Below are 56606 nucleotides of genomic sequence, written 5' to 3'. Positions count from 1 at the left end.
GCGCAATTGTTGCACCCGTTTGCCACGAATTCCCACATGAAGCCGCGCATCTGACAAGGTCCCATCGTATGGGTGCGAGGCAGGGAATCGAATCCGGACCCGGGCCCCACCCCAAGTCACCCCTTTGGGAAGCACAGCCCCCCTGTTCTGCGGAGCTCCCCGGTGGTCTATAGGGGGTACCTTGCGGAAGCATTAACCAAAAAATTCCAGACGGGAACTCCCACTCACAAGGTCGAACAACAACAACGGCGGCGAAGGCTTTACCGAGATTTTTGAAAGGCTTCAAAACCGTCGCACGGGGGGTACCACGGTCTCGCTCCCTCATCTTCCAGTCGCAGCGCCGACCGGCGCAGATAAATTTCCCCGCATCCAGAAATGTCGAACTCATCCAAATGCTAGGATGACTAGGGAGGTGAGCCCCTCGATTAACGTGCTGCGAAAACGGTGAAAACCTCTAGTAGGCGATACCGTGCCACGACGGACAAAACTGTACAAAACCATGTTGTACAGAAGCGCGAATAGACGTTGGGAAGAGCAGACCGCAGACGCTACTAAGTACCCCCAAAGATATTTCAATCCGAAACCCTGCCGCTGCTGTAGCACAGTGTTCACGCCGAAGGCTCCGAGCAACCTCTATTGTTCGCAAGAGTGCTCTGACCATGCGTGGACCTCTGCGTACCTCAGGCGTACCTACGGAATTGACTACGATCACTACCTGTCGATGCTTGCGGAGCAGAAGGGAGTCTGCGCGTTGTGTAGCGGCGAGGGATTTGTCATGGCGGGGCACCACAAGCTGAAGTTGGTGGTTGACCATTGCCACAAGACAGGCCGCATACGTGGGCTTCTGTGTCACAACTGCAACCGTGCCCTGGGGCTTCTGCAGGACGACGTCGGCGTGCTACGGAAGGCTATTGGCTATCTGAAAGGCGTAGAGACTACCTCGAAAGGGCGTCGGCCCAAGCGGGCCAAAGCGCAGCGCCCGCGCTGAATCGCGAAGTGAGCTGACGACGCAGAGTCGGAGTCGGAGTCGTAATGGACTTTGCATCTACCAGGGGCAAGCCCGCAAGGGCGCGTCAGGTCGTAGGCAGAGCGTCGCGAGGAGCCGGGGTGGTCAAGCCGGAACCGTGACGTAGCGCGGGCTGTCCACGGCAGCTAGGCGGTGGCAGCGAGCTCGTCTACGGGCGGTTGTGAGTGGACCACTTTCAGTCCTCTATCTAATTCGGTCCGCCTCTTTCGTCGCGAAACCCCAAGCGGGCCGAGCCTTATCTATAGCAAGATGCCACGCTGTAATCCGTGCGCCACGCCGCCCTCCCACGATTTTGTCAAAAAATCGCGGACTTCATTAAACAAGTGAACGATAACATCCGGATAAACGGGATTTTTTACATAACCATCTCTGTACCGAAACTCCCGATCAGTATTCCTCTGTTTGCGCAGAACGTAGATTTGGTCAATCTTAAATTTCCTCAGATTAACCGCTTCCGTTAGCTTGAGCCACTCTGCCACGACAATGTACAGTGCATTGGGGTTGCGATGCTTAATGATTTCTGATGCCGTCGAGGCATCTTGGAGCATCGTTTTATCCAGATAGGTTTTGCACTCCACCGCAACAGCCGGTAGATCCCACGTGTTCCATTCTTGTTGCGGTTGGCCTGAGGCGCGAAAGGTTGCTTCTATGTGAACGCCGATCGCAAAATCGTGGTCCTTCCGCTCCACGAGAACTGTGGGCGTGGTCAGCATATCTTGATAGCTATTTGCTGTAAAAAACAAATCCTTAAAGGTGTGAGACTTCCCAATCATTGCGGAATTGGAAATTGACGCAACAAGATCCTTGAAGAGGTAGTACATAAACTCCTCGAGAACTGAGGAGTGTAAATTCGAGCGAGAATCGAATTTCTCGGCGTAATGCTGTTGGTCAATGAAGTCTTTATAATCATTGAACAGCGCGACGCGTTGGGCAATTATATCGTTATCGGCATCGGTCTTATCCCGAGAGGGACCGACCAATGCAAAGTTGGCCGCTTTCCAGGCATCATACCTGGTGCGAATCTCCCCGAGAAAGCGGCGGGACTCCTCATCACGATACTTCGTTAAGTGATTCTCTTTCTGTTCGAGGTTGTTTCCGTGAACGTGCATTGACTGCCTCTTCGTATTCCTTCAGGTGAGATAGAAGATTTTTTGCCACCGCCCGCGCCAGCAGCGGGGGGACAGCATTCCCTATCTGATTATACTGGCAAAGGAATTTTTCCTCCTCACGACCTTCCCGCGCCAGTAGTTTGTGACTAACAACGGTCGGCTTCCCCAAAAATCGAAAATTATCAGGGAAGGATTGAATTCTTGCACCTTCCCGCGCAGTGAAATTCCGATGCTGATAGGGATGGACGAAATTAGCGTAAAACGATGCGGGCACCGTGTGACAAGGACGATGCGGATACATCCGTCGATTGTTTTGGTCAAATGCCGACGTCGCAATTTCAGTGCTGTTTCGCTTTCTCGGTTTCAGGTGTTCTGGAACATCGTTGCCAGATTGCCCCCATTCCATATGAGAAAAACGTTCAACCATTCGTGGCGTATGGTTCATCGCCTTATGATTGAACAAGGTCTTGCAGTCCTGGCGAAGCATCCGTTGGTATTCGGTCTGCGGTGGCGAGGTATATTCCAACTCTTCGCCTCCTTCGCTCGCACGCAGCTCCGGAAGGTCAGATATTGCATCCCAGAGCGTCGGACATTGGGGAAGGCTACCACTAAAGAGGTCTCCCTCGGCCACGCTAGTGGGCAAAGAATGCGTTGGGTCGGGAAAGGGCTGCGCAAGTGGAATTGAAGAAGCAATTACAAACAAGCGCGAACGAATCTGCGGCACGCCAAAATCAGTGGCCTGCAAAACTTTCGAGTAAACGTGATAACCCAACTCACTCAGCGATTCGGTAATAATGTCAATTACACGCTTTCCGTCATTGGTTTTTGCTGCGAGCAGATTGGGCACATTCTCCATCACCATGAAGGTAGGAGAGAATATCCGCCCGACCCGCACGAAATCCTGAAATAGTGAGTTTCTTGGGTCTTTGGGGTCACCAGCATTTCGATTGGCAATCGAGAACCCTTGGCAGGGCGGCCCGCCGATGACGATGTCAGGGTTGACGCCGCCGAAAGTGGAGGCAAATTCATCGTCCGACACCTTCGAAATGTCCGCTCGCATGACCACAGCGTCCGGGTGATTGTGCTTGAAGGTGTCAGTTGCCCACGAGTCCATTTCGACGGCCCCGACCACCTCGCAACCAGCCATCTCAAAACCCAAGCTGAAGCCACCAGCCCCTGCGAATGTGTCTAGGACGCGGAGCTTGGCGTTGGGGCGGGATTTCGTCATTCTGGTTCCGTTACGTGTCGAATTTGAGGGGCAATTATCCTTGATTCGCCGCGTGCATGCGACTCCCATTCTCAAGGGGACAGAGCAAACCGTCGATGAACATTTTTGAGGGGTGCGACGCCGCTGGCTCGCCTCCTAAAACGCTTGGTGCGTCGTCTGGTCCACTACGGCCGGTCGCACTCTTGTCTATTTCTCGCGCTATTCGTTCAAGCGCCTTGTACGCGTCGAGTGCTCTGTCGCAACTTGTTAGTTCTGACAGGCCCTTAAAAGCATGCGCCATGGTATGTCAAAACTCCTGTTGCGAAATTATGATGGTGCTGTCATAATCGGATCCAACATATGACAGAGGTAGCAGACCAGAGACCATGGCACGCATCGCTTATTTCCGCGTCTCCACGCGAGACCAAAGCATCGAATCCCAACGCGCTGCGCTGGGCGGGCCGTTCGACAAGGAGTTCTCGGATAACGGTGTGAGCGGTACGGTCGCAGCGATGGAACGCCCGGGGTTTAAGGCGTGCGCCGACTATCTCCGCGAGGGCGATACGCTCCATGTGTACGCGGTCGACCGCCTGGGCCGTGATTCGATTGACGTACAGACCACGGTTCGCGATCTCCGCGCCAAGGGCGTGATTGTCGATGTGCATGGCCTGGGTCCGATTGCCGGGGACGCTGGAGAGCTTGTGTTGACCCTTCTGGCCCAGCTTGCCCAGATGGAGCGCAACCGCATCATTGCTCGCACGGACGCAGGCCGGGAGACCGCCAAACAGGCGCTTGCGGCCACTGGGAAGACTCACAGGGGCAAGGCCAGCCTTGGTCGCCCAGTCCAGCACGACGCGGAGGCCATTGCGGCGCGTTCGTGGGAGCTAGGCAGCATCGCTAAGGCTGCGGAGGAGCTGGGGGTTAGCGAAGCCACCGTCAGCCGCGCCCGTCGACAGTTCCCGAGAGGCGCTAGCCTCGCCTGAAGACCGCTTAAATCAACCCGGGGCCGCAGAGGCCCCCCACACACCACCACCAACCAAAGAAGCAAGAACGAACGGACACGAACCTTTTCACCATCATTGACGCGGCAGCAGCAGGCTGCGAGAGCGAAGATATTTGCTATGTGATTGACGCGGGGAATGAGGCCGAGTGGTCGGAAGACATCGCATATGTGATTGAGGACTAGCAGCGACGGAGAAGCGTCAAGCTTCGACAAGCGAAGCGGGCGAATGCCCGTGAAGACCAGCGAACACCTAGCGACCCTTCGGGGCCGTTTTGCATTGGGCAGTGCGCCCGCCTGGTAATGCTGGTGGTAATACTTATTGTGGTTTCCGTACGACACTTTTCGACATTCAGTCGGCTATTCGTTGACATTTTCCAAAAGGCCGCACTAGATAAACTATCTAATGCAACCGCATATGAATCAGTTACGTGGGACCCAAAGGCGAATCACGGGCGACCCCGGATGCACAAGTGCCCCCCGCTGCAACGCTATCCCGCAAAAAAAATATCCTCGCCAGTAACTATTCCCTAGCACCTCGTACGCATCGTATCGTTGAGCCCTTGACGGGACGGCGGCCTTACGGCAACCACCTGTTTTTATGACTTTAATCCGACCACGATCACCGATACCAAAGCCGGTTAATCATTTAGGATACCTAGGAGATTTATGCGGCGACAGGGAAGCGCGAACAAGAATGGCGACAATGACGAAGAAAGCAATAGCGGCAGCAGCGCGTGAGCGCGGGGACGACCAATTCATCGGCCATTGCAAGGCTTGCGGAACCGAGACCCCGCATCACACGAGCGACGCCAAGTGCATAGCCTGCAAGTACGAGCGACACAAGCGGTGGCGAGCAACTCCCGAGGGGCGCGAGATATCCAACAGGAGCAACCGTGCGTCAGAGGCGCGTGCCCGCGCTACCCCTGAGGGGCAGGCAAGACGAAAGGCGTACAGGCGCACGGCCCACGTCAAACTGTACCAGGACCCGGAGCGCGTCGAAGCCCTCAACGCCAGGAACCGGGAGGCCTACGCGACCCGACCGCACCTGCGAGGATATGCCCGAGAGGAGGCAGCGGCGAAAGCCTGGAAAGCTGCCGCAGAGGCCACGGCATTCCCCGCTAGCTACCCGGGCGAACGCGAAGCCTTGCGCAAGCTGTACGCCGAGTGCCCAGCAGGTTTTGAAATTGACCACGTAACCCCGAAGAAAGCGAAGAATTTCCAGGGTAAATGGGTCGCCGTCGGCCTGCTTACGGTGAGCAACGTGCAAGCGATCCCGAAAGCGCTGAATCGCGAGAAGCGATCCTACTTCGATCCCGACAACTTCCGCGAGCAGCGCCCTGCCAACGCATTCCCCGGAGGCGCTTGGGACCCTGAGTTGACTGAGCAGGAGTGGGCGCGGGTCGAATTGCTCGTTCGTCGGTATGGGCATGGCCGAGACGCGACCGTCAAGGAGACCCAAGCCCAGATTGCCCGCCAGCACACGATCTACATCCAAACCACCGCAGCCTAACCACAACCCCGAGACAGGTCCAGGTCATTTGCTCTGCCTCGGGATCGACCACCGCTGGTGGCAACTCCCGAGCTTCCCTAACTCTCACCTTACTCAACCCTGTTTTGTTTATTCCGTTGTCGTCACCCTTATAGGACCAGCCCTGCGTACCTTGGGTACTCCGGTGTCTTCCGTTGGTCTGGTAGGGGGTTACCAGAATTACGTGGAATCTACCCCCTTATGAGGGTGAGGTGAGCAACGCACGCACAAATCACTCACCGTCCATCACCTTTTACAAACATGCAAAGCACATCCTTCGATCTCGACACGATCCAGAAAGCCCGGGCGCAGACCGATGAATTCCTGCGGAACTTGACAGACACCGCAGCAGCGCAAGGGGTTGCCCTGGTAGCACGGGGATCCGTGGTCCCAGTAAGCCAGTTCCCGGACTGGCCGACCAAGCTGGCCGAGGCGCTATGCGAAGACCCATCGCTCGCAGAGAAATCCAACGCGGAGCTGGTCTCCGTCATCGAAACCCGGAGCGGGAAAAGCGGTTTCAATCCGAAACTCCTATCGAAAACTCTCAGCAACCTCCAACGCTCCTATGCATCCGACGTCCTGCTCCGGTACGGATACGCATCCACGTCACTGGTAAAGGGAACGGATATTAAGCGTATCGTCCGAGACCGTGTCCGTGTCGACACCCCGGAGGCATTGGAGGCCGTGACGACCGAGGTTAAGACGACGTTCTTCGCGGACGGCATCTCTATCGATGGTCGCAACTACCAATATCGGCAACGGCAGACCACCCCAGCGGGAAACCCTTGGTATGACTTCTGTATCCGAATCGGGGGCAGCGACACACCCCTACGCACGGTGTTGGTCCTACGGGGAGTGGGTATCGGAGAGTTTCGTAACAAGGACGAAGCCGCGATAGCAGCGGCAACGCCTAAGCAGGCGCAACGGCGAAAGGAGCTGGACCGGGAGCCGCAGCAGCACCGAGGGGTCCCGAGGTTCTAAACGGCTTACATGAGATGTCCGAGGCTACTCCGGGCGACTTCGTACCTCAGCGAACTCCGCCGGAGTGCCTCACAACGATGCCTAATCGCTTTTGTTTTCCAAATTCCTTAGAGCATTAGGGATGAGCGTTTCGCTGAACCCTGCAGCCGCACACACGGTCATTAAGGCGATGAAGGGGTTGTCGGATTTCATAAGAAATGAAAACAATATCCCACTTTTTATTAGCATATATGTAAATATGCCGCAGAGGCCCGCCAGCATGATGCGCTGTGCTCCATATATTAGGTAGGAGTGGGGCTTCAGCTCTCGTTCAAATTGAATATCCCGAAAATTAATGCTTACCGAAAGTAAGCCACCGCAACCAGAGAAGGTTGCTGCATAAAGAAGCGATTTCAGCGCGGAGATGTGGGCCACAAATTGACTCTGCCTGAAGTAATATGCGACCAACGAGGCAAGCAGCGCACCACACAACAAGCCAAGAGCGCCTGATAGATACAAGAGACGGCCGACTAGGATGGATTGATATTCATTTGTAACCTGCTCAGTTATCTTTCCGAATATTTCCTTTGCTTTCTCTATATCGCCTCGAATGGCCGTTGAGACTGCATTGGCGGCGCGATGCTTTACAGATTTATCATGAACGCCTTTATATAAGATTGAGCGAAAATCAACCAACTCGCTCTTGATGGCTTCAAATCTCTTAATGAGGCCAGCCGGATCGGACTCGATCTCGGTGTCTACAATGACTCTGAATGACTCCGGTTCGCTAACGCCAGAAATCTCGTAGATGACATATTCGTCACCTCTGGAGTAGATGTTTGAGATTGTATTTCCGGAAATATCTTTGCCGCCAACAATTATTTTCTCTAATCGCGATCTCTGCTCAATTTTGTATTTTTCTTTTGCTGCGCTTTCTGATTTTAATTCGGTATCCGCTTTTGCATTGATCTCCTCTTTTATTTCAACCCCCGCTTTTTCTGCGATTTCCACATTGCTCATGTTTATTTCTGCTGATTCCATGTTTGCTACGGGTAAAGTGTGGTGTGCCTTTGAATAATATCAAAGCGTGGCGGTCTTCCCCACATACTCCGCCAGCATCTCGAGCGGATAACCCTCGCGGTAGCGTACCACCCGTGCCGGGGGTTTTGTGGCCTTATTCGATCCATTGGTACATGACAGACACCGAGGCCCCGCTGTGCGCCCGCATGGCCAGTTCTCCGGCCCGGTAATCGACCACCACCGAGGCGAATAGCTCGCGCAACGCGGTATTGACGGTCGAGACCGCGCCGCCATCAATCGCTTCACGGAGTTCCCCAAGGCGTGCCGCGAGGCGTGAATTGGGCAGCGCTACGCATGGACTGGTGCTATAGCTTTCGCGAGCCACTCCGCCCGTACTTCCAGCGGGTAGCCTTCTCCGTAGTTCGCGCCCATGCCTGGGGTCTTGTGGCCGATTATCTGGTCTCGGATCGTCGCGGGGCAACCAACGGCGCGGAGCAGGTCTTCCATGCCGTGACGGAGCGAATGGTTCCCCAACTTGGTTTCGGTCAAGCCCTCCCGACCGCGAATCCACTTGACCAGCGACGCACTCACCGAGTCGGCCTTGCACCGGTCGGCACTGGTGTACGCCGGGAACAGGAAAGGAGAGTTGCCAGCGAGCCGCAGCGCTACCTGTACGGCCTCCAGGGCCCGAGGCGTCAGCGGGACCTGCCGCACCGACACCAGCCCGGTCTTAAACGACCGCCACGGATGTATACATAGGTCCAAGTGGGGGACCGCAGCACTCAGTCGCACGTCAGCAGCAGCTAGACCGACAATCTCAGCCAATCTGGCACCGGTCTCGGCTACCAGCGTCAGAATGCAGCGGAGCTGATCGGGGCCTTTCGTGGCCGTGTGGTTGTCGATAGCGCGGTAGAGGTGCCGATACTGGTCGACGGTGAATGTCTCCCGCTTCTCCACGTCCGTGCCCGCCTTAGGAATCTCGACATTGGAGAACACGTTGTCGCCGCCTAACTCATTTTCCCGGATTGCCAGATTAAACGCGGCTGTGAGCGTTCGTAGGTAGCGCTCAACGGTAGTGGTGCGTATCGGTTTTCCAGCCCTGGAATGCTTACCAGCGAGCAACCACGCCACGAATGCATTTACATCTGACCGTCTGATGCTCCGCGTATCGCGGCCCTCAACACTCGCGGCAGGCATACCCGAGCGTTCCCCGAGGAAAGCGACGAGGTAGCCAAAGACCAGTCGGGCGTCCGTTTCCGTATCCGGACGGGCCTTGATGTACTGGTCGAGGCAGTCGGCAAGGGTGACCTTGAGGCGTCCTTGCACCATCTGGAAAGCGGCAGCGTGGACCGGCGACAGGTATTGGTCTAGTTGTCGGCCGTTCGTGACGTGCTCGCTCTCCAGGACCGACCGAGGGACCTGTGCCTCTAAGAGGTCCTCAAAGGCCCACAGGGCTCCCTCGGGGGTTTCTTCAAGGTTGGCCGGGTCGATGCCGTACCGCACTAGCAATTCCCGAGCTTCCTGTAGATCCCCCGTCCGAGTGGGATTGCGCAAGCGCTCCCAATCTTCGTCAGTCTCCTTGACCAACTTGGCGACCTTTGGCGCTGCGACCCGTGGGTCGGAAGTCTGTAACGAGACCACGTAGTGCGCTTTACCCGCGTACTTGGATCCAGCAGGGAGCAACGGCTTGATGTCGTCAGGGATCCGGCGCTTGAAGAGCAGCAGGGAGCTACCCGTCTTGGGCCGAGTGTATTTGAGCTTCACGGAGACGATAGAGGAGAGACGCAGCAAGGACATGTAGTACCCATTGTAGCAACCAATGTAGTACCTACAAACGACCTGGAAAGCCCGTCAGGTAAGCCGGATAAGGCTTTGCTGGAGGATCTTTGGTCCCCCCGACAGGAATCGAACCTGTATCTAGCGCTTAGGAGGCGCTTGTTCTATCCATTGAACTACGGGGAGAGCCATGTCCGCGATATCGCGTGCAGAAGACGCGACCGGGACGGCGATGTGGACAGCGCGCAGAGTATAGCAAACGCGACGCGCGTCGGCGGACGGAATGCGTGCCGATACGCGCCGCGCGCGCCCGGTCGTGTCCGAAACAGCGGAATCAGAAATCGACGACGACGAAATCTTCCTTGCCCACGTCGCACAGCGGGCAGCGCCAGTCGGCGGGAATGTCGGCGAAACGGGTGCCGGCGGGGATGCCCTCGTCGGGCAGGCCTTCCGCTTCGTTGTAGACCCACCCGCAAATCAGGCAGACCCAGCTCTGGTATTCGGTTACTTCGCTCATGTGGCGCTCGGGATGATGAAAGTCGGTGACGCCGTCCGCGGCGTGGCCGGCGGACGAAAGGCGCAATGGTACCGGAATTTCGCCGAACACCTCCGCAACGTCGTTTTAAACGTACGCATCGCGAACAAAGATCGTCATCACGCGTGCCGGGCACGCAGTGTATGCTTCGTGAGCCTTTCAATCTGAAGGAGAAAAACGATGCTCAACAAGAAGAAATGGATCGCGGGTGTGGTTTGTGTCGCGGCGCTGGCCGCGTCGACGTTTGCACGTGCCGAGGCGCGCGTGTACTTCGCCGAGCCGAAGGATGGCGCGACGGTGTCGAGCCCCGTGCACGTGAAGTTCGGCCTTGAAGGGATGGAACTCAAGCCGGCCGGCGACATGACGCCGGATACGGGCCACCATCACCTGCTGGTCGACGGCAAGCCGGTGCCGAAGGGCGACGTGATCCCCGCCACCGACCATTCGCTGCACTTCGGCAAGGGCCAGACTGAAACCGACCTGAAACTGCCGCCCGGCCAGCACACGCTGACGCTGCAGCTCGGCGAAGGCGCGCACCGCTCGTACGGTCCCGAGCTGAGCTCGACGATCACGGTCAACGTGAAGTAATCGCGCATTCCGTCTGCGGGCGCCCGGCCGGGAAGCTGCGGCCGGATGCCCGCCGCCGGCCCCGCGTGACGTCGACGCGCGCGATGCCGGCCCGTCCGCCGAGCGCGCGCCGTCATGCCGCCGCAGCACAAATGCAGCACGAACGCAGCACAAAATGATTCGCCCGCCGGCCTAGTCCATCCGGCCATCCCGGCGCAGGCGTCCGCCACCGGTACAATGGGCGCTTCCGATTTCTCTCTTCGCCGTCTCCCCATGTCGCTTTATTCCATTACCGGCGCGCAACTCGCGTTCGGTCACGTCGCGTTGCTCGATCACGCGGACTTCTCGCTGGAGGCCGGCGAGCGCGTCGGCCTGATCGGTCGCAACGGCGCGGGCAAGTCGTCGCTGCTGAAGATCGTCGCCGCGCTGGCGAAGCCTGATGACGGGCTGATCACGCGTCAGCAGGAGCTCGTGACCGTCTATGTGCCGCAGGAGCCCGAATTCGAACCCGGCGCGACCGTGTTCGACGCCGTGGCATCGGGGCTCACGCACACGCGCGAAGTGCTCGAAGAATACGATTCGATCGCGCATCGCCTCGCGGAAACACCGGAAGGCGCCGAACACGACGCGCTGCTCGCGCGGATGAACGCGCTGCAGTCGTCGCTCGATGCGCACGACGCATGGAACTGGCGCACGCGCGTATCGATGACGCTCGCGCAGATCGGCCTGACGGACGGCGACGCGCAGGTCGACGCATTGTCGGGCGGGATGCAGAAGCGCGTCGCGCTGGCGCGCGCGCTGGTGCTGCAGCCCGACGTGCTGCTGCTCGACGAACCGACCAACCACCTCGACTTCGACGGCATCCGCTGGCTGGAAGAACTGCTGGTCGCGCAGCGTGCGGGCCTGTTGTTCATCACGCACGATCGCGCGTTCCTCGATCGCGTCGCGACCCGCATCGTCGAGCTCGATCGCGGTCGGCTGCTGTCGTATCCGGGCAATTTCTCCGCGTACCAGACGCGCAAGGCGCAGCAGCTCGAAGTCGAGCGCGTGGAAAACGAGAAATTCGACAAGCTGCTCGCGCAGGAAGAAGTGTGGATCCGCAAGGGCGTCGAGGCGCGCCGCACGCGCAGCGTCGGCCGCATCGCGCGGCTCGTGCAGATGCGCAACGAGCGCGCGGAGCGCCGCAATTCGCAGGGCAACGTGAAGCTCGACGTCGCGCAGGGCGAGAAGTCGGGCAAGATCGTCGCGGAACTGACGGACGTGACGAAGCGCTACGGCGACCGCACGGTCGTCGACTCCATCTCGACGACGGTGATGCGCGGCGACAAGATCGGCTTCGTCGGCCCGAACGGCGCCGGCAAGACCACGCTGCTCAAGCTGATCCTCGGCGAGCTGAAGCCCGACGTGGGCACGGTGCGCACCGGCACGAACCTGCAGGTCGCGTATTTCGACCAGATGCGCGCGCAGCTCGACCAGGAAAAGAGCCTGGCCGACACCATCAGCCCCGGTAGCGAATGGGTCGAGATCGGCGGCGTGCGCAAGCACGTGATGAGCTATCTCGGCGACTTCCTGTTCGCGCCGGAGCGCGCGCGCTCGCCGGTGAAGTCGCTGTCGGGCGGCGAGCGCAACCGACTGCTGCTCGCGCGCCTGTTCGCGCGTCCGGCCAACGTGCTGGTGCTCGACGAACCGACCAACGACCTCGACATCCCGACGCTCGAACTGCTCGAAGAGCTGCTGGCCGACTACGACGGCACGGTGCTGCTCGTCAGCCACGATCGCGCGTTCCTCGACAACGTCGTGACGTCGGTGATCGCGGCCGAGGGCGACGGCAAGTGGCGCGAATACGTCGGCGGCTTCACCGACTGGCAGATCCAGAGCGAGCGTTCGCAGCAGCTCGCGCAGCAGGAGGCGGCGAAGCGCGCGGTGAAGGAAGCGGCGCCGGTCAAGGAAGACGCGGCGAAAGGCGCGGCCGGCCGCAACGCGCAGCGCACGGTGAAGCTGTCGTTCAACGAGCAGCGCGAACTCGATGCGCTGCCGGAGAAGATCGCGGCGCTCGAGGAAGAACAGAAGACGATCAACGCGCAGCTCGAAGATGGTTCGATCTTCGCGAAGGATCCGCAGGAAGGCACGCGCCTGACCGAGCGGTTCGCGGCGATCGACGACGAGCTCCTCGCCGCGCTCGAGCGGTGGGAGACGCTCGAGGCAAAACGCAAGCCGGTCTGACGCACCGCGCGCGGCGCATGGCGGCCCGGCGCATCGGATCGCCGGCCGGGCGGCCGGCAGCGCCGTGCGACGATCTTGCGACGGCGCGCCACGCGGAACCAGTAAAATACCGCGCGTCCAGGGTCGCTCGGCGCACGCCGCGCGCCCGCTTTCGGAGCAGTCCAAGCACACCGTTGTTTCGATTCGCTTTTTTACGGAACTCAACGTTTTGTCCACGACGTTATCCACACGAGGTGTGGACAACGTCCCGATGAATGACGAAATTCAGCGCCTATGTCAACGAAGAAGCCCAGCGCGGCCTATAGCGAAGCATCGATCAAGGTGCTCAAGGGCCTCGAGCCGGTCAAGCAGCGGCCCGGCATGTACACCCGTACCGAAAATCCGCTGCACATCATCCAGGAAGTCATCGACAACGCGTCCGACGAGGCACTCGGCGGCTACGGCAAGCAGATCACGGTCACGCTGCACGCCGACCAGTCGGTGTCGGTCGAGGACGACGGCCGCGGCATCCCGTTCGGGATGCATCCCGAAGAGGGCGTGCCGGTCGTCGAGATCGTGTTCACGCGCCTGCACGCAGGCGGCAAGTTCGACAAGGCCGCCGGCGGCGCGTATACGTTCTCGGGCGGCCTGCACGGTGTCGGTGTGTCGGTGACGAACGCGCTCGCGACGCGTCTCGACGTGACGGTCTGGCGCGACGGCAAGATCGCCGAACTCGGCTTCGCCGACGGCGACGTCGTGAAGCCGCTCGCGACGCAAGGCGCGGGCCGCGGCGAGAAGAAATCCGGCACGCGCGTGCAGGTGTGGCCGAATCCGAAGTATTTCGATTCGCCGAACCTGCCGCTCGGCGAGCTGCAGCGTCTGCTGCGCTCGAAGGCCGTGCTGCTGCCGGGCGTCGAGGTCGTGCTCGTCAACGAGAAGACCGGAGAGCGCCAGGTGTGGAAGTACGAGGACGGCCTGCGCGGCTACCTGCTCGACGAAATGACCGGCAGCGAGCTGCTGATCCCGCTGTTCGAGGGCGAGCGTTTCGCCGATGCGCGTTCGACCGACGACACCTTCGCCGAAGGCGAGGGCGCGTCGTGGGTCGTCGCATGGAGCGAGGAAGGCTCGCTCGTGCGCGAGTCGTACGTGAACCTGATCCCGACGCCGGCCGGCGGCACGCACGAGTCGGGCCTGCGCGACGGCCTCTACCAGGCGGTGAAGAGCTTCGTCGAACTGCACAACCTGCAGCCGAAGGGCGTGAAACTGCTCGCGGAAGACGTGTTCGCGCGCGTGTCGTTCGTGCTGTCCGCGAAGGTGCTCGATCCGCAGTTCCAGGGGCAGATCAAGGAACGCCTGAACAGCCGCGACGCGGTGAAGCTCGTGTCGTCGTTCTCGCGCCCGGCGCTCGAACTGTGGCTGAACCAGCACGTCGAGCACGGCAAGAAGCTCGCCGAACTGGTGATCAAGCAGGCTCAGGCGCGCACGCGCGCGGGCCAGAAGGTCGAGAAGCGCAAGAGCTCGGGCGTCGCGGTGCTGCCGGGCAAGCTGACCGATTGCGAGACCGAAGACATCGCGCGCAACGAACTGTTCCTCGTCGAGGGCGACTCGGCGGGCGGTTCCGCGAAGATGGGCCGCGACAAGGAATACCAAGCGATCCTACCGCTGCGCGGCAAGGTGCTGAATACGTGGGAAACCGAGCGCGACCGCCTGTTCGCGAACAACGAGGTGCACGACATCTCGGTCGCGATCGGCGTCGATCCGCACAGCCCGGACGACACCGTCGACCTGTCGAACCTGCGCTACGGCAAGATCTGCATCCTGTCGGACGCGGACGTCGACGGCTCGCACATCCAGGTGCTGCTGCTCACGCTGTTCTTCAAGCATTTCCCGCAGCTGATCGAGCGCGGTCACGTGTGCGTCGCGCGGCCGCCGCTGTTCCGCGTCGATGCGCCAGCGCGCGGCAAGAAGGCTGCGCAGAAGCACTATGCGCTCGACGAGGGCGAACTGGAAGCGATTCTCGACAAGCTGCGCAAGGACGGCATGCGCGAAACGCAGTGGAGCATCAGCCGCTTCAAGGGGCTCGGCGAAATGAGCGCGGAGCAGCTGTGGGACACGACGATGAATCCCGACACGCGCCGCCTGATGCCGGTGAAGCTCGGCGAGCTCGACTACGAGGCGACGGTTGCGCGGATGACGATGCTGATGGGCAAGGGCGAGGCAGCCGCGCGACGCGGCTGGCTCGAGGAAAAGGGCAACGACGTCGAAGCGGACATCTAAACCCGCGCGGCCGGGCATGACGCCCGGCCCGGCCTCACGCCACTTACGAATACGGAATACAGATGGACGACAATACTTCCGATCTCTTCGCCGGGTCCGACGCACCGGACGCCGATGCGCTGACGCTCGGCAACTACGCGGAGCAGGCGTACCTCAGCTACGCGGTCAGCGTCGTGAAGAGCCGCGCGCTGCCCGACGTGTGCGACGGCCAGAAGCCGGTGCAGCGCCGGATCCTGTTCGCGATGAACGAAATGGGCCTCGGCCCCGACGCGAAGCCGGTGAAGTCGGCGCGCGTGGTCGGCGACGTGCTCGGTAAATACCACCCGCACGGCGACCAGTCGGCGTACGACGCGCTCGTGCGTCTCGCGCAGGATTTCTCGCTGCGCTATCCGCTGATCGACGGGCAGGGCAACTTCGGCTCGCGCGACGGCGACGGCGCGGCGGCGATGCGCTACACCGAAGCGCGACTCACGCCGATCGCGAAGCTGCTGCTCGACGAGATCGACCAGGGTACGGTCGACTTCATGCCGAACTACGACGGCTCGTTCGAGGAACCGAAGACGCTGCCGAGCCGCATGCCGTTCGTGCTGCTGAACGGCGCGTCGGGCATCGCGGTCGGTCTCGCCACCGAAATCCCGTCGCACAATCTGCGCGAGGTCGCGGCGGCGGCGGTCTCGTTGATCCGCAATCCGAAGCTCACGCACGCGGAGCTGATGAGCCTGATCCCCGGCCCGGATTTCCCGGGCGGCGGCCAGATCATCTCGAGCGACACCGAGATCGCGGCGGCGTATGAAAGCGGCCGCGGCAGCCTGAAGGTGCGCGCGAAATGGAAGATCGAGGATCTCGCGCGCGGCCAGTGGCAACTGGTCGTCACCGAGCTGCCGCCGAGCACGTCGGGCCAGAAGGTGCTCGAGGAAATCGAGGAGCTGACCAACCCGAAGCTCAAGCTCGGCAAGAAGACGCTCACGCCCGAGCAGCTCAACACCAAGAAGGCGATGCTCGACCTGCTCGACGCGGTGCGCGACGAGTCGGGCAAGGAAGCGGCGGTGCGGCTCGTGTTCGAGCCGAAGTCGCGCACGATCGACCAGACGGAATTCGTGAACACGCTGCTCGCGTACACGAGCCTCGAATCGAACGCGACGCTGAACCTCGTGATGATCGGCGCCGACGGCCGGCCGGGCCAGAAGGGCCTGCTGACGATCCTCGACGAATGGGTGAAGTTCCGCCAGCTGACGATGACGCGCCGCTGCCGCCATCGTCTCGCGAAGGTCGACGACCGCATCCACATCCTCGAAGGGCGGATGATCGTCTTCCTGAACATCGACGAGGTGATCCGCATCATCCGCGAGTCGGACGAGCCGAAGGCCGCGCTGATGAGCGCGTTCGGCCTCTCCGACCGCCAGGCGGAAGACATCCTCGAAATCCGGCTGCGTCAGCTCGCGCGGCTCGAGAAGATCAAGATCGAGAAGGAACTCGAGGCGCTGCGCGACGAGAAGGCGAAGCTCGAGGAACTGCTCGCGAACGAAAGCGCGATGAAGCGGCTGATGATCAAGGAGATCGAGGCCGACGCGAAGCAGTACGGCGACGATCGCCGCACGCTGATCCAGCAGGAAAAGCGCGCGACGTTCGAGGCGAAGGTGGTCGACGAGCCGGTGACGGTCGTCGTGTCGCAGAAGGGCTGGGTGCGTGCGCTGAAGGGCCACGGGCTCGACCCGGCCGGCTTCACGTTCAAGGCCGGCGATCACCTGTACGCGGCGTTCCAGTGCCGCACGCCCGATCGCCTGATCGCATGGGGCAGCAGCGGCCGCGTGTACTCGGTCGACGTATCGGTGCTGCCGGGCGGGCGCGGGGACGGCGTGCCGGTCACGTCGCTGATCGAGCTCGAATCGGGCTCGCACCTGATGCACTACTACGCGGCGCCGGCCGACCAGCAATTGCTGCTTGCATCGAGCAACGGCTTCGGCTTCCTCGCGAAGGTCGGCGACATGGTGAGCCGCGTGAAGGCCGGCAAGTCGTTCATGACGATCGATGCGGGCGCGGTGCCGCTCGCGCCGATGCCGGTGCTGCCGAACGCGACGCAGGTCGCGTGTCTGTCGAGCGGCGGCCGTCTGCTGGTGTTCGGGATGGACGAGATGAAGACGCTGTCGGGCGGCGGCCGCGGCGTGATCCTGATGGCGCTCGACGACAAGGAAACGCTCGTGCAGGCGCTCGCGATCGACCCGGCCGGCGTCGTGCTGATCGGCACCGGTCGCGGCGGCAAGGCGCAGGACGAAACGCTGTCGTACGCGGGGCTCGCGCCGCACGTCGGCAAGCGCGCACGCAAGGGCCGCGCGCCGGAAACGAAGCTCAAGGTCGTCAACGAGCTGCGTCCGCTGCTCGGCTGACGCCGCATCCGGTCGCCGGTTCGACCGGCATCGAAGGCCGCACCTCCGCTTCGGCGGGCGTGCGGCCTGTTTCTTTTGGGGCGACGCATGCAGGAAAGCGAGCGTGGCGCCGTCACGCGGAACTTGCAAATATTGTGAAATACCGCCAGGGGTCTGAACCGACCGGCGGTCCGCCGGTCGAACGTCGCTCGAGACCGCGCGTGACGCGGCTGTTCGTTGCACTCAACTCATAACAGGATTGCCGCCATGTCCCACGCCGTTGCCGTCGCGCTGTTTCTTCATCTGCTGGCCGTCGCCGTGTGGGTGGGCGGGATGGTCTTCGCGAACTTCTGCCTGCGCCCGGCGCTGTCCGACCTGACGCCACAGCTGCGGCTGCCGCTGATCGAGGGCGTGTTCGGCCGCTTCTTCAACTGGGTGTCGGGCTCGGTGATCGTGATCCTGCTGTCCGGCGGTTTCCTGCTCATGGCATTCGGCGGCGCGCACGCGACGTGGACGCTGCATGCGATGGCGGGGCTCGGCGTCGTGATGATGCTGATCTTCGGCCATATCCGCTTCGCGCTGTTCCCGCGCATCCGCCGCGCGGTGCAGGCGCAGAACTGGCCGGACGGTGCGCGCGCGGTGAACACGGTGCGCCTGCTGGTCGTCGTCAACCTCGTGCTCGGCGTCGTGACGATCGGCGCGGCCGTGCTGTCGCGCGGCTTCTGATCGCCGGCCGCTGATTTCGCGGCGCCGTTCGGTGCTCGCCGCCGGTGCGGTGCCGCGCGCCGCTATGCGGCCAGCATCGCGTCGAGCAGCCACGCGCCGGCCGGGCCGAGCGGCCGGTTGCGCGACCACACCGCATCGACCCGCACGCGGCGCGGCCAGCCGCGCGCGCGCAACTCGCACAGGCGATCGCCCGCGAAGTGCTCGACCATCCAGCGCGGCAGCTCGGCCCAGCCGAACCCCAGCACCGCCATCTCCAGCAGCATCAGGTAGCTCGGCGCGAGCCAGCGCTGCGTGCCGACGACGATCCGGTCGGCGGCGCCGCGATCCTCCGGTTTCACATACGTATTGAGGCGCAGCTCGCGCGCGTCGCGCAGCGACGCATGCGGCACGTCGGCGTCGCCATAGGCCGCCAGCGTGTGCGTGCGCCCGACGAACAGGCCGATCTCCGATTCTTCCGCCACCGTCGCCGCGCCGATATCGGGCGGATAGACCGCGCGCGCGGCCATCAGCCCGAGCTGTGCGCGACCCTGCTGGATCAGGTCGAGTACGTCCTCGTGCTCGGCAATCTGGCATTCGAGCTCGAGCGCCGGAAAGCGCCGCTCGAGCGCCATCAAGGTTTCCTCGTAACGCTTCGACTGGTACGTGTCGGACACGACGAGCGTCAGCCGCGCTTCCTCGCCCTGCGCGAGCCGCGCGGCGGTGCGGTCGATCGCCGCGCCGGCCTCCAGCGCGCGCTGCACCTGCGGGAGCAGCGCGCGGCCGGCATCGGTCAGCGTCGGCGCGCGCGTCGAGCGGTCGAACAGCTGCACGCCGAGATCGATCTCGAGGTTCGCGATCGCTTCGGACACGGTCGACTGGCGCTTGCCGAGCTTGCGGGCGGCGGCCGTGAACGAGCCGAGCAGCGCGGCTTCGGCGAAGGCGAGCAGGGCTTCGGGGGCGTGGCGCATGTGGCGGACCTCAGGGCGTTATATCGGTAAAACCGATGATATCAAACTGGATTCACGCGGTTTCGCCGATCAAAATGGCCGGCATTGATTGTACGAAACGCATCGGAGGGAACCATGAAACAGATCAACAAAACGGTGACGGAACGTCTCGTTCATGCGCTGACGTTCGAGCTGGTGGCGATCGCGCTGTGCGCGCCGATCGGTGCGTGGCTGCTCGACATGCCGGTGTCGCACGTCGGCGTGCTGACGGTGATGGTGTCGCTGATCGCGATGGCGTGGAACATGACGTTCAACACGCTGTTCGACCGCTTCGAGCGGCGGGCGGGCCTCACGCGCACGCTCGGCATGCGGATCGCGCATGCGGTCATGTTCGAGCTTGGCCTCGTCGCGATGGTGGTGCCGGTCGCCGCGTGGTGGCTGAACGTGAGCCTCGTCGAGGCGCTGCTGCTCGACCTCGGCATCGTGCTGTTCTTCCTGCCTTACACGTTCTGCTTCAACCTCGCGTACGACGCGCTGCGCGCACGCTGGGTCGCACGCCGCGTCGCGGTACCGGCGGGCTGAGCGGCAAGCGTCCGGCGGTGGTGGCGGCGACCGGGGCCGGCCGTCAGTGCGCGACGGCCCACAGCCACACGCCGCATGCGATCGCGACCGCACCGTAGACGGCATACACGGGCACCTTGAGGCGCGTGAAGCACAGCATCGCGAAGGCGCCCGTGAGCCAATAGACGGGATCGGCCGGTTCGCGATGCAGGATCTTCACGACGGCGACGACGAGAAAGCCCGTCGTCGCCGCGCGCAGCAGGCGCATCCCGTGCTCGAAGCGCGAATGGCGCTTGAGCCGGAACAGATGGTTCTGTGCGAACACGACGAGACATCCCGACGGAATGAACAGCGCGGCGGTCGCGAGCAGCGCACCGCTCCAGCCGTCGGTCAGGTAGCCGAGAAACGGCACGACGTTCAGCAGCGGGCCGGGCGCCACCGGCGACAGCGCGAACGCGAGCGTGAAGTCGCGATCGGAGATGCCGGTGGCCGGCGACACGAACAGCGTCTTGAGCACGGGCAGCGCGGAGAAGCCGCCGCCGAACAGCGTCATGCCGGCGCCGGCAAGCCGCGGCCACAGCAGCGTCTCCTGGTAGTCGCCGGGCAGCGGCAGTGCGAATACCGCGACGAGTACGGCCAGCAGCACGAGCAGGTTGCGGTCGCGCTTCGACAGCGTGACGTCGACCGTGGCGTGTTGCGGCGGCCCGGTGAGCCAGCCTGCTGCAAACGCCGCGAAAAGAATCCCGACGAAAGCGGCCGGACTATGCGCGAAAGCGAGCAGAATCGTCGACAGCGCGGCGATCACCTGTTCGAGCCGCGTGCGCGCGAGCGCGCGCAACTGCTTGACCCACGTGACGCCGATCAGCGCGGCGAGCACCATCCCGAAGTGATTGATCAGCACCGGCGCGGCCAGCGAGCGCACGATCGGCGTGCGGTAGAAGATCGCAAACAGCGTCATCAGCACGGAGAACGGCAGGACGCTCGCGATGCCGGCAACCCAGGCGCCTGCGCGGCCGTGCAGCGTCTGGCCGACCTGCACGGCGACATTGCAGCCGACGGGGCCTGGCACGAGCCATGCAAGGGCGACGAGATCGGCGAATACGTGCGGCTCGATGCGCTGCCACCGCTCGACGTAGTGGCGTTCGAGCTGGGCCATCATCGAAAGCCCGCCCCACGACAGGGCGGAAATGCCGGCGACGACCTTGAACAAGGCCCACAGGGAGGCCTGTGCCTGTTCGACACGTTCGGCCGCTTCGACTTCGACGGTGGTCATGATGGTGTTGCGGTTGGCGCCGGGCCTGGTCTTGCGCATAGGGACGTGCCGGCGGCCCGCCGACACGATGGCCCTCCCGATTGTCCGCCGCGGGTCATGACACTGCCATGCGCGAAAACGCTAGTAAATGAACTAAACAACCGCATCGGAAGCCGGAATAATCGATGTGCCGCGCAACATGTGCCGTGCGGGTTGCGGGTTCAGGCGCCGGTGCTGCCGGTCGCGCGGTGCGCGAGGACGTTCGGCCGGTTGCCGCGCACGCCGAAGCGCGCGATCAGCGCGGGGATCGCGTCGGCCGGCACGGGGCGCGAGAACAGGAAGCCCTGCGCCTCGATCTCGCCGAGCGCGGACAGCCATGCGACCTGCTCCTCGGTTTCGGTGCCTTCGACGACGACCGTCAGGCCGAGCGAGCGTGCGAGATGCACGATCGACGACACCATCACGCACACGCTGCGATCGTTCGGGATGGCCTGCACGAACGAGCGGTCGACCTTCAACGTATCGACGGAGAAGCGGTGCAGGTACGACAGCGACGAGTAGCCGGTGCCGAAGTCGTCGAGCGCGATCCGGATGCCGAGCTTCTTCAACGCGACGATCTTCTCCGACACGAGCTCCGGATATTCCATCATCGCGGTCTCGGTGATCTCGAGTTCGAGCCGGTTCGCGTCGATGCCGGTGTCCTGCAGCGCCTGCGAAATCGTCTCGATCAGGTCGCCGCGCCAGAACTGTACCGGCGAGATGTTGACCGCGAGCGTCAGCGTGTCGTGGCCGTCGTCGCGCCAGCGCGCGATCTGTTCGCACGCGGTGCGGATCACGAAATCGCCGATCGGCACGATCAGGCCCGTCGATTCGGCGATCGAAATGAATTCGTTCGCGGAGATGATCCCGTGCTCGGGGTGGTCCCAGCGCGCGAGCGCCTCGAAGCCGGTGATCGTGCGGTGCGTCAGGTCGATCTTCGGCTGGTACGCGAGGAACAGCTGCCCCTCGGCGAGCGCGACGCGCAATTGCTGTTCCCAGCGCATCAGGTGATCCGCGCGATGCGACAGGTGCGGCGCGTAGAACTGGTAGCAGTTCTTGCCCGCATCCTTCGCGCTGTACATCGCGAGGTCGGCCTTCTTCAGCAGGTCGATTTCGCTTTCGTTCGCGACGGTGTGCAGCGCGATGCCGATGCTCGCGTGCAGCACGAACGAACTGCCGCGCACGTCGAACGGCTCGCCGAACATCCGGATGATCGCTTCCGCGAGCCGCACCGCGCGCCGTTCGACGTCGTCGCCCTTCATCACGACGACGAACTCGTCGCCGCCGATCCGCGCGAGCGAGCCTTCGTCGCCGACGGCGTCCGACAGGCGCGACGCGGTCATCTGCAGCACGATGTCGCCGGCGTTGTGGCCGAGCGTGTCGTTGACGGTCTTGAAGTTGTCGAGGTCGATGAACAGCAGGCCGAGCCGCGACAGGCTGGCCGGCATCGACACGTCGTTGCGCAGCCCGCGCAGGGTCGCGTAGCGGTTCGCGAGGCCGGTGAGCAGGTCGTATTCGGCGAGCTGGGTCATCTCGCGCTCGCGGCCGAGCAGCTTGCCGATCAGTCCCGTCGCAACGCCGAAGAACGCGAGCATCGCGAGCGTGATGAAGCTCGTCATCAGCAGGTAGACGTTGCGCGTATGGTAGTAGTCCGCGTATTCCTCGGTCTGCGACAGCCCGACCATCACCGCGAGCGGGTAGCCGTCGAGGTGGCGGTACGACACGATGCGCGTGACGCCGTCGATCGGGTCGATGATCGTGCCCGTGACGCGCTCGGCGATCGGGTAGACGCCCGACGCGGAGAACGCACCCGGTGCGTTGTTGACCGAGCCGGTGCGCCGCGCGAGCACGGCACCCGTATCCGACACGACGGAGATCACGCCTTCCTTGCCGATCGCCGCGTTGTTGTAGAAGTCGTTCGTGAAGTAGCTCGGGTCTTCCGACACCACGACGATGCCGGCGAAGCTGCCGTCCGGGTTGTTCAGGCGCCGCGTCATCTGCAGCGTCCAGTGGCTCGACACGCGGCCGAGCACGGGCTTGCTGATGTACAGGCGATCGTCGTTGTGCGCGAGGTGGACCTTGAAGTGCTCGCGGTCGGACAGGTTGATCGGCTTCGGGTGGAGTTCGGCCGTGTTCGCGAACAGGATGCCCTTCGCGTTGACGAGCGAAACCTGGATCAGCGTGTCGCTCGGCACGACGCCTTTTTCGACCGTGCTCGCGAGGTTGAAGCGCGCGGGCGATTTCTCGAATTCGAACTTGACGAAGCGGGTGATCTGGTCGACCTGGTGGATCGCCTTGACCGTGTGCTGTTCGAGCGCGGACGACAGGATCGCCGCGGAAGCCGCCGCTTCCTTGTACGCGCTGTCCTTTTCGACCGACAGCCGCGCGACGATCACGGCCCACAGCAGCGCAAGCGCGAGCATCCCGAGCAGCGGGATCGCGAACAGCGCGCGCCGGCGCGACTTGCGTGGCGCGCGTAGCGGCCGGTTCGGCGGCATGTGGTTTGACCGGGCGGAGCTCATCGAAGAGGGCGGCGTCCTGCTCGCGTGCGCCATCCCGCGTCGGGATGGCCGGCTATGGTTGGGGTCGCACCGGCGTCTGTTCGTTCGCGGGATGCGCAACCATGGACAGACCCGCCGAAGCGACGGATTAGGCCCGATATTACTGGCTGGAACGTTTTTGCGATAGCCGGGGGAATCGTAGGGCGCCGGCCGGGCCGCCGCCATCGCACATCGCGAAATGTTACACGGGGGACCGGAAGGTGCCGTCCACGACCGTGACGACGTGGCCGCCGATCCACGTGGTGCCGTCTTCGGCATAGCTGACGAAGATGCGGCCGTCGCGGCCGATCGCCGTGCCCTGGCGGGCCGTATACGACTGGCCGGGGCGGCGTTCCTGCCGCGTCAGCAGCCCGGCCAGCGCGGCGTTTGCGCTGCCGGTGACCGGGTCCTCGCCGAAGCCGAAATTGCCGCCCGTCATCAGGCAGCGGATTTCGAAGGTCGCGGGGCCGCCTTCGGCGTGCGGCGCGTAGACCGCGAGGCCGTCCGTGCCGTAGCGGCGCGTGAGCGCCTCCAGCGCGGCCGGATCGGGCGCCAGGCTGATGCACGCATCGGCCGACTTCAGCCGCACGACCAGCCACGGCGCGCCGTTGTCGACCGCGCACGGCTCGGCTTCCAGGTCGATCGCGTCGCTGCGCAACGCGGCCCCCAGTGCCGGGTAGTCCGAACGGTCGAGCGGCGTGAACCGTGCCGGCGGCGCGGCAAATGCCCAGCCATCGGCCTGTTCGCGCAGTTCGACCAGGCCGACCCCGCATTGCTGGACCAGCCGGCCCGGCGTGCGCGGCCGCGCGCCGCTTTCCAGGAACGCATGCGCGGTGCCGAGCGTCGGGTGGCCGGCGAACGGCAGTTCGCCGGCCGTCGTGAAGATCCGGACGCGGTAGTCGGCGTCCGGATCGGTCGGCGTGCAGACGAACGTGGTTTCCGACAGGTTCGTCCAGCGGGCGATCGCGAGCATCGCGTCGTCGTCGAGCGAGTCGGCGTCGAACACCACGGCGAGCGCGTTGCCCTTGAACGGCACCGCCGTGAACACGTCGACCTGCTTGAAGCGGACGAGACGACCGGTCATCTCGATGCGCCCGTTACGCGACTTCGGCGATCAGTTCGATCTCGACGCACGCGCCGAGCGGAATCTGCGCGACGCCGAACGCCGAACGCGCGTGCTTGCCGGCGTCGCCGAACACCTCGGCGATCAGTTCCGACGCACCGTTCGTCACGACGTGCTGTTCGGTGAAGTCGAGCGTCGAGTTGACGAGGCTCATCAGCTTCACGATGCGCGTGACCTTGTTCAGGTCGCCCGTGTGCGCGTGCAGCGTCGCGAGCAGGTCGATCGCGATCGCGCGCGCAGCCGCCTTGCCGTCTTCCGTCTGCAGGTCGGCGCCGAGCTTGCCGGCCCAGACCTTGCCGTCCTTCTTCGCGATGTGGCCCGACAGGTAGACCGTGTTGCCGCTTTGCGCGCTCATCACGTAGGCGGCGGCCGGTGCGCCGGCGGTCGGGAGCTCGATGCCGAGCGACTTCAGCTTGTCGTAGACGTTAGCCATGGGTTCGATTCCTCGTGGATCGTAGAGAGTCGTGACAGGGAAAAAGCGGATCAGAGACGCTCGCGCAGCAGCTTGCCGAGGCGCGCGACGCCTTCCTCGATCTTCTCCGGCGGCACCGTCACGAACGACAGGCGCAGCGTGTTCTGCTGCGGGTCGTTCGCGAAGAACGGCGCGCCCGGCACGAAGGCGACGTGGTTGGCGACCGCGGCCTCAAGCAGCTTCATGCTGTCGATCTGCGCGGGCAGGTTCACCCAGATGAACATGCCGCCGTCCGGGCGGTTCCACGTGACGCCTTCCGGCATGTGGCGCGCGAGCGACGCGAGCATCGCCTCGCATTGCGCGCCGTACAGCTGGCGGATCGTCGGGATGTGCTCGTCGAGGAAGCCGTCCTTGATCACTTCGTGCGCGATGCGCTGCGTGAGCGTCGGCGTGTGCAGGTCGGTGGCCTGCTTGGCCTGCACGAGCTTGAAGTGGAGTTCCTCGGGGGCAATGATGTAGCCGATCCGCAGGCCCGGCGCGAGCACCTTCGAGAACGTGCCGAGGTGCACGACGTGATCCGGCGCCATCGACAGCATCGTCGGCAGCGGTTCGCCCTGGTAGTTCAGCGCGCCGTACGGGTCGTCTTCCAGCACCGGGAACGGGCTCGACTGCGCGAACGCGGCGAGCGCGCGGCGGCGCTCGACGGGCAGGCGGCGGCCGGTCGGGTTCTGGAAGTTCGGCTGCGCGTACAGCAGGCGCGCGCCGCGCGTCAGGTCGGGCGTGAGGCCTTCGGGCAGCAGGCCCTGCTCGTCGGTCGGCACCTGCACGTAGCGCGGCTCGTACAGCGAGAACGACTGCAGCGCGCCGAGGTAGGTCGGGGTTTCGACGAGGATCGGGCTGTCCGGATCGATCAGCGCCTTGCCGAGCAGGTCGAGCGCCTGCTGCGAGCCGGTCGTGATCAGCACCTGCGACACGCGCACGCTGTAGCGCTCGGCGATCCATTCGCGCAGCGGCAGGTAGCCTTCGGTCGCGCTGTACTGGAGTGCGGCGGCAGGCGCATCGCGCAGCACGCGGTCGGCCGCGGCGCGCATGCGTTCGGCCGGGAACGTCGCGGGAGCGGGCAGGCCGCCTGCGAACGAGATGACCTCGGGGCGTTCCGTGACCTTCAGGATCTCGCGGATCGCAGAGCTCGTCAGCTTGCGGGCGCGTTCGGAAAGCTGCCAGTGCGGCGGATGCAGGTCGCTCGGATTCATAGTCTCCTCGTTCGGATATCGTGGTCAGTCAAGAAAGGTCGGTCAGGCAGATTGCGTCGACGCAGCCGGGTGGGCGTGCGGGAGCGCGATCGGGCCGTCGCGGCCGGGTGGGCAAAACCGTTCAGGCAAAACGAACATTATGGCGCACCTCATCAACCGGCGCGAGCGGGACGCGGGGCCGTGGCCACCGCCGAGCGCCGGCCGAGCATCACGGTCGCGATCACGGCGGCCGCGAACAGCCAGGTCGACGGCGTCACCGTTTCACCGAACAGCAGCGCGGAAAAGGCGATCGTGAAGAAGATCTGCAGCAGTTGCACCTGGCCGACGCGCGCGATGCCGCCCATGGCGAGCCCCGCGTACCACGCGAAAAAGCCGATGAATTGCGAAAAGAGGGTCACGTAGCCGAACGCGAGCCACGTGCGCAGCGCGAGCGGGGCAGGGTGCGCGACGTGCTGCGTCCAAGCGAGCCAGCCGACCGGCAGCACGAGGAACGGCGCGGACACGACGAGCGCCCAGCAGATCACCTGCCAGCCGCCGATCTGGCGCGCGAGGCGCGCGCCTTCCGCATAGCCGAGCGCGCCGATGCCGACCGCGACGAGCATCAGCGCGTCGCCGGCCTGCACCGTCCCGCCGCCGTCGCGCAGCGCGAACGCGATCACCAGCGCGCTGCCGGCCAGCGCACTGGCCCAGAACGCCTTCGACGGCCGCTCGTGCGACAGCCACGCCGCGTACAGCGCGACGAACAGCGGCTGCAGGCCGTTGACGACCGCGCCGTGCGACGCCGGCACCGTTTTCATCGCCCACGCGGAGAACACCGGATACGCGATGATCACGCCGGCCGACACGACCGCGAGGCTTTTCAGCTGCGCGCGGGTCGGCAGCCGTTCGCGGCGCCACCACAGCAGCAGGCCGGCCGGCACCGACGCGGCGAGCGCGCGGCCGAGCCCGTTCAACAGCGGGTTGAGTTCGGAGACGACGATACGCGTCATCGGCAGCGTGAGGCTGAAGATCATCACGCCGATGAGGCCGAGCAGCATGCCCCGGGTTTCGCGCGAATTCATGGACTGGGTGTCTCCGTATTGCAGGGTTCGGGTAATCGAAAAGGCGGCAGGGCGGTCAGCGCAGCGTGCGTGCGCCCTGCGGCGTGTCGAATTCGGCGACGAGCGCCGGCGGGCCGTCGCCGGTGTCGAGGTCGAGCAGATGGCCGGCGCCGAGCCAGTCGATCTGCTCGCGGACGGCGTCCGCACGCGGGTGGACGCCCTTGAGCGCCTTCAGCGCGATGCCGTTGCCCGGCAGCGATTCGGCCGGATGGCGCGGGCTGTCCCACTGGATCAGCGACGGCACGAGGCCGTCGCCGGCGCCTTGCCACGCGGGGAACGCGCCGTCGTCGGGCACCGTGAGGCCCCAGCTCAGGTCGCCGCGCCGCATCGCGACGACCGGCGCGATGCGCGTCGGGTACTGGCTTTGCCACAGCGCGAGCCGGCGCGGGCGGTCGACGCGCGCGACCCAGTGCGCGAGGAACGGGCCCTGCGCGAGCCGTGCGTGCATCGCCGGATCGTCGAGGCCGAACAGCCGCGCACGCGGCGGCGTGGCGTCGTCGCCCGTCACGGGCGCGTCGGGATCGATCGCGATCACTTCGAGGTACAGCCCGCCCCACGCGCCGAACAGCGCGTTGTGGGTGCGCATCAGCGGATGGCGGCCGCCGCCGGCCGGTTCGATACCGAGCGCGCCGGCGACATGGCGCACGCCTTCGTCGAGCGTACGCGCGGCGATCACGAGATGGTCGAGGGTCAGGGAGCGGGCTGGCATGAACGTCGGTCGGGAAGCGAAAGTGTCATGGTAGGCGGGCGATGCGCCGGGCGGTTGCGGAACCGCCGGTGCCCGGGCTGCAACGTCGGCCGGGCGGCGCGGCAGCGCGTGCGGCAAGGCCGCGACGGCGGCCGCACGATCGCCATTCCGGTCAACTGTAATCGTCGGCACCGGCACAGTAACGGTACAATCGGCGCGATAGCCTTCGGTACAGTTGGAGCCGCCACCCATGTCCACCGTCCCACTCGCCCAGATTCCCGCGCCTCACGATACGGCCACGCTCACGCTCGTCGACCAGCTCGTCCAGTGGGCGCGGCGCCGCATCGACGAACGCGTGTTCCGGCCCGGCATGCGGATGCCGTCGATCCGCAAGCTCGCGCTCGACAAGAGCGTGTCGCGCTTCACCGTGGTGGAAGCGTATGAACGGCTCGTCGCGCAGGGCTACCTCGACTCGCGGCGCGGCTCGGGTTTTTACGTGCGCGAGCGCACGGCCACCGGCCCGCAGCCGGCCGACAACGTGGTGCGCGTGGCCGAGGCCGCGCCGGTGCACAACACGATCGACGTGGTCTGGCTGCTGCGCAACATGCTGCATACCGCCAGCCCGGAAAAAGGGCCGGGTCTCGGCTACCTGCCGGGCCGCTGGCTCGACGGCGAGCTGATCACCGGTGCGCTGCGCGCGCTCGGGCGCCAGTCCGGCGCGCAGATGCTCGGTTTCGGCACCGCGCAGGGTTTCCTGCCGCTGCGCCAGCAGCTGCAGACGCGGCTCGCGGAAGTTGAGATCGGCGCGAAGCCCGAGCAGCTCGTGATGGTGTCGGGCATCACGCAGGCGATCGACCTGATCTCGCGGATCTACGTGCGGCCCGGCGATGCGGTGATCGTCGGCGATCCCGCGTGGTTCCAGATGTTCGGCCGCTTCGCGTCGCAGGGCGCGCAACTGGTCGGGATGCCCTATACGCCCGACGGCCCCGATCTCGACGCGCTGGAAACGCTCGTGCAGATGTGGCGGCCGAAGATGCTCGTGATCAATTCGGTGCTGCAGAACCCGACCGGCACGTCGCTGTCGGCCGCGCAGGCGTTCCGGATCCTGAAGCTCGCGGAGGCGTACGATTTCCTCGTCGTCGAGGACGACGTGTACGGCGACCTGTGCCCGCCGAGCTATTCGGCCACGCGGCTCGCGAGCCTCGACCAGTTGAAGCGCGTGATCTACCTGGGCAGCTATTCGAAGACGCTCGCGGCGAACTTGCGGGTCGGCTATGTGGCCTGCGCGCCGGAGATCGCGAAGGCGGTCACCGACCAGAAGATGCTGGTCGGGATGACGACGCCGGAGCTCAACGAGCGCGTGTTGTACAAGATCCTGACCGAAGGGCACTACCGGCGCCACGTCGAGCGGTTGCGCGCGCGGCTCGACGGCGTGCGCGACAAGACCGCGCGGATGCTCGAGCGTACCGGGCTGCGGCTCTTCACGATGCCGGCAGCCGGGATGTTCCTGTGGGCCGACACGGGCGTCGATTCGGATGCGCTCGCGGCCGCCGCGCACGAGGCAGGCTTCCTGCTGACGCCGGGGAGCCTGTTCTCGCCGCAGCAGTCGTCGTCGACATGGACGCGCTTCAATGTCGCGAACTGCGGCGATCCGGCGCTGCCGGGGTTTCTCGCGCGCTATATCGAATCGGCGGCGCGGCGCGCGTCGTGACGGAGGGCACGCCGCCCCTTGAATTCCGGTCGCCCGTCCCCAGATACCCGCGCAAACCGCCTGCGCCAGGCGGTCGTCCTTGACGGGACCGCCGGCATCGCGCGCCGGCCGCCCGCGCTACACCATTCAAGTTCAAGTAAGAGGAAACAGCATCCATGGCACACGAAACGATGAGCTTTCAGGCAGAGGTCAAGCAACTCCTCCACCTGATGATTCATTCGCTCTACAGCAACAAGGAAATCTTCCTGCGCGAACTGGTGTCGAACGCGTCCGACGCGGCCGACAAGCTGCGTTTCGAAGGGCTCGCGGACAACGCGCTGTACGAGAACGATCCGAACCTGCGCATCCGCATCGGCTTCGACAAGGCGGCACGCACGATCACGATCGAGGACAACGGCATCGGCATGAGCCGCGACGAGGCGATCGCGAACCTCGGCACGATCGCGCGTTCGGGCACCAAGGAATTCTTCACGAAGCTGTCCGGCGACCAGCAGAAGGACGCGGCGCTGATCGGCCAGTTCGGCGTCGGCTTCTACTCGGGCTTCATCGTCGCGGACAGGATCACCGTCGAGACGCGCCGCGCCGGCCTGCCGGCGAACGAAGCCGTGCGCTGGGAAAGCGCGGGCGAGGGCGATTTCACGATCGACGCGATCGAGCGCGCGCAGCGCGGCACGAAGATCACGCTGCACCTGCGCGAAGGCGAGGACGAACTGCTGTCGTCGCACCGCCTGAAGTCGATCATCCAGAAGTATTCCGATCACATCGCGCTGCCGATCCTGATGCAGAAGGAAGAGTGGGATCAGGAAAAGGGCGAGATGGTCCTGAAGGACGAGGACGAGACGGTCAACCAGGCGAGCGCGCTGTGGACGCGTTCGAAGAGCGACGTCACCGACGAGCAGTACACGCAGTTCTACCAGCACATCGCGCACGACCACCAGGATCCGCTCACGTGGACCCACAACCGCGTCGAGGGCCGCAGCGAATACACGCAGCTGCTGTTCGTGCCGGCGCACGCGCCGTTCGACCTGTGGAACCGCGACTATCGCGGCGGCCTGAAGCTGTACGTGAAGCGCGTGTTCATCATGGACGACGCCGAGCAACTGCTGCCGCAATACCTGCGCTTCGTGAAGGGCGTCGTCGATTCGGCCGACCTGCCGCTGAACGTATCGCGTGAAATCCTGCAGGAAAGCCGCGACGTGAAGGCGATCCGCGAAGGCGTGACCAAGCGCGCGCTGTCGATGCTCGAAGAGCTCGCGAACGCGGAAGAGGATGCCGGCAAGGAGAAGTACAAGACGTTCTGGAGCGCGTTCGGCCAGGTGCTGAAGGAAGGCCTCGGCGAGGATCACGCGAACCGCGAGCGCATCGCGAAGCTGCTGCGCTTCGCATCGACGCACGGCGACACCGACGCGCAGGACGTGTCGCTCGCCGACTACGTGTCGCGCATGAAGCCCGAGCAGAGCAAGATCTACTACGTGACCGCCGATACGTGGCAGGCCGCGAAGAACAGCCCGCACCTGGAAGTGTTCCGCAAGAAGGGTGTCGAGGTGCTGCTGCTGACCGATCGCGTCGACGAATGGATGCTGTCGTTCCTGAATGAATTCGACGGCAAGCCGCTCGCGAGCGTGGCGCGCGGCGATCTCGACCTCGGCGAGCTGAACGACGAGGAAAAGAAGGCGCAGGAGCAGGCGGGCGAGGCGATCAAGCCGGTCGTCGACAAGATGAAGGAAGCGCTCGGCGACAAGGTGAAGGAAGTGCGCGTCACGTTCCGCCTGACCGATTCGCCGTCGTGCCTCGTCGCCGACGACAACGACATGAGCGGCTATCTGCAGCGGATGCTGAAGGCGGCTGGCCAGAACGCGCCGGCGATGCAGCCGATTCTCGAGATCAATCCGGAGCACGCGCTCGTGAAGCAGCTGAACGCCGATAGCGCCAACTTCGGCGACTGGTGCCATCTGCTGTTCGACCAGGCATTGCTGGCCGAAGGCGGGATGCTCGACGATCCAGCGAGCTTCGTGAAGCGGACCAACGCGCTGCTGCTGTCGCGCAGCGCGTGAACGTGCGGATGCGATTCGACGGCGCACGGGCGGGCTGGCGCGACACGCCCCGGCCCGGCTGCACGCTCGACCAGCGCGACTGGCTGACGCGCGGCGGTTCGCTGACCGCGCATCTCGCGCGGCTCGGCAGCGTGAGCGTGCGCGTGACGCGCGAGGCCGTCGATTGCCCGTGGTTCGACGAGCCGGCCGCGCTCGACAGTGCGCCGCGCGCGCCGATGTGGGTGCGCGAGGTGATCCTGTCGGTCGACGGCACGCCGTACGTCGCCGCGCACAGCATTGCGCCGCTCGCGGCCAGCAAGGGTGTCTGGCAGGCGATGCGGCGCTTGCGCACGCGGCCGCTCGCGGAGCTGCTGTACAGCGATTCGCAGGTCGAGCGCTCCGCGCTCGTCAGCCGGCGCGTGATCGCCGGTCATCCGCTATATGCGCTCGCGAGCCATGCGCTCGGCGCGGGCGTGCGCGCGCCGCATGCATTCGCTGCGCGGCGCTCGGTGTTCCAGCGGCACGGCAAGCCGCTGATGGTCACCGAGTGCATGCTGCCCGCATTGTGGCGTCATCTCGATGCGCACGGCGACGGGCCGCGATCCGTCGGGCCGCGCGGAGCTGCGTGATGCTGCAAGGCTTTCCGCCGGTCGTCGGGCCGCATACGCATACGATGATTCTCGGCAGCTTTCCGGGCGAGGCGTCGCTCGATGCGGCGCAGTACTATGCGCATCCGCGCAATCAGTTCTGGCGGCTTTTAGGGGCGGTGCTCGGCGTGCCGTCGCTCCATGAACTGCCGTACGAAGAGCGGCTTGCGGGTGTGCTTGCGCACGGCATCGGCATCTGGGACGTCCTCGATGCATGCCATCGACAAGGCAGTCTCGATTCCGCGATCCGGAACGCGAAGCCGAACGACTTTGCTTCGTTGCGCGAGCACGCGCCGTTGTTGAAGAAAGTCTGCTTCAACGGCAAGACGGCAGGGCGGTTTGCCGATGTAATCGGCGCGGCGGGTTATGAAACGCTCGTGTTGCCTTCGTCGAGTCCAGCGAATGCGACGTTGTCGTTCGAACAGAAGCTGGCGCTCTGGCGCGCACTTCGTACCTGAGGCGCGCTGGATTCCGGGTATTCGGTGAAGCGGTATCAGGTGGGCGGCGGCAGGTGCCTCGCGCCCATGGCCGCGGCAATGCGACCTTGTGCAGCGACGAGTTGGTCGTCGGTGGTCGCCACCAGCCACAGACGTGCGTGCTCCTCGATCCGACGGTTGTGGTCCTTCAACGGGCCCATCGCGGCAGCGGCCTTCCAGACCACCGGGCCGATTCGGCTGCTCCTGCCCGACGGTGCGCCTACCAGCAGGCAGTAAGGTCCCAGCGGAAGCGATACGAACGGAAGTGCCGGACTGGCGCTCACGCGCCAGTCGATGAAGGGTGTACCGCTGATCAGCAGCGGCGTGGGCAAGCCGTAGAGCACACTGAAATCGTACAGCGCCAGCTGCTCTCGCATGCCGACGTAAATTCGCCGGATGTCGTCGACAACCGCCGCGCGGATCTCGTCGTCGAACATGGGTTCCTGCGCGTAGCGGGCAAATGCCTGTCGCGCCTCCCATTGATACGCGCTGAACAGGCCGATCTCCACGCAGTCCTGCACTGCGCGCTGAACCTCCGCGACAGAACCGGCTTCCGCTGGCGTGCCCAGTTGCGCCGCCCGCAAAAAGCGGGCAAGTCCTTCCTCGTGGATCGCAGGACCCTCCGCGGATGCGTCGTCGTCAGTGTTCTTGCCCAGCGGCACGTAGATATATTTCTCGGCAGCGAAATGCGATTTCTTGCCTGCATCGAACTTGATTTCACCATCGACGCAGTCGAGATAGCGCGTCCCGATTCGGCCGTGCTCCCAAACCCAATTTTTCAGGAACGGACGGAGTGGATGCAGTCTGTCGTGATCGGCCATCGCAACCTCCAAGTTTCCCTGTACGAGCCATTCCAGCAACTCGCCGCACCCTCCGCGCCGTCGCAGGGGCCCGCACTACAACGCGAGCGTGCCCAGCTCCTCATAAGCACGATTCAGCCAGACCTTGACGCGCTGCCGCTCCAGCAAGCCGAGCCCCGTGGCGGCGCGGTCGGGATGATTGACCGCCGCCCAGAAGCTCGCGCTTTGACGATCGATCTTCTGCATCGTCGTATCGGGCAGGCGGCGCAGCGTAATCACGCTGGCGCCGAGGGCCTCGGCCCGCTCGCGTTCGCCCGACGCCTCCAGAATCTCGAAGCGATCGCCGCGGACTTCATTCAGCACCAGCACCAGCTTGATTCGTCCGCCGAATTCGTCGAGCCATTGCCGCAGCAGATCGACCGAATCGCGTCCGGTGTCCATCACGTGCCACCACGTCAACGTGAGGCCGTGTTCTTCGGCAAAATCTAACACGTCCGAATCGTCGAGCCATCTTGCGAGCGACTGCCGCGTCTGGGCCGCGAGATCGACCAGTATGCGCCGCTGCGGATCTTCGAGCGCCGATTCCATGACCGGATCGAGGCTGTCATGCTGGTCGAGCACGGCAGGCGCGGCAAAATCGGCATAGAACCGCAATAGCGCGCCGTGCGATCGGTCGGTGTCGAAGCCCACGAAGGGCACGCTCCGATCGATGAAATACTGGGCCAGCACGCGAGCGGCGAGCGATTTGCCGACGCCGCCTTTTTCCCCGCCAATGAAGTGGATGTGACTCATGATTACGAAATCCCGTGTGATGGAGCAGGTATGGCTGGAGCGGATGTTGGCAGGCTTCGATGACGTTACGGCGTAACAGGTCACGTCGAAAGAAAATGCAGGTGCGACAGCAGCATGCTGTCTGATCGATGCCGATGTCAAACTGAACAAAATGGCAGCGCCAGCATGCGCCTTCGCTGAAGCGTGAACCTAGAAACGCTCGACGCGTACCTCGACCGAGTCCTTGGGCACGGTCAGCCGCGTGCGGTCGAGCAGGGCATCCGCGGGCGCGGTGGCGTCCGGGTTCAACGGCCTCACTTTGTTGAACACGACGGAAAAATGCTCCGGCGTGACGGTGGCCGACGCATAGCCCTGTGCGTCGTGGTCGGCGTGGCGCAGATCGGGATTGTTCGTCATCAGGAAGGTGTCGAGTTTGGCCGGGGTGGGGGCCAGTGATGCAAACGGCGTGCCGCTCCATGCGGCTTTCAGATAGGAATAGAAGGACGTGCTGCTGATGCCTGCGCAGACGAAATCGACGGCCACGGGCGAACCTTTTGCAGGATCGGGGTCGTCCCGTACGACGCCGCACTGAAACGCATGCAGGTCCCCGCTGATCGCGACGACGTTGCGGATCCCCTGCTCGTTCAGGTATGAGAGCAGTTCGTGTTTGTGCGCCGGATAGCCGTCCCATGCCTCGCAATCGATCACGAGGCGTGCTGCCGGTGTCTGCGGCGCGCCTGGCATCACCGCCCACAGTCGGTTCAACATCACCTCGTTGCCCCACACCTTCCAGGTCGCAGGCGAACCCTTCATCGTGGCCTTCCACCATTGCGTCTGCTCCGGGCCGAGCATCGACGGCGCGCGACCAAGCTGCGCGGTATCCTGCGCCTCCAGGCGCTGCAGCACACCCTGGTTGACGAAGTAGCGCGAGCCGGCTGCGTCGTCGCCGTTGACCGGGTCGTGCCCGCGTGCACGCGCGACAGACGCCTCGCTGACGACATGGTCGTCGCGATACAGCCGCTCGTCCGTCATCACGAGATGCATCAACGTGCCGAAGCGAAATTCGCGATAGATCCGAATGTTGGTGTACGACGGATTGTCCGGTTCGAAGCGCACGTCGCTCCAGTCCACCGGCATGTACTCCGCCCACGCGCGACTGGCGTTGCGGCGGCGCTGCGTCTCCTGCCTTTCCTCGTTCGTGTAGACCTGATGATCCTGCCAGCAGTCGTCGGAAAATTCGTGGTCGTCCCATATCGCGATCATCGGCAGGCGCTGGTGCAGCGTCTGCAAGCGCGCGTCGGTACGATAGGTGCGATAGAGCGTCCGGTAGTCTTCGAGCGTATCGGCATACACGCGGCCATCGGCGAGAGGCTTTCCGTCAGGCAGGCGCAGCGGCGGGTGCGCCGCCTCGACCGCGCCGGGTCTCGAGGCCCCAACCGTCTCATAGATGTAATCGCCCACATGCACGACGAAATCGAGATCGCTTTCGGCTGCCAGCAGGCTCATGGCTTGCCAGTGATTGATGCTCCAGTCCTGGCAGGTGAGCCATGCGAAGCGAACGCGGTGGTTGGCCTCGTCGGCATCCGGAGCCGTGCGCGCGACGCCGGTGGCACTCACGTCGCCGCCGGCGACGAACCGGTAGTGGTACGTGATATTCGGCGAGAGCTTCGTGACCTTCGCGCGCACGGTGAAGTCATAGGTGGCGCGTGCCCCCAACGGTACGGTGGCGACGAGCGCCGAGAAATCCGGCCGCGTCGATACTTCGAGCCGTAACGGAACCGTGTGCACGACGCCTTTTGCGCGGTGCCGCGCATCCTCGAAGACGGGCACGCAGCGCGTCCAGAACACGACGGAGCGATCGCGCGGATCACCGCTGGCGACGCCTTGCGGGAACCGATGCCGGCCTTTGCGCGCGGTGCTGGCAGACGGGGCCGACCGCGGAACGCCAAGCGTACCGGTGGCTACCGCAACCGTGAAAAAGGTCGACGACTTGAGGAAATGGCGGCGATCCATCGACCCTCCCGATCGACATACCAAGGATGCCAGGAGAGGAGCGTCGCGATGCAGCAGTACGCGATCGCGTCGCTCGCCCTGCAATCCGGACCATCGGCACGACGTTGCCGTCAGGCGGCGAATACGACTTCGATGTGCCCTTCGACTTCGGACTGGCGGTCAGGCCCGACGACAATCTGCACGTCGCGTCCGAGCTTCGCCAGACATTCGAGCATCTTCGTTTCGCTCACGCCGCGAAACTGCCCGCGCAGCATGTTCGACAGCTTGGGCTGCGTCATGCCGAGCAACCGGGCCGCCTGCTGCTGCGTCCATTTGCGTGCCTTGATGATCTCCGCGATCTTGGCGGCGAGTTGGGCTTTCACGCGCATTTCGTCGGCATCGCGCATGCCCAGATCGGCGTAGACGTTCCCGCTGCCCGGTTCGATTTTGATCATCGTCTTGCTCCTTGTGCGTGTGCTTCGGCTGCTTTCAGGCGTGCGCGGACGAGATCGCCGTCCGGCTTCGGCGTCGCGATGCCGCACGATGATTTCTTCTGGAAGCAGTGCAGCACGTAAACGCTGCTCCCGAGCTTCACCGTGTAGACGGCGCGGTATGTGCCGTTGTCTTCGGATTCCACGATCTCGAGCACGCCGGCCGATCCGAATCCTCGCAACGGTTTCGCCTGATCGTGCTTGCGTCCGGTCTGCGCCAGATACAACGCATAACCGAACGTGTCCTGCACCGCTTCGGGCATCGCTTTGAGGTCCTTGCGCGCCGAACCGAGCCAGTACAGCGGTTTGATGTACGGATCCATCGATGAATTTATCCCTATTTGGGTATATTTTCAAGGTGCGCGCAGGAACCCGGTGCGACCGTTCGCATGCGGTGTCAGGGCGGGGCAGGCTGGAGGTGAACGCCGACGGGCGATGCCGGCTCGGCACCGCGGTGCGTGTTGACGAAGGCGAGCGCGCGTGATCTTCCGGCCGACGGCCGTTCCTTCACATCGTTGCGTCGCGGGGAGACCGGGGCAATTCAGCCGTTCGACAGAGGGCGATCGCTTTGTGTCGATGACGGCGGGAAGCGGGTTGTTCGTTGCCGAAGAGCGGCGATCGCACGTGCATGCGTATCGCGCCGGATGATCAATCGTCCTTGCCCCATCGCCACCGGGGCTTTTCGCCCTTGAGCCAGCAAACGGCAGTCAGCAGCGCGATCAGCACGACGATGCAGGCGCTGTACGCAACCGGCGAACGATGCGGCGGCACCAGCCACGCGCTCGCGATGATCCCGATCGCGAACAGCAGCAGCACGACCCAACCTTGCCACGCGACAGGCAAACCCCATCCCCAGCCGTAGCGCTTCGCCGGAAACCAGATTTTCTTGCCGTTCGAGGTCATGCGTCCTCCTTCGATCAACGAATGCAGCGTAGCGCCAACGGCGCTTCGACGTCATGCATGACCGAGCGTTCGGTGCGGTTCCCGCCGCCACCAATGCTATCCTCTCGTCCGCTCATCCAGCCTCACCCAGCGAGATTCAATCATGACCCGACTGATCAAGCGCGCGTCCGCCGAGGCGCGCGCGTTCAAGCAACGCAAGACGTCCGCGTACAACGGCTCCGAAAAACTCCAGCCGCCGCGCGTGAAGCGCCGCCCGGACATCGACGAACACGACGACGTGCCCGTCCTCGAAGCACCGCGCAAGCCGCGCTTCGCACCCGTCACGTTCTCGGAAGAGCGCGGCGTGCGCTTCCTGCACTTCGGTACCGAATGGGTGCAGGGCGCGATGCGGATTTCGAAGCCGCTCGCCATCGAGCTCGAATACGCGCAGCAGATGATGGCGTGGCTGCTGTTCCTCGAAACGCCCGAGCGGATCGTCCAGCTCGGGCTCGGCACCGGCGCGCTGACGAAGTTCTCGCACCGCTTCCTGCCGCACGCGAAGGTCGAGGCCGTCGAACTGAACCCGGCCGTGATCGTCGCCGCACGCACGATGTTCGCGCTGCCGCCCGACGACGCACGCCTCGTCGTGCACGAAGCCGATGCGTGGGACTTCGTCAACGATCCGGCCAACCGCGGCACGACGGGCGCACTGCAGATCGACCTGTACGACGCGACCGCACGCGGCCCGGTGCTCGACAGCGTCGCGTTCTACCGCGCGGTGCGCGGCTGCCTCGCCGACGCGGGCATCGCGACGATCAACCTGTTCGGCGACCATCCGAGCTTCGTGCGCAACATGAAGCACCTGAACGCGGCGTTCGATCATCGCGTGATCGCGCTGCCGGAAGTGCACGACGGCAACCGGATCGCGATCGCGTTCTCGGGCCCCGCGCTCGACGTGTCGTTCGCGCAGCTGGAAGCCCGCGCGAAACTGATCGAGGACACGCTGAAGCTGCCCGCGCGCAAGTGGGTGAAAGCTTTGAAAGAAACGATCGGCGCACGCGAATCCTCGTTCGCGATCTGACGTTCATGCGCCGGCCGCATGCCGGTGCAACCGCATGACTGGGGGCGGATCACCTCGGGTTCGCCCCCGCTTGACCGCGCGTTCGCGGCTCCTATACTGGCGCGAAGCCAGGGGAGCCGCAGCTTACCCGTTTTGCCGCTCCTCTCGCCGCCGTACCCGTTTGACAAGATCGATAACCGGGAAAGATGAGGAGACGTCATGGCTCACGATGCCGACGCCAATCGGGCCGCCAAGCGCTGGCTCTGGCTGCTGGTACTGCCGCTGATCGCGATGGTGTGGGTACCGTCGTACAACAAGATCGAACCGCAATGGTTCGGATTTCCGTTTTTCTACTGGTACCAGCTGCTTTGGGTCTTCATTAGCGCGGTGATCACCGCGTTCGTCTATTTCAAGACCAAGAACGCGTGGAAGGCGAGCGGCCCGCAAGGAGGTGCGCAATGAATCTCGGCGCGACCTTCGTCTTCGTGCTCCTGTTCATCGGTGTCACGATCATCGGTTTCCTGGCCGCGAACTGGCGGCGCGGCGATCTCGCCCATCTCGACGAATGGGGCCTCGGCGGCCGCCGCTTCGGCACGATCGTCACGTGGTTCCTGCTCGGCGGCGACCTCTACACGGCCTATACGTTCGTCGCGGTGCCCGCGCTCGTGTTCGGCGCCGGCGCGATGGGCTTCTTCGCGCTGCCGTACACGATCCTGATCTACCCGTTCGCGTTCGTCGTGTTCCCGAAGCTGTGGAGCATCGCGAAGCGTCACGGCTACGTGACGGCCGCCGACTTCGTGAACGCACGCTACGGCAGCCGGATGCTCGCGCTCGCGATCGCGGTGACGGGCATCCTCGCGACGATGCCGTACATCGCGCTGCAGCTCGTCGGCATCGAAGTCGTGATCGGCGCGCTCGGTTTCGACACGACGGGCTTCGTCGGCGACCTGCCGCTCATCATCGCGTTCGCGATCCTTGCCGCGTACACATATACGTCGGGGCTGCGCGCGCCCGCGATGATCGCGATCGTGAAGGATATCCTGATCTACATCACGATCGCCGCGGCGGTCATCGTGATCCCGGCGAAGCTCGGCGGCTTCGGCCACATCTTCGCGAGCGTGCCGCCCGCGAAGCTGCTGCTGAAGGCGCCGGACGCGGCGAGCCTGAACGGCTACAGCGCGTACGTGACGCTCGCGATCGGCTCGGCGCTCGCGCTGTTCCTGTATCCGCACTCGGTCACGGCGATCCTGTCGTCGTCGTCCGGCAACTCGATCCGCCGCAACATGGCGATGCTGCCCGCGTACTCGTTCGTGCTCGGCCTGCTCGCGCTGCTCGGCTACATGGCGCTTGCGGCGGGCGTGAAGGACATGCCGCAGTACGCGCCGTACTTCAAGGCGTTCGGCCCGAACTTCGCGGTGCCCGCGCTGTTCCTCGAGTATTTCCCGTCGTGGTTCGTCGGTGTCGCGTTCGCGGCGATCGGCATCGGCGCGCTGGTGCCGGCGGCGATTATGTCGATCGCGGCCGCGAACCTCTATACGCGCAACATCCACCGCGAGTTCATCAACCGCAACATGACGCACGACCAGGAGACGCACGTCGCGAAGCTCACTTCGCTGATCGTGAAGGTCGGCGCGGTCGCGTTCATCCTCGGGCTGCCGCTCACCTATGCGATCCAGCTGCAGCTGCTCGGCGGGATCTGGATCATCCAGACGCTGCCCGCGATCGTGCTCGGCCTGTACACGCGGCTGCTCGACCATCGCGGCCTGCTGGCCGGCTGGGCGGCCGGCATCGTGTGCGGCACGTGGATGGCGGTGTCGCTGAAGCTCGCAAGCTCGATCTTCACGATCCACCTGTTCGGCCTCGCGATTCCCGGCTACGCGGCCGTGTGGTCGCTGGTCGTGAACCTGGTGGTGGCGGTGGTGGTGAGCGTGCTGGTGCGCGCGATGGGCATGGCGCATGCGGAGGATCGCACGCGGCCGGAGGATTATCTCGACGTCGTCGAGGGTTGATGCGGGCGGCGCGGCCGCGTGTCGCGGGCCGCGCATCGCGCAGCGGCAACGACGCCCGTCACTGCGAAGTGGCGGGCGTTTTCGCTGGCGTCAGCCCTGCGCGCGTTTCGCGAGATCCTCGCGTTGCGACAGGTCTTCGACGTTGACCATCCAGTGCACGCCGAAACGGTCCTTCGCCATCCCGAAGCCGAGCGCCCAGAACGTCTTGCCGAACGGCATCGTCACTTCGCCGCCGTCGGCGAGCGCATTGAACAGCTTCTGGCCTTCCTCGACCGTCGCCGGGTTCAGCGACAGCGAATAGCCGGCGTGCGCGGCGCCTGCCGGCTGGCTGCAGTCGCCGTCCGAGCACATGATCATCGAGTCGCCGATCGTGAAGCTCGCGTGCATCACCTTGTCGGCCATCTCGGGCGTGATCGCGTGTTCGGGATTCGGCGGCGCATCCTTGAAGTGCATCTTGAACATCGTCTTCGCGCCGAGCGCCTTTTCGTAGAACTGAAGGGCCTCTTCCGCGCGGCCGTAGAACGTCAGATACGGTTGGACTTGCATCGTTGTCTCCTGTTGACCGGGCCTGCGTGTCGGTGCCGGCCCGGGTACTTCCAAGATTGACCGGGAAGAGCACGCCGGGATGCGGCCGGCGCACTCGTGACGTGGATTGTAGTGCGCGCGCCTGACGATGGAATGAAAAATAAAAACGGCCGCGAACACGCGGTTCGCGGCCGTTCATCACGCTGCTGACGGCTGTTGTCAGGGTTGCTGACAGTTCAACTGACGGCCGTCACGTCACGTGCGGCGTGGTTCAGCGCAGCCCGTCGATCAGCTTTTCGAGCTTCACCGCATCGGCGGCGAACACGCGGATGCCTTCGGACAGCTTTTCGGTCGCCATCGCTTCGTCGTTCAGCTGGAAGCGGAACGATGCCTCGTCGATCGCGACGCGCTCGGTCGGCTTGTCCTGCAGCGCATCCGGCGACAGCTTGCGCGCCACCGTGTCGGTGCTGTCGTGCAGCTTCTGCAGCAAATCGGGGCTGATCGTCAGCAGGTCGCAGCCCGCGAGCTCGGTGATCTGGCTCGTCGTGCGGAAGCTCGCGCCCATCACTTCGGTGTTGTAGCCGAACGTCTTGTAGTAGGTGTAGATGCTGCGCACCGACTGCACGCCCGGATCGTTCGCACCGCCGTTCTTCGCTTCATCCCAGTCGGCGCCGGCCTGCTTCTTGTACCAGTCGTAGATGCGGCCGACGAACGGCGAGATCAGTTGCGCGCCGGCTTCCGCGCACGCGGCGGCCTGCACGAGCGAGAAAAGCAGGGTCATGTTGCACTTGATCCCTTCCTTCTGCAGCACCTCGGCCGCGCGAATGCCTTCCCACGTCGACGCGAGCTTGATCAGGATGCGCTCGCGGCCGACGCCGGCGGCTTCGTACAGTGCGATGAGTTCGCGACCCTTGTCGATCGAGCGCTGCGTGTCGAACGACAGGCGCGCATCGACCTCGGTCGACACGCGGCCCGGAATCAGCTTCAGGATCTCGGTGCCGAATGCGATCAGCAGGCGGTCGATGATGAAATCGGTGCTTTCGTTGCGATGATCGCGGACGGTTTTCTCGAGGATCGGCTTGTATGCGTCCTTCTGGACGGCCTTCAGGATCAGCGACGGGTTCGTGGTCGCATCCTGCGGCTTGTATTGCGCAAGCTGCTGGAAATCGCCCGTGTCGGCGACGACGGTCGTGTACTGCTTCAGCTGGTCGAGTGCGGTAGTCATGGCGATTCGGAAGAAGGGCGCGGAGCGCCGGGTTCTCACGGGCCGCGCGAGCGCGGCGGCGAAGCGAGGCGGCGCCGGGCGCCGCCTTCGATCCATCATTTTAGGCCCGATTCGTGTCGGGCACGTTTTGGCGTGTCCGGCGCCTGCCGTGGCGGGCGTCGCGCCGCATCACGCGGGGCGACGCGCGTTCAGGATCACCTGCGTGACGATCCCCGCGACGAGCCCCCAGAACGCCGAGCCGATCGACAACAGCGTCAGACCCGACGCGGTGACCATGAACGTGACGAGCGCGGCTTCGCGCTGCTTCACGTCCTGCATCGCGTTCGCGAGCCCGCTCATGATCGAGCCGAACAGCGCGAGCGCGGCGACCGACACGACGAGCGCCTTCGGCAGTGCCGCGAACAGCGCGGCGATCGTCGCGCCGAAGATCCCGGCGATCAGGTAGAACGTGCCGCACCACACGGCGGCCGTGTAGCGCTTCGCGTGATCCTCGTGCGCTTCGGGGCCCGTGCAGATCGCCGCGGTGATCGCCGCGAGGTTCACGCCGTGCGAGCCGAACGGCGCGAGCAGCAGCGACGCGAGGCCGGTGGACGCGATCAGCGGCGACGACGGGGTCGAATAGCCGTCCGCGCGCAGCACCGCGATGCCCGGCACGTTCTGCGACGCCATCGCGACGACGAACAGCGGAATGCCGATGCTGACGATCGACGCGATCGAGAACGCGGGCATCGTGAACACGGGCTGCGCGAGCGCGATGTGGAAGCGGCTGAAGTCGAGCAGGCCGAGGCCGCCGGCCACCACGGTGCCGACGATCAGCGTCGTGACGATCGCGTAGCGCGGCGCGAGCCGCTTGACGATCAGGTAGGTGAAGAACATCGCGAGCACGAGCGCGGTCTGGAACTGTGCGGCGCGGAAGATCTCGATGCCGATCTCGAACAGGATGCCCGCGAGCAACGCGGCGGCGATGCCGGCCGGAATGCGCCGCATCAGCGTGTCGAACAGCCCGCTCAGGCCGACCGCGGTCAGCAGCAGCGCGCACACGACGAACGCGCCGATCGCCTCGGGATACGGCACGCCGGGCAGCGACGCGATCAGCAGCGCAGCGCCGGGCGTCGACCAGGCGACCACGACGGGCGCGCGAAAGCGCAGCGACAGGCCGATCGTCGTCAGCGCCATGCCGATCGACAGCGCCCAGATCCACGACGAGATCTGCGCGTCGGTCAGGTGCGCGGCGCGGCCGGCCTGGAACATCAGCACGAGCGAGCTCGTGTAGCCCGTCATCATCGCGACGAAGCCGGCGACGAGCGCCGAGACGGACGTATCGGTGAAAAAGCGGCGGCCGCCGGCGCGGCCAGCGCTCGCGGTGGGCGAAGGGTTCATGCTATCTCCGGGGGAGGCCGCCTGGACGCGGCCTTCGTGTCTGCAGGGTGGGTTCGTTACTTGCTGAGTGCGCGCATCGCGGTTTCGAGGCCCGCGAGCGTGAGCGGGTACATGCGCTGACCGAGCACGTCGCGAATGATCGAGACCGATTGCCGGTATTCCCATAGCCGCTCGGGCTCCGGGTTCAGCCATGCATGGTGGGGGAACTGGTCGGCGAGGCGGCGCAGCCAGACGGCGCCGGCTTCCGGATTGTTGTATTCGACCGAGCCGCCGGGCTGCAGCACCTCGTACGGGCTCATCGTCGCATCGCCGACGAAGATCAGCTTGTAGTCGGGCGTGAACTTGTGCAGCACGTCCCACGTCGCGGTGCGCTCCGCGTGACGGCGGCGGTTGTTCTTCCACAGGTGGTCGTACACGCAGTTGTGGAAGTAGTAGAACTCCAGGTGCTTGAACTCGGCCTTCGCGGCCGAGAACAGCTCCTCGGTGCGCTTGATGTGGTCGTCCATCGAGCCGCCGACGTCGAGCAGCATCAGCACCTTCACGTTGTTGTGGCGCTCGGGCACCATCCGCAGGTCGAGCCAGCCGGCGTTCGCGGCCGTGCTGCGGATCGTGCCGGGCAGGTCGAGCTCCTCGGCCGCGCCTTCGCGCGCGAAGCGGCGCAGGCGCCGCAGCGCGACCTTGATGTTGCGCGTGCCGATCTCGACCGAGTCGTCGTAGTCGCGGTACGCGCGCGCCTCCCACACCTTGACCGCGGTGCGGTTGCCGTTCGACGGGCCGCCGATGCGCATGCCTTCGGGGTTGTAGCCGCCGTGCCCGAACGGCGACGTGCCGCCGGTGCCGATCCACTTGTTGCCGCCTTCGTGGCGTTCCTTCTGCTCGTCGAGCAGTTCCTTCAGGCGCTCCATCAGCTTGTCGAGGCCGCCCATTGCTTCGATCTGCGCCTTTTCCTCCGGCGACAGCTCGCGCTCGAGGCGTTTCTCGAGCCAGTCGAGCGGAACGTCGAACGCCTCGGAAGGCAGTGCGGACACGCCGTGGAAATACGCGCCGAACGCCTGGTCGAACTTGTCGAAGTACTGCTCGTCCTTGACGAGCGTCATCCGCGCGAGGAAGTAGAACGCGTCGATCGACGGCGAGATCAGCCCGGCCTTCAGCGTTTCGAGCAGCGTCAGGTATTCCTTCACCGAGACGGGCAGCTTGGCTGCGCGCAGCGCGTAGAAGAAATTGAGCAGCATGGCCGGGCCTTCGCGGGTGGTTACCGGTTGTGCCGGTTCATGTAGACGAGCCGCTCGAGCAGGCTCAGATCCTGCTCGTTCTTCAGCAGCGCGCCCGCGAGCGGCGGCACGATCTGCTTCGCGTCGACGCCGCGCAGCGCGTCGGCCGGGATGTTCTCGGCGAGCAGCAGCTTCAGCCAGTCGAGCAGCTCGGACGTCGACGGCTTCTTCTTGAGCCCCGACACGGCGCGCAGCTCGAAGAAGCTCTCGAGCGCCGCGCGCAGCAGTTCCTCGCGGATGTCCGGGAAGTGGACCGCGACGATCTGCTGCATCGTCGACGGATCGGGAAACTGGATGTAGTGGAAGAAGCAGCGGCGCAGGAACGCGTCGGGCAGCTCCTTCTCGTTGTTCGACGTGATGATCACGAGCGGGCGGTGCTTCGCGCGCACGGTCTCGCGCGTCTCGTACACGTGGAATTCCATCCGGTCGAGCTCGCGCAGCAGGTCGTTCGGGAATTCGATGTCGGCCTTGTCGATCTCGTCGATCAGCAGCACGCTCGGGCGCTCGGCGTCGAACGCCTGCCACAGCACGCCCTTCACGATGTAGTTCGCGATGTCCTTCACGCGCGCGTCGCCGAGCTGCGAGTCGCGCAGGCGCGACACCGCGTCGTATTCGTACAGGCCCTGCTGCGCCTTCGTCGTCGACTTGATGTGCCACTGCAACAGCGGCATGTCGAGCGCGGCCGCCACTTCCTCGGCGAGCATGGTCTTGCCGGTGCCGGGCTCGCCCTTGATCAGCAGCGGGCGCTGCAGCGTCAGCGCGGCATTGACCGCGAGCTTCAGGTCGTCGGTGGCGACGTAGTGCGAGGATCCTTCGAAACGCATGGCGGCGCTCTTTCCTGGTCGCAAAAAAAACCAGTATAAGTCAGAAGGGCTGTCCGGTTGGGCCGGGGCCGCGTATCGTTGCGGGGCTGCGGCGGGGCGGGGCGGGGCGCCGTATGGACGCATTCCCCGCCGACGCGGTACAATCTGGCCGTTTTTTTTGGCCTGCGTGGCGACCGACAAGCAAAACGGCGCGGGCCGTTGCCGCTTCGGCGCCAGTTTCCCCTCAAGCTAGGTTACAAGAGCTATGAACAAATTCGTCGGCAAACACGTCGTTGTCGCAGCGCTCGTGGCGCTCGCGGGCAGCGCGCAGGCGGCCGGTGTGGTCGGCAACCCGAAGGACGGGGCGGGCAAGGCCGCCATGTGCATCGGTTGCCACGGCATCCAGGATTACCGCGCGGCGTATCCGGAGGTCTACCGGGTGCCCGTCCTCGGCGGCCAGAACCAGCAATACCTCGAGAACGCGCTGAAGGCCTACCGCAAGAAGGATCGTCACTTCCCGTCGATGAACGCGATCGCCGGTTCGCTGACGGATCAGGACATCGCGGATCTGGCGGCTTACTACGCCGTCCAGAAGGCCGACACGAAGGACAATCCCTACAAGTAAAGCGCGCGCCGCCGATCTGACCGGCGGGACAGGAGCATTCATGAACAACGCATTCAAGACGGCGGCGGTTGCACTGGCGGCCGGCCTCGCGATCGGTACCGCGCATGCGGCGGACACCACGAAGGGCAAGGAGCTGGTCGAGTCGCACAACTGCGCGGCCTGCCACGGCGCGCAGCTGAACAAGCCGATCAACGCCGAGTATCCGCGCCTCGCGGGCCAGCACGCCGACTACCTCGTGTGGGCGATGCGCCAGTACCAGATGGGGCTGACGAACCCGCTGCTCGGTCGCAACAACGCGATCATGCAGGCGCAGGTGCAGAACCTGTCGGTCAGCGACATGAAGGACATCGCGGCCTACATCGAGTCGCTGAAAGAGACGGATCTCGTCTTCAAGAAGTAAGCGCGCCGGACCTTGCCGGTCCGTGCAGCCGGAATACCCCGCCGCGGCGGGGTATTTTTTTGTCCGTGGCGCTCAGTCGCGCGACGCGCGGCGCAGGATGCGCTGCAGGTACGCGTCCGTATCGGGCGGCGTGCCGGTGCGCTGCGCTTCCCAGATCGTCTCGCCGAGGCACTCCATGATCATGTGCTGCGCCTCGTGGGTCGAGTCGAGCTTCGCGGCCAGCTTGTCGTGCGCGGCGCGGATGCCGGGCGGCTGGTCGATCGACAGCTGCTCGCTGATCGCGAGGTGCATCGACAGATGCAGGAACGGGTTCGTGCGGCCTTCCTCGGGCGTATAGTTGCGCGCGGCGGCGCTGTCGGCGTCCGCGAGGTCGTCGTGATATTCGGGGTGCTCGACGATCCAGTCGGCGGCCATCGCTTCCAGCGGCGTCAGGATCTCGCCTGCGCGCTGCTTGCGCCAGGTCTCGGTGAAAAAGCGACGGACTTCGTCGCGACTCGGATTGAACATGGTGGGGAAACGTCGTGATTCGGGCGGCGTCATGCCGCGTCGCGCATTGTACGCCGGGTCGGCGCACGGCGCTGGCGGCGGGTGGGGCCGGCGGCGGGTGGCGCAAGCGGGGCGCTTGCCGCGCGCAGCGGATGCAGCGGGCGCATCGGGACATCGGGCACATCAGGCACACCGGGCACATCAGGCACATCAGGCACATCAGGCACATCAGGCACATCGGGCGCCGTGCCGGTCGGTGCGGGCCGGCGCGGCGCCGGCCGCCGCGCAACGGGTAAGCGCGGGCTAGGCTGCCGGCCGCCGCGCCGCTACACTCCGACGATTCCGTCGTCGCGCTCGCACCGCTCCATCATGTCCGCCACCGCCCGCTCATCGTCCGCCGCGCTACAGGGCGCGCTCTATGTCGCGCTGTCTGCCGCCGCCTTCGGCGCGATGGCGATCTTCGGCCGCTATGCGTATGCGGCCGGCGTCGACGTGCTCGGGCTGCTGATCGTGCGCTTCGCGATCGGCGGCGCGATCCTTGCCGCGATCGCGCGGCACCGCCGCGTCGCATGGCCGCGCGGCCGCACGCTCGCGCCGCTCGTCGCGATGGGAGCGCTCGGCTACGTCGGGCAGTCGTTCTGCTATTTCAGTGCGCTCCAGCATGCGCAGGCGAGCCTCGTCGCATTGCTGCTGTACCTCTATCCGGCCTTCGTCACGCTGCTGGCCGCATGGTGGCTCGGCGAGCGCCTCACGCGCGCGAAGGCGGTCGCGCTCGTGCTCTGCGTCGCGGGCTCCGCGCTGATGGTCGGCGGCGGCCACGGCGAGCCGCTCGGCATCGCGCTCGCGCTGGCCGCCGCGGTGATCTATTCGCTGTACATCGTCGGCGGCACGAAGGCGACGCGCGGCGTCGATCCGCTCGCGACCACCGCCATCATCTGCCTGTCGGCGACCGCGACGCTCGTCGCGATCGCGATCGTGCGGACCGCGGCGTTCGGCGCGCCGCCGCGCTGGCCGGCAACGGCCGGCGGCTGGGCGTCGATGCTCGCGATCGCCTTGGTGTCGACGGTCGCCGCGATGCTCGCGTTCTTCGCCGGGCTCGAGCGGCTGGGGGCTGCGCGCACGTCGATGCTGTCGACGCTCGAGCCGGTCGTGACGGTCGCGCTCGCGGCGCTGCTGTTCGGCGAGGCGCTGTCGCCGCTGCAGTGGGCGGGCGGCGTCGCGATCCTCGCGGCCGTGCTCGCGCTCGTGCGCGCGGGCGGCGCGGCGGCCGACGACGCGACGGCGACGTCCAACGCATAGCAGTGCAGGGACAAGCCGCGGGCGCTGCAATGGCGTCCGCGGGTCGTGCCGCGCGCCGCGCGCGGCTCGAGCGGCCGCGTGCGGTGCGTCAGCCGCGGCTGACGCTCACTCGATCGGCGGCGGCGTCTTCGGCCGGAATTCGCACAGCGGCTCGATCGCGCAGTGCCAGCATTCGGGCTTGCGCGCCTTGCACACATAGCGCCCGTGCAGGATCAGCCAGTGATGCGCGTCCTGCAGGAATTCCTTCGGCGTGAACTTCTCGAGCGCGGCCTCGACGGCCCGCACGTCCTTGCCCGGCGCGAGCCCCGTGCGGTTCGCGACGCGGAAGATGTGCGTGTCGACCGCGATCGTCGGCTGGCCGAACGCGGTGTTCAGCACGACGTTCGCGGTCTTGCGGCCGACGCCCGGCAGGCTCTCGAGCGCTTCGCGATCGGCCGGCACCTCGCCGTCGTAGCGCTCGAGCAGGATGTTGCACGTCGCGATCACGTTCTTCGCCTTGGTGCGGTACAGGCCGATCGTCTTGATGTAGTCGGCGACGCCTTCTTCACCGAGCGCGACGATTTGTCGCGGGGTGTTCGCGACCGGGAACATCTTGCGCATCGCCTTGTTGACCGACACGTCGGTCGCCTGCGCGGACAGCATCACCGCGATCAGCAACTCGAACGGCGTCGTGTATTCGAGCTCGGTGGTCGGATGCGGATTGAGGCTTTGCAGCGTTTCGTAGATCGCGCGTCGTTTCGTGGCGTTCATGGACGGTTCTTGTCGGGCGGCGCGGACGGGCCGTTCCGGTCGTCGTGGTTCGGATCGTCGGGGGTGTCGCCGGCGGCCTCGGCGTCGCGCGGCGCCTGCTGTTCGGCGAGCCGCTTGCGGCGGGCTTCGGCCGCGTCGATCTGCGCCTGCACGGCCGCGCTCACGCCTTCGGTGTTCTTCGGCCCGGCGCCTTGCCCGGACAGTTCTTCCTTCTTCTTGCGTGCGCGTTCGAGCGCGGCGGCGATGATCGCGCGTTTCTTCGCGTCGGCGTCGTCGGCAGGGGCCGCGGCCGGTGCGCCCGGCTGTTCCGCGGCCGGCGCAGCCTTGGCCGCGCCGGCGCCGGCGCTGGCCGCGCGGCGGGCGGCGGCGCGCGCCTCGGCGGCCTCGCGTTCGCGACGCTGGCGGGCGAGCCGGCGGTCGTGGCGCTCGCGCGCGGCGTCCGCCTGTTCCTGCGACCACGCGTCCCAGCCGGTGCGCTCGTCGGTCACGGGGACCATCGCGATGCAGTCGACCGGGCAGGGCGGCACGCACAGGTCGCAGCCCGTGCACAGCGATTCGACGATCGTGTGCATCTGTTTCGGTGCGCCGACGATCGCGTCGACCGGGCACGCCTGCATGCACAGCGTGCAGCCGATGCACAGGCTTTCGTCGATGAACGCGACGGCGCGCGGATGCTCGGCGCCGTTGACGGGGTTCAGCGGGATCACGGGCTTGCCGAGCAGGCGCGCGAGGCGTGCGATGCCTTCGGCGCCGCCGGGCGGGCACTGGTTGTAGTTCGCGTCGCCGGCGGCGATCGCTTCGGCGTACGGACGGCAGCCGTTATAGCCGCACTTCGTGCATTGCGTCTGGGGAAGCAGATCTTCGATGCGATCCGCGAGGGTCTTGGAATCGGTCACGGTGACAACGGGCGCAGCAGCGCCGAATGGCTCTCGGCCGCGTCTGGCGCGGCCGGAAAGGTTTGCCAAACCTTGATTATCGCCGATTTCCCGCATTGCGCTGGACGCTGTCTGTGCGCATAATCGAACCGCTTTTTTGCAGGGGCTCAGCAGGAGGGCGGCCGCATGCGGCGCGCTCGTTCCAGGGCAGCCGGCGCCGAGGCGGTGGGGGTGCCGGTCCGGATCACGCGGCTCACATAGCAAAACGCCACCATGAATCAGCCAAAAATCAAAAGAGATCCTGAAGGTACCCGCCGCCGCATCCTGATGGCGGCAGCCGAAGAGTTCGCGAGTGGAGGGCTGTTCGGCGCACGCGTCGACCAGATCGCGCGCCGGGCCGAAACCAACGAGCGCATGCTCTACTATTACTTCGGCAGCAAGGAGCAGCTGTTTACGGCCGTGCTCGAACACGCGTTCTCCGCGCTGACCGAGGCCGAGCGCGTGCTCGATCTGGATGGCGTCGCGCCCGTCGAGGCCGTCACGCGGCTCGCGCATTTCGTGTGGGACTACTACCGCGATCATCCCGAGCTGCTGCGGCTCATCAACAACGAGAACCTGCACGAAGCGCGCTACCTGCACAAGTCGACGCGGATCCGCGAGATGATGTCGCCGATCGTCGCGAAGCTCGGCAACGTGCTGATGCGCGGCCAGAAGGCCGGGCTGTTCCGCAGCGACGTCGATCCGCTGCGCTTCTACGTGACGCTGTCGGGGCTCGGCTATTACATCGTGTCGAACCGCTTCACGCTCGCCGCGACGCTCGGCCGCGACTTCAGCGAAGCCGACGAGCGCGCGGAGATGGTCAGGATGAACACCGAGGTGCTGCTCGCGTATCTGCTGCGGCGCTGAGTTGACGAACCGTCGAATCGACGCTGACGAACCGACGCGTCGATGAGCCGCCGCGACCGCGACCGCCGGATGAAAAAAAACGCCGCCGTGCGCAAGCAACGGCGGCGTTTTTGCGTCGGAACGCGGTGCGTCAGGCGGCCTTGCGCGCCCGCACGGGCTTGGCGCGCGTGCTGCCTGCGCGTTTCGCGGCCGGTGCGGCCTTCGCGACGGCCGTCCTGGCGGGTGCGACCGTCACGGCCGGCGCTTTCGGGCGCGTGCGTTTCGCGGCGGTGGCGCGCACCGTCGTTTCAGGCTGCGGCGTGGCGGCCGGCACGGCGCCGATCGTGGTTGCGTCCTGTGCATCGGGAGGCAACTTCGTCGTGCCGTTCTTCGGTTCCGGCGCATGCTCGCGGATGAAGTCGCGCAACTGCGGATAGATGATCGTGCGCCAGCGGCGGCCCGAGAAGATCCCGTAGTGACCGCACTTCTCGGCGGTCAGGCTGCGGCGGTCGTCCTGCGGGATGCCCGTGCACAGCTCGTGCGCGACGTGCGTCTGGCCGCTGCCCGAGATGTCGTCGAGTTCACCCTCGATCGTCATCAGCGCGGTGTGCTGGATGTCCTGCGGACGCACGCGCTCGCCTTCGACATCCCACGTGCCTTCCGCGAGCCGGAATTCCTGGAACACGACGCGGATCGTCTCGAGGTAGTACTCGGCCGCCATGTCGAGCACCGCGTTGTACTCGTCGTAGAAGCGGCGGTGCGCCTCGGCGTCGTCCTCGTCGCCGCGCAGCAGGCTCTGGTAGAAGTCCCAGTGCGATTGCGCGTGACGTTCCGGGTTCATCGCGACGAAGCCCGTGTGCTGCAGGAAGCCCGGATACACGTGGCGGCCTTCGCCCGGATAGTTGGCGGGCACCGTGTGGATCACGTTGTTCTCGAACCACGAGGTCGAGTGTTGCGTAGCCAGCGAATTCACCGACGTCGGGCTGCGGCGCGCGTCGATCGGGCCGCCCATCATCGTCATCGTGAGCGGCGTGTCCTCGCCGCGGCTCGCCATCAGCGAGATCGCCGCGAGCACCGGCACGGTCGGCTGGCACACGGAGATCACGTGCAGGTTGCGCGCGCCGATGTGGCGGATGAATTCCTGGATGTACGCGATGTAGTCGTGCAGGTGGAACGGGCCGACCTCGACCGGCACCATCCGCGCATCGATCCAGTCGGTGATGTACACCTTGTGATCCTGCAGCAGCGTGCGCACGGTGTCGCGCAGCAGTGTCGAGTGGTGGCCCGACAGCGGCGCGCAGACCAGCACGACCGGCTCGTCCTTCAGCTGCGTGACGGCATCGGCGTCGTCCGAATAGCGCTTGAAACGCAGCAGCCGGCAGAACGGCTTCTCGATGATCGTCTGCTCGACGATCGGGATGTTGTGGCCGTCCTTGACGATCTGGTGAAGGTTGAATTCGGGCTTCTCGTAATCCTTGCCGAGCCGGTACATCAGTTCGTACGCGGCGGCCATCCGCGCCGCGCCGGGCATCAGCGAGAACGGGCTGGACGGATTGGCGAACGACTTGGAGGCGGCCTGGGCCCAGGCCGTGAGCGGGCTCAGCATCGCCCGCTGGAATTCGTGCAGTTGGTAAAGCATGCAGACTACTCCCGCTTGGGGGACGGTGCGCAGGGGCGGCGTGTGGCGTCGCGGCGTGCCGTGTGGGTCAGCGACCGGCCATGTTGCAGTGCGGCCGGACAATCGAGTCGATCATATCGGACAACGATGAATGTTGCAACGCAACATTTCTCCGATTTTTCATCAAACGTTTGCGAATTGACGATCTCTGAAGAAGCCGCTCCACCCCCGGTCAGCGCCCCGTCGCCACGGCCGGCGCCGGCTGGCCGGCCGCGCGCGCCATGGCCTCTTCGTGGTGCATCAGGTTCATCGCGGTATGCACGAGCGCCACGTGCGAGAACGCCTGCGGGAAATTGCCGACGAGCCGGCCGTCGACCGGATCGTATTCCTCGGCGAGCAGCCCGAGGTCGTTCGACAGCGAGAGCAGCCGGCTGAACAGCCGGTGCGCGTCGTCGATCCGGCCGAGCAGCGCGTAGTTGTCGACCAGCCAGAAGCTGCACGCGAGGAACGTGCCTTCGCCCGGCGGCAGGCCGTCGTCGTACTCGGTCGTGCGGTAGCGCATCACGAGGCCGTCGTGCAGCAATTCCCGCTCGATCGCGTCGACCGTGCCGACGATGCGCGGGTCTTCCGGCGGCAGGAAGCCGAGCAGCGGCAGCAGCAGCACGCTCGCGTCGAGCTCGTCACTGCCGTAGCTCTGGGCAAACGCCCGTTTGCCCTCATGCCATGCGTTGTCGCACACGTCCGCGTGAATCCGGTCGCGCAGCGCGCGCCAGCGGTCGAGCGACGCGGGCAGCCGGAACATCTCGGCCGACTTGATCGCGCGGTCGAACGCGACCCACGCCATCACCTTCGAGAACGTGAAGTGGCGGCGGCCGCCGCGCGTCTCCCAGATGCCCTCGTCGGGTTCCCGCCAGATCTTCTCGAGATGGTCGAGCAGCGAGCACTGGACGGACCACACCGTGTCGTCGGCCTGCAGGCCGCCCACGCGCGCGAGGTGCAGCGCGGCCATCACTTCGCCGAACACGTCGAGCTGGAGCTGGTTCGCGGCGCCGTTGCCGACGCGCACCGGTTTCGAATCCTGGTAGCCGGGCAGCCAGTCGAGCTCCATTTCCGGCAGCCGGCGCTCGCCCGCAATCCCGTACATGATCTGGATCTGCTCGGGCGAGCCGGCCATCACGCGGCCGAGCCACGTGCGCCACGCGCGCGCCTCGTCGTAATAGCCGCCGCGCATCAGCGCGAGCAGCGTGATCGTCGCGTCGCGCAGCCAGCAGTAGCGGTAGTCCCAGTTGCGGTTGCCGCCGATCTTCTCGGGCAGCGACGTGGTCGGCGCCGCGACGATGCCGCCGGTCGGCTCGTACGCGAGCGCCTTCAGCGTGATCAGCGAACGACGCACGGCGGCCGCGTAGCGGCCCTGCACCTGGCAGCGGCCCGACCATTCGAGCCAGTAGTTCTCGGTGCGCGCGAGCATCGACAGCGCATCGCGCGCGGGCGGCAGCCGCAGGTGCGACGCCGCATAGCTGAGCGAAAACGGCACACGTTCGTCGGCGCTCACCGTGAATTCCGCGAGCGTATGGAGGTTCTTGCCGGTGAGCGGCACCGGCGTGCGCAGCACGACGGTATCGGGGCCGGCGATCGCCTTCATGCCGTCCTCGCGCGTCAGCTGCGTGACCCACGGGATCGAGAAACCGTAGTCGAAGCGCAACACCAGTTCCATGCGCATCTTCATCGTGCCGTGGCGGCCGACGACGATCCGCACCAGTTCGGACCAGCCGTTGCCGGGCGGCATGAAGTCGATCACGGTGACGGCGCCGTCGGCGCTTTCGTAGTCGGTTTCGAGGATCAGCGTGTCGCCGCGATAGCGGCGCGTCGTGTGCGTGATCGCGGCGTCGGCGGCCGGCGCGAGCAGCCAGCGGCCGTGCTCGGGCGTGCCGACCAGCGCCGCGAAACAGGCGCCCGAATCGAAGCGGGGCCAGCACAGCCAGTCGACGGAGCCGTCTTTCGAGATCAGCGCGGCGGTGTGGCCGTCGCCGACGAGGGCGTAGTCTTCGATCAGGGCGGGCATGGGCAAGCGGTCCTTGGATATTCGAGTTCACAATGCAGGGCTGCGGCGCCCGGGCTTCACGCGCCGGCGTCGCGCCCCGTATACTCGCCCGGGCGGCGGAGCGCATGAACGGCCGGCGTTTCGTCCTATCTCAACACTTGAAGCGACTCGATGCAAGGAGGATTCAATGCCCAACCGTTTACGCGAGCGTGACGCGCGCGCTTCGACACGAGGGTTCCCGCTTAGGTTCGCTCACTGGATGAAAGGTTTCGCGCTCGTGCTTTCCTTGTCCGCGACCCACGCCTTCGCACAGCAATCGCCGGCACCGGCCGACGGCGTCTACAACCTGCTCGTCGGCACCTATACGGGGCACGGTAGCGACGGGATCTACGTGTACCGCTTCGATACGAAAACGGGCAGCATCGCGCCCGTGTCGTCGGCGAAGACCGTGAATCCGTCCTACCTGTTGCCGAGCCGCGACGGTCGCACCGTCTACGCGGTCAACGAACTGCCCGGCGACAACGGGCCGGCCACGCAGCGCGGCGGCGTCAGCGCGTTCGGCTTCGATCCGAAGACGGGGGCGCTCACGTTCATCGACCGCGTGTCGTCGGAAGGGAACGATCCTTGCTATCTCGCGCTGTCACCGGACGGCAAGTACCTCGTCACGGCCAACTACTCGGTCGCGGCCGATCCGGGCGGCAGCTTCGCCGTGTTCCCGATCCGGGACGGCGGCGCGGTCGGCCCGGCCGTTCTGACGGTGCATCACGAGGGCACGGGGCCCGTGAAGGGGCGCCAGGACGGCGCGCACGTGCATTCGACGGTGTTCTCGCCCGATGGCCGTTACCTGTTCGTGCAGGACCTCGGCGCGGACAAGCTCTACGGCTACCGCTACACGGTGGACGGCAGCCGCGGGCTGATCAGCCCGACCGACACGCGATACACGCCGGTGAAGGCCGGCTCCGGCCCGCGTCACATGGTATTCAGCGCCGACGGCCGGTTCGCGTACGTGACGAGCGAACTCAACGCGTCGGTCGAGGTGTTCGGCTACCGCGACGGCAAGCTGACGCCGGTCGAGACGCAGCCGATGACGGTGCCGGGCTTCAAGGGCAAGGTCGGCGGCGGCGCGATCCACCTGTCGCCGGACGGACGCTTCCTGTACGCGAGCAACCGCGGCGACGTGAACGACATCGTGATCTACGCGGTGAACCAGGCCGACGGCCGGCTGAAGACCGTCGGGCGCCAGTCGAGCCTCGGCAGGACGCCGCGCGAATTCCTGATCGATCCGACCGGCAAGTGGCTGATCGTCGGCAACCAGGACAGCGACACGTTCTACGTGTTCAGCCGCGACGTCGAAACG

At 65.1% G+C, this 56606-nt stretch carries 51 protein-coding genes and 1 tRNA gene (1 of these 52 cut by a window edge); 22 read left to right on the top strand and 30 right to left on the bottom strand.

Going from position 1 to position 56606, the window contains the following annotated elements; genetic code table 11:
• The first annotated feature begins 499 nt into the window (after positions 1 to 499).
• Positions 500 to 988: an endonuclease VII domain-containing protein gene (locus U4Y91_RS36830; RefSeq protein ID WP_415750510.1), complete on the top strand. Its 489-nt coding sequence runs from the start codon at positions 500 to 502 to the stop codon at positions 986 to 988.
• Positions 989 to 1266: 278 nt separating this feature from the next.
• Here U4Y91_RS36830 and U4Y91_RS29230 read toward each other — a convergent pair whose 3' ends face one another.
• Together U4Y91_RS29230 and U4Y91_RS29225 are read right to left on the bottom strand one after the other, a co-directional pair.
• On the bottom strand, positions 1267 to 2136 hold the full coding sequence (locus U4Y91_RS29230) for a Bpu10I family restriction endonuclease (protein WP_321807983.1): 870 nt from the start codon (positions 2134 to 2136) through the stop codon (positions 1267 to 1269).
• Positions 2078 to 3364 carry a DNA cytosine methyltransferase gene (locus tag U4Y91_RS29225; protein ID WP_321807982.1) on the bottom strand — a complete coding sequence of 429 codons (1287 nt, stop codon included), beginning with the start codon at positions 3362 to 3364 and terminating at the stop codon, positions 2078 to 2080. The genes U4Y91_RS29230 and U4Y91_RS29225 overlap by 59 nt, the downstream gene beginning before the upstream one ends.
• A gap of 365 nt (positions 3365 to 3729) precedes the next feature.
• On the opposite strand from U4Y91_RS29225, the gene U4Y91_RS29220 reads away from it, so the two are divergent.
• From U4Y91_RS29220 to U4Y91_RS29210, 3 genes are all read left to right on the top strand, one after another.
• Positions 3730 to 4326: a recombinase family protein gene (locus U4Y91_RS29220; RefSeq protein WP_321807981.1), complete on the top strand. Its 597-nt coding sequence runs from the start codon at positions 3730 to 3732 to the stop codon at positions 4324 to 4326.
• Between the two features lie 1164 nt (positions 4327 to 5490).
• Positions 5491 to 5856, top strand: coding sequence for a hypothetical protein (locus tag U4Y91_RS29215; protein WP_321807980.1), 366 nt, complete (start codon positions 5491 to 5493; stop codon positions 5854 to 5856).
• A gap of 279 nt (positions 5857 to 6135) precedes the next feature.
• A complete protein-coding gene (locus tag U4Y91_RS29210; protein WP_321807979.1) occupies positions 6136 to 6855 on the top strand; it encodes a hypothetical protein in 720 nt (239 codons plus the stop codon).
• An 81-nt stretch (positions 6856 to 6936) separates the two neighbouring features.
• Here the strand turns inward: U4Y91_RS29210 and U4Y91_RS29205 are convergent, their stop codons facing one another.
• The 4 genes from U4Y91_RS29205 to U4Y91_RS29190 all read right to left on the bottom strand — a co-directional run bounded on the left by U4Y91_RS29205 (position 6937) and on the right by U4Y91_RS29190 (position 10147).
• Complete coding sequence (locus U4Y91_RS29205; protein ID WP_321807978.1) at positions 6937 to 7854, bottom strand: hypothetical protein; 918 nt, start codon at positions 7852 to 7854, stop codon at positions 6937 to 6939.
• Positions 7855 to 8202: 348 nt separating this feature from the next.
• Complete coding sequence (locus U4Y91_RS29200) at positions 8203 to 9651, bottom strand: tyrosine-type recombinase/integrase (protein WP_321807977.1); 1449 nt, start codon at positions 9649 to 9651, stop codon at positions 8203 to 8205.
• A 90-nt stretch (positions 9652 to 9741) separates the two neighbouring features.
• Positions 9742 to 9816 (bottom strand) — tRNA-Arg (locus U4Y91_RS29195).
• Between the two features lie 148 nt (positions 9817 to 9964).
• Positions 9965 to 10147: a rubredoxin gene (locus U4Y91_RS29190; protein ID WP_006478164.1), complete on the bottom strand. Its 183-nt coding sequence runs from the start codon at positions 10145 to 10147 to the stop codon at positions 9965 to 9967.
• Positions 10148 to 10345: 198 nt separating this feature from the next.
• Here U4Y91_RS29190 and U4Y91_RS29185 point away from each other — a divergent pair, with 198 nt between their 5' ends.
• The 5 genes from U4Y91_RS29185 to U4Y91_RS29165 all read left to right on the top strand — a co-directional run bounded on the left by U4Y91_RS29185 (position 10346) and on the right by U4Y91_RS29165 (position 18300).
• A complete protein-coding gene (locus tag U4Y91_RS29185; protein ID WP_321807976.1) occupies positions 10346 to 10753 on the top strand; it encodes a DUF4399 domain-containing protein in 408 nt (135 codons plus the stop codon).
• Between the two features lie 216 nt (positions 10754 to 10969).
• A complete protein-coding gene (locus tag U4Y91_RS29180; protein WP_321807975.1) occupies positions 10970 to 12955 on the top strand; it encodes an ATP-binding cassette domain-containing protein in 1986 nt (661 codons plus the stop codon).
• Between the two features lie 273 nt (positions 12956 to 13228).
• Positions 13229 to 15211, top strand: a complete 1983-nt coding sequence (locus U4Y91_RS29175; protein ID WP_321807974.1) for a DNA topoisomerase IV subunit B — start codon at positions 13229 to 13231, stop codon at positions 15209 to 15211.
• Between the two features lie 62 nt (positions 15212 to 15273).
• Positions 15274 to 17595 carry a DNA topoisomerase IV subunit A gene (gene parC / locus U4Y91_RS29170; RefSeq protein ID WP_321807973.1) on the top strand — a complete coding sequence of 774 codons (2322 nt, stop codon included), beginning with the start codon at positions 15274 to 15276 and terminating at the stop codon, positions 17593 to 17595.
• A 246-nt stretch (positions 17596 to 17841) separates the two neighbouring features.
• Positions 17842 to 18300: a CopD family protein gene (locus U4Y91_RS29165; protein WP_006752878.1), complete on the top strand. Its 459-nt coding sequence runs from the start codon at positions 17842 to 17844 to the stop codon at positions 18298 to 18300.
• A gap of 62 nt (positions 18301 to 18362) precedes the next feature.
• Here U4Y91_RS29165 and U4Y91_RS29160 read toward each other — a convergent pair whose 3' ends face one another.
• Positions 18363 to 19247 carry a LysR family transcriptional regulator gene (locus U4Y91_RS29160; protein WP_321807972.1) on the bottom strand — a complete coding sequence of 295 codons (885 nt, stop codon included), beginning with the start codon at positions 19245 to 19247 and terminating at the stop codon, positions 18363 to 18365.
• 114 nt (positions 19248 to 19361) lie between these two features.
• Between U4Y91_RS29160 and U4Y91_RS29155 the strand changes: the two genes are divergently transcribed.
• Positions 19362 to 19808 carry a multidrug/biocide efflux PACE transporter gene (locus U4Y91_RS29155; protein ID WP_321807971.1) on the top strand — a complete coding sequence of 149 codons (447 nt, stop codon included), beginning with the start codon at positions 19362 to 19364 and terminating at the stop codon, positions 19806 to 19808.
• Between the two features lie 43 nt (positions 19809 to 19851).
• On the opposite strand, the gene U4Y91_RS29150 is transcribed toward U4Y91_RS29155, so the two are convergent.
• The 7 genes from U4Y91_RS29150 to U4Y91_RS29120 all read right to left on the bottom strand — a co-directional run bounded on the left by U4Y91_RS29150 (position 19852) and on the right by U4Y91_RS29120 (position 28215).
• Entirely contained in the window at positions 19852 to 21060 is a 1209-nt protein-coding gene (locus U4Y91_RS29150; protein ID WP_321807970.1) for a chromate transporter, read from the bottom strand.
• A gap of 200 nt (positions 21061 to 21260) precedes the next feature.
• Positions 21261 to 23600, bottom strand: coding sequence for an EAL domain-containing protein (locus U4Y91_RS29145; protein ID WP_321807969.1), 2340 nt, complete (start codon positions 23598 to 23600; stop codon positions 21261 to 21263).
• Between the two features lie 220 nt (positions 23601 to 23820).
• Positions 23821 to 24702 (bottom strand): PhzF family phenazine biosynthesis protein, encoded by an 882-nt coding sequence (locus U4Y91_RS29140; protein WP_321807968.1) that lies wholly within the window; start codon positions 24700 to 24702, stop codon positions 23821 to 23823.
• A gap of 13 nt (positions 24703 to 24715) precedes the next feature.
• On the bottom strand, positions 24716 to 25174 hold the full coding sequence (locus U4Y91_RS29135) for a RidA family protein (RefSeq protein WP_034190720.1): 459 nt from the start codon (positions 25172 to 25174) through the stop codon (positions 24716 to 24718).
• Between the two features lie 50 nt (positions 25175 to 25224).
• Positions 25225 to 26406: a PLP-dependent aminotransferase family protein gene (locus U4Y91_RS29130; RefSeq protein ID WP_321807967.1), complete on the bottom strand. Its 1182-nt coding sequence runs from the start codon at positions 26404 to 26406 to the stop codon at positions 25225 to 25227.
• Between the two features lie 152 nt (positions 26407 to 26558).
• Complete coding sequence (locus U4Y91_RS29125; protein WP_006752871.1) at positions 26559 to 27467, bottom strand: DMT family transporter; 909 nt, start codon at positions 27465 to 27467, stop codon at positions 26559 to 26561.
• Positions 27468 to 27522: 55 nt separating this feature from the next.
• The gene (locus tag U4Y91_RS29120) at positions 27523 to 28215 is read right to left on the bottom strand and encodes a VOC family protein (protein ID WP_321807966.1); all 693 of its coding nucleotides are present in this window, start codon (positions 28213 to 28215) and stop codon (positions 27523 to 27525) included.
• Positions 28216 to 28444: 229 nt separating this feature from the next.
• Here U4Y91_RS29120 and U4Y91_RS29115 point away from each other — a divergent pair, with 229 nt between their 5' ends.
• From U4Y91_RS29115 to U4Y91_RS29100, 4 genes are all read left to right on the top strand, one after another.
• The gene (locus tag U4Y91_RS29115) at positions 28445 to 29905 is read left to right on the top strand and encodes a PLP-dependent aminotransferase family protein (protein ID WP_321807965.1); all 1461 of its coding nucleotides are present in this window, start codon (positions 28445 to 28447) and stop codon (positions 29903 to 29905) included.
• 155 nt (positions 29906 to 30060) lie between these two features.
• A complete protein-coding gene (htpG, locus tag U4Y91_RS29110; RefSeq protein WP_321807964.1) occupies positions 30061 to 31959 on the top strand; it encodes a molecular chaperone HtpG in 1899 nt (632 codons plus the stop codon).
• 8 nt (positions 31960 to 31967) lie between these two features.
• A complete protein-coding gene (locus U4Y91_RS29105) occupies positions 31968 to 32567 on the top strand; it encodes a chorismate--pyruvate lyase family protein (protein WP_321807963.1) in 600 nt (199 codons plus the stop codon).
• Positions 32567 to 33043: a DNA-deoxyinosine glycosylase gene (locus U4Y91_RS29100; RefSeq protein WP_321807962.1), complete on the top strand. Its 477-nt coding sequence runs from the start codon at positions 32567 to 32569 to the stop codon at positions 33041 to 33043. The genes U4Y91_RS29105 and U4Y91_RS29100 overlap by 1 nt, the downstream gene beginning before the upstream one ends.
• Before the next feature lie 35 nt (positions 33044 to 33078).
• On the opposite strand, the gene U4Y91_RS29095 is transcribed toward U4Y91_RS29100, so the two are convergent.
• The 6 genes from U4Y91_RS29095 to U4Y91_RS29070 form a co-directional block, all read right to left on the bottom strand.
• On the bottom strand, positions 33079 to 33882 hold the full coding sequence (locus U4Y91_RS29095; RefSeq protein ID WP_321807961.1) for a hypothetical protein: 804 nt from the start codon (positions 33880 to 33882) through the stop codon (positions 33079 to 33081).
• A 75-nt stretch (positions 33883 to 33957) separates the two neighbouring features.
• Complete coding sequence (locus U4Y91_RS29090; RefSeq protein WP_321807960.1) at positions 33958 to 34653, bottom strand: mobilization protein; 696 nt, start codon at positions 34651 to 34653, stop codon at positions 33958 to 33960.
• A gap of 189 nt (positions 34654 to 34842) precedes the next feature.
• On the bottom strand, positions 34843 to 36645 hold the full coding sequence (locus tag U4Y91_RS29085; protein WP_321807959.1) for an alkaline phosphatase D family protein: 1803 nt from the start codon (positions 36643 to 36645) through the stop codon (positions 34843 to 34845).
• A gap of 110 nt (positions 36646 to 36755) precedes the next feature.
• Entirely contained in the window at positions 36756 to 37079 is a 324-nt protein-coding gene (locus U4Y91_RS29080; protein ID WP_321807958.1) for a helix-turn-helix transcriptional regulator, read from the bottom strand.
• The gene (locus U4Y91_RS29075) at positions 37076 to 37438 is read right to left on the bottom strand and encodes a type II toxin-antitoxin system RelE/ParE family toxin (protein ID WP_321807957.1); all 363 of its coding nucleotides are present in this window, start codon (positions 37436 to 37438) and stop codon (positions 37076 to 37078) included. The genes U4Y91_RS29080 and U4Y91_RS29075 overlap by 4 nt, the downstream gene beginning before the upstream one ends.
• Before the next feature lie 325 nt (positions 37439 to 37763).
• Positions 37764 to 38018: a hypothetical protein gene (locus U4Y91_RS29070; protein WP_321807956.1), complete on the bottom strand. Its 255-nt coding sequence runs from the start codon at positions 38016 to 38018 to the stop codon at positions 37764 to 37766.
• A gap of 142 nt (positions 38019 to 38160) precedes the next feature.
• Between U4Y91_RS29070 and U4Y91_RS29065 the strand changes: the two genes are divergently transcribed.
• The 3 genes from U4Y91_RS29065 to mctP all read left to right on the top strand — a co-directional run bounded on the left by U4Y91_RS29065 (position 38161) and on the right by mctP (position 41066).
• Positions 38161 to 39078, top strand: coding sequence for a spermidine synthase (locus tag U4Y91_RS29065; RefSeq protein ID WP_321807955.1), 918 nt, complete (start codon positions 38161 to 38163; stop codon positions 39076 to 39078).
• A gap of 198 nt (positions 39079 to 39276) precedes the next feature.
• A complete protein-coding gene (locus U4Y91_RS29060) occupies positions 39277 to 39519 on the top strand; it encodes a DUF3311 domain-containing protein (protein WP_321807954.1) in 243 nt (80 codons plus the stop codon).
• Positions 39516 to 41066 (top strand): monocarboxylate uptake permease MctP, encoded by a 1551-nt coding sequence (mctP, locus tag U4Y91_RS29055; RefSeq protein WP_321807953.1) that lies wholly within the window; start codon positions 39516 to 39518, stop codon positions 41064 to 41066. The genes U4Y91_RS29060 and mctP overlap by 4 nt, the downstream gene beginning before the upstream one ends.
• A 90-nt stretch (positions 41067 to 41156) precedes the next feature.
• Here the strand turns inward: mctP and U4Y91_RS29050 are convergent, their stop codons facing one another.
• The 5 genes from U4Y91_RS29050 to U4Y91_RS29030 all read right to left on the bottom strand — a co-directional run bounded on the left by U4Y91_RS29050 (position 41157) and on the right by U4Y91_RS29030 (position 46291).
• Positions 41157 to 41612, bottom strand: coding sequence for a VOC family protein (locus U4Y91_RS29050; protein WP_321807952.1), 456 nt, complete (start codon positions 41610 to 41612; stop codon positions 41157 to 41159).
• 250 nt (positions 41613 to 41862) lie between these two features.
• Positions 41863 to 42816 carry a transaldolase gene (gene tal, locus U4Y91_RS29045; protein WP_321807951.1) on the bottom strand — a complete coding sequence of 318 codons (954 nt, stop codon included), beginning with the start codon at positions 42814 to 42816 and terminating at the stop codon, positions 41863 to 41865.
• Between the two features lie 168 nt (positions 42817 to 42984).
• Positions 42985 to 44196 carry a benzoate/H(+) symporter BenE family transporter gene (locus U4Y91_RS29040; RefSeq protein ID WP_321807950.1) on the bottom strand — a complete coding sequence of 404 codons (1212 nt, stop codon included), beginning with the start codon at positions 44194 to 44196 and terminating at the stop codon, positions 42985 to 42987.
• 56 nt (positions 44197 to 44252) lie between these two features.
• Positions 44253 to 45428, bottom strand: coding sequence for a VWA domain-containing protein (locus tag U4Y91_RS29035; protein ID WP_321807949.1), 1176 nt, complete (start codon positions 45426 to 45428; stop codon positions 44253 to 44255).
• Positions 45429 to 45448: 20 nt separating this feature from the next.
• On the bottom strand, positions 45449 to 46291 hold the full coding sequence (locus U4Y91_RS29030; protein WP_044846443.1) for an AAA family ATPase: 843 nt from the start codon (positions 46289 to 46291) through the stop codon (positions 45449 to 45451).
• Positions 46292 to 46535: 244 nt separating this feature from the next.
• On the opposite strand from U4Y91_RS29030, the gene U4Y91_RS29025 reads away from it, so the two are divergent.
• Together U4Y91_RS29025 and U4Y91_RS29020 are read left to right on the top strand one after the other, a co-directional pair.
• Positions 46536 to 46895, top strand: a complete 360-nt coding sequence (locus tag U4Y91_RS29025; protein WP_321807948.1) for a c-type cytochrome — start codon at positions 46536 to 46538, stop codon at positions 46893 to 46895.
• A 40-nt stretch (positions 46896 to 46935) separates the two neighbouring features.
• Positions 46936 to 47295, top strand: a complete 360-nt coding sequence (locus U4Y91_RS29020; RefSeq protein WP_011885615.1) for a c-type cytochrome — start codon at positions 46936 to 46938, stop codon at positions 47293 to 47295.
• Between the two features lie 72 nt (positions 47296 to 47367).
• Here the strand turns inward: U4Y91_RS29020 and U4Y91_RS29015 are convergent, their stop codons facing one another.
• Positions 47368 to 47835, bottom strand: coding sequence for a DUF1841 family protein (locus U4Y91_RS29015; RefSeq protein WP_415750509.1), 468 nt, complete (start codon positions 47833 to 47835; stop codon positions 47368 to 47370).
• Positions 47836 to 48150: 315 nt separating this feature from the next.
• On the opposite strand from U4Y91_RS29015, the gene U4Y91_RS29010 reads away from it, so the two are divergent.
• Complete coding sequence (locus U4Y91_RS29010; RefSeq protein ID WP_321807947.1) at positions 48151 to 49080, top strand: DMT family transporter; 930 nt, start codon at positions 48151 to 48153, stop codon at positions 49078 to 49080.
• Positions 49081 to 49185: 105 nt separating this feature from the next.
• Here the strand turns inward: U4Y91_RS29010 and nth are convergent, their stop codons facing one another.
• Both nth and rsxB read right to left on the bottom strand, forming a co-directional pair.
• Positions 49186 to 49830 (bottom strand): endonuclease III, encoded by a 645-nt coding sequence (gene nth, locus U4Y91_RS29005; protein ID WP_321807946.1) that lies wholly within the window; start codon positions 49828 to 49830, stop codon positions 49186 to 49188.
• A complete protein-coding gene (rsxB, locus tag U4Y91_RS29000; RefSeq protein WP_321807945.1) occupies positions 49827 to 50822 on the bottom strand; it encodes an electron transport complex subunit RsxB in 996 nt (331 codons plus the stop codon). Before rsxB ends, nth begins: the two co-directional genes overlap by 4 nt.
• A 156-nt stretch (positions 50823 to 50978) precedes the next feature.
• Between rsxB and U4Y91_RS28995 the strand changes: the two genes are divergently transcribed.
• Positions 50979 to 51611 carry a TetR family transcriptional regulator gene (locus tag U4Y91_RS28995; protein WP_041490613.1) on the top strand — a complete coding sequence of 211 codons (633 nt, stop codon included), beginning with the start codon at positions 50979 to 50981 and terminating at the stop codon, positions 51609 to 51611.
• 130 nt (positions 51612 to 51741) lie between these two features.
• Here U4Y91_RS28995 and U4Y91_RS28990 read toward each other — a convergent pair whose 3' ends face one another.
• Positions 51742 to 53229 carry a polyhydroxyalkanoate depolymerase gene (locus U4Y91_RS28990; protein ID WP_321807944.1) on the bottom strand — a complete coding sequence of 496 codons (1488 nt, stop codon included), beginning with the start codon at positions 53227 to 53229 and terminating at the stop codon, positions 51742 to 51744.
• 211 nt (positions 53230 to 53440) lie between these two features.
• Positions 53441 to 55270, bottom strand: coding sequence for a glycoside hydrolase family 15 protein (locus U4Y91_RS28985; protein ID WP_321807943.1), 1830 nt, complete (start codon positions 55268 to 55270; stop codon positions 53441 to 53443).
• A 166-nt stretch (positions 55271 to 55436) separates the two neighbouring features.
• Between U4Y91_RS28985 and U4Y91_RS28980 the strand changes: the two genes are divergently transcribed.
• A protein-coding gene (locus tag U4Y91_RS28980) for a lactonase family protein (protein WP_321807942.1) crosses the window boundary here: on the top strand, positions 55437 to 56606 show its 5' portion. The gene runs 78 nt beyond the window's last position; the window shows 1170 of its 1248 coding nt (coding positions 1–1170); it begins with the start codon at positions 55437 to 55439; its stop codon lies beyond the right edge, outside the window.

It is taken from the genome of Burkholderia sp. BCC1993, assembly GCF_905339865.1.
In the GTDB taxonomy this organism is placed as follows: domain Bacteria; phylum Pseudomonadota; class Gammaproteobacteria; order Burkholderiales; family Burkholderiaceae; genus Burkholderia.
The sequence above is the reverse complement of the archived record's forward strand: the minus strand, read 5'-3'. Positions and strand labels throughout refer to the sequence as shown.

Coding starts and splice junctions, on each gene's coding strand:
- U4Y91_RS36830 (WP_415750510.1), top strand. CDS start 500: ATGTTGTACAGAAGCGCGAATAGACGTTGGGAAGAGCAGACCGCAGAC.
- U4Y91_RS29230 (WP_321807983.1), bottom strand. CDS start 2,136: ATGCACGTTCACGGAAACAACCTCGAACAGAAAGAGAATCACTTAACG.
- U4Y91_RS29225 (WP_321807982.1), bottom strand. CDS start 3,364: ATGACGAAATCCCGCCCCAACGCCAAGCTCCGCGTCCTAGACACATTC.
- U4Y91_RS29220 (WP_321807981.1), top strand. CDS start 3,730: ATGGCACGCATCGCTTATTTCCGCGTCTCCACGCGAGACCAAAGCATC.
- U4Y91_RS29210 (WP_321807979.1), top strand. CDS start 6,136: ATGCAAAGCACATCCTTCGATCTCGACACGATCCAGAAAGCCCGGGCG.
- U4Y91_RS29205 (WP_321807978.1), bottom strand. CDS start 7,854: ATGAGCAATGTGGAAATCGCAGAAAAAGCGGGGGTTGAAATAAAAGAG.
- U4Y91_RS29200 (WP_321807977.1), bottom strand. CDS start 9,651: ATGTCCTTGCTGCGTCTCTCCTCTATCGTCTCCGTGAAGCTCAAATAC.
- U4Y91_RS29190 (WP_006478164.1), bottom strand. CDS start 10,147: ATGAGCGAAGTAACCGAATACCAGAGCTGGGTCTGCCTGATTTGCGGG.
- U4Y91_RS29185 (WP_321807976.1), top strand. CDS start 10,346: ATGCTCAACAAGAAGAAATGGATCGCGGGTGTGGTTTGTGTCGCGGCG.
- U4Y91_RS29180 (WP_321807975.1), top strand. CDS start 10,970: ATGGGCGCTTCCGATTTCTCTCTTCGCCGTCTCCCCATGTCGCTTTAT.
- U4Y91_RS29175 (WP_321807974.1), top strand. CDS start 13,229: ATGTCAACGAAGAAGCCCAGCGCGGCCTATAGCGAAGCATCGATCAAG.
- parC (WP_321807973.1), top strand. CDS start 15,274: ATGGACGACAATACTTCCGATCTCTTCGCCGGGTCCGACGCACCGGAC.
- U4Y91_RS29165 (WP_006752878.1), top strand. CDS start 17,842: ATGTCCCACGCCGTTGCCGTCGCGCTGTTTCTTCATCTGCTGGCCGTC.
- U4Y91_RS29160 (WP_321807972.1), bottom strand. CDS start 19,247: ATGCGCCACGCCCCCGAAGCCCTGCTCGCCTTCGCCGAAGCCGCGCTG.
- U4Y91_RS29155 (WP_321807971.1), top strand. CDS start 19,362: ATGAAACAGATCAACAAAACGGTGACGGAACGTCTCGTTCATGCGCTG.
- U4Y91_RS29150 (WP_321807970.1), bottom strand. CDS start 21,060: ATGACCACCGTCGAAGTCGAAGCGGCCGAACGTGTCGAACAGGCACAG.
- U4Y91_RS29145 (WP_321807969.1), bottom strand. CDS start 23,600: ATGAGCTCCGCCCGGTCAAACCACATGCCGCCGAACCGGCCGCTACGC.
- U4Y91_RS29140 (WP_321807968.1), bottom strand. CDS start 24,702: ATGACCGGTCGTCTCGTCCGCTTCAAGCAGGTCGACGTGTTCACGGCG.
- U4Y91_RS29135 (WP_034190720.1), bottom strand. CDS start 25,174: ATGGCTAACGTCTACGACAAGCTGAAGTCGCTCGGCATCGAGCTCCCG.
- U4Y91_RS29130 (WP_321807967.1), bottom strand. CDS start 26,406: ATGAATCCGAGCGACCTGCATCCGCCGCACTGGCAGCTTTCCGAACGC.
- U4Y91_RS29125 (WP_006752871.1), bottom strand. CDS start 27,467: ATGAATTCGCGCGAAACCCGGGGCATGCTGCTCGGCCTCATCGGCGTG.
- U4Y91_RS29120 (WP_321807966.1), bottom strand. CDS start 28,215: ATGCCAGCCCGCTCCCTGACCCTCGACCATCTCGTGATCGCCGCGCGT.
- U4Y91_RS29115 (WP_321807965.1), top strand. CDS start 28,445: ATGTCCACCGTCCCACTCGCCCAGATTCCCGCGCCTCACGATACGGCC.
- htpG (WP_321807964.1), top strand. CDS start 30,061: ATGGCACACGAAACGATGAGCTTTCAGGCAGAGGTCAAGCAACTCCTC.
- U4Y91_RS29105 (WP_321807963.1), top strand. CDS start 31,968: ATGCGATTCGACGGCGCACGGGCGGGCTGGCGCGACACGCCCCGGCCC.
- U4Y91_RS29100 (WP_321807962.1), top strand. CDS start 32,567: ATGCTGCAAGGCTTTCCGCCGGTCGTCGGGCCGCATACGCATACGATG.
- U4Y91_RS29095 (WP_321807961.1), bottom strand. CDS start 33,882: ATGGCCGATCACGACAGACTGCATCCACTCCGTCCGTTCCTGAAAAAT.
- U4Y91_RS29090 (WP_321807960.1), bottom strand. CDS start 34,653: ATGAGTCACATCCACTTCATTGGCGGGGAAAAAGGCGGCGTCGGCAAA.
- U4Y91_RS29085 (WP_321807959.1), bottom strand. CDS start 36,645: ATGGATCGCCGCCATTTCCTCAAGTCGTCGACCTTTTTCACGGTTGCG.
- U4Y91_RS29080 (WP_321807958.1), bottom strand. CDS start 37,079: ATGATCAAAATCGAACCGGGCAGCGGGAACGTCTACGCCGATCTGGGC.
- U4Y91_RS29075 (WP_321807957.1), bottom strand. CDS start 37,438: ATGGATCCGTACATCAAACCGCTGTACTGGCTCGGTTCGGCGCGCAAG.
- U4Y91_RS29070 (WP_321807956.1), bottom strand. CDS start 38,018: ATGACCTCGAACGGCAAGAAAATCTGGTTTCCGGCGAAGCGCTACGGC.
- U4Y91_RS29065 (WP_321807955.1), top strand. CDS start 38,161: ATGACCCGACTGATCAAGCGCGCGTCCGCCGAGGCGCGCGCGTTCAAG.
- U4Y91_RS29060 (WP_321807954.1), top strand. CDS start 39,277: ATGGCTCACGATGCCGACGCCAATCGGGCCGCCAAGCGCTGGCTCTGG.
- mctP (WP_321807953.1), top strand. CDS start 39,516: ATGAATCTCGGCGCGACCTTCGTCTTCGTGCTCCTGTTCATCGGTGTC.
- U4Y91_RS29050 (WP_321807952.1), bottom strand. CDS start 41,612: ATGCAAGTCCAACCGTATCTGACGTTCTACGGCCGCGCGGAAGAGGCC.
- tal (WP_321807951.1), bottom strand. CDS start 42,816: ATGACTACCGCACTCGACCAGCTGAAGCAGTACACGACCGTCGTCGCC.
- U4Y91_RS29040 (WP_321807950.1), bottom strand. CDS start 44,196: ATGAACCCTTCGCCCACCGCGAGCGCTGGCCGCGCCGGCGGCCGCCGC.
- U4Y91_RS29035 (WP_321807949.1), bottom strand. CDS start 45,428: ATGCTGCTCAATTTCTTCTACGCGCTGCGCGCAGCCAAGCTGCCCGTC.
- U4Y91_RS29030 (WP_044846443.1), bottom strand. CDS start 46,291: ATGCGTTTCGAAGGATCCTCGCACTACGTCGCCACCGACGACCTGAAG.
- U4Y91_RS29025 (WP_321807948.1), top strand. CDS start 46,536: ATGAACAAATTCGTCGGCAAACACGTCGTTGTCGCAGCGCTCGTGGCG.
- U4Y91_RS29020 (WP_011885615.1), top strand. CDS start 46,936: ATGAACAACGCATTCAAGACGGCGGCGGTTGCACTGGCGGCCGGCCTC.
- U4Y91_RS29015 (WP_415750509.1), bottom strand. CDS start 47,835: ATGACGCCGCCCGAATCACGACGTTTCCCCACCATGTTCAATCCGAGT.
- U4Y91_RS29010 (WP_321807947.1), top strand. CDS start 48,151: ATGTCCGCCACCGCCCGCTCATCGTCCGCCGCGCTACAGGGCGCGCTC.
- nth (WP_321807946.1), bottom strand. CDS start 49,830: ATGAACGCCACGAAACGACGCGCGATCTACGAAACGCTGCAAAGCCTC.
- rsxB (WP_321807945.1), bottom strand. CDS start 50,822: ATGCGGGAAATCGGCGATAATCAAGGTTTGGCAAACCTTTCCGGCCGC.
- U4Y91_RS28995 (WP_041490613.1), top strand. CDS start 50,979: ATGAATCAGCCAAAAATCAAAAGAGATCCTGAAGGTACCCGCCGCCGC.
- U4Y91_RS28990 (WP_321807944.1), bottom strand. CDS start 53,229: ATGCTTTACCAACTGCACGAATTCCAGCGGGCGATGCTGAGCCCGCTC.
- U4Y91_RS28985 (WP_321807943.1), bottom strand. CDS start 55,270: ATGCCCGCCCTGATCGAAGACTACGCCCTCGTCGGCGACGGCCACACC.